We start from the raw sequence: 57234 nt of genomic DNA on the forward strand, positions 1-57234 counted from the left end.
GATTATTCTTATAGACTGTAGACACTTACTGAATGGGGTTTAAACGTTCATTAACCGCAATTTGAATTTAAGTACATTGCACGTGGTTCGTTTAATCCTTGGTATCATTTTACAGAAGCGAAAAAGGGGGAAACCTAAATGAACCATAACTTAAGCTTATATGACGTACCTTTTCAATCCATTGTGTATCAGACCAAAACAGTCGAAGTAAGATTAAATGATCAGCAAGTAAGTACAGTTCAAGTTGGTGATTGCATTCGATTTTTTCTTGAAGACGACATGGCAAGAACTGTTTTGTGCAAGGTGACGACTCTTAATTCGTACGAATCATTTCTCGCTTTATACGAAGACGTTGCATTTGAGCAAATGGACTGTTGCGGATGGACGATGGACGAGATGATGAATGCAACGTATAAATTGTATACGCCTGAAGAAGAGAAAGCTTACGGTGCGTTAGCGATCGGTGTTCAGGTTGTTGATGTAGACAAATCAAATATCAAATAGTGAGGATCATTCAAATGGAGATTAACGTTGCGAAACTAGAAGAAGTAGATACACTCATAAACATTTGGTACGAAGGTTCAATACAGGCACATGACTTTATTGACGAGTCATATTGGAAGTCGCAAAAGCAAGCAATGAAAGAATCGTATTTACCGCAATCAACGACGTATGTTATTAGGGATCAATCACATATCGTCGGATTTTTATCAATGGTCAATCACGTCATTGCAGCACTCTTCGTTGATGTTACGAAACAAAAGAAAGGGTATGGAAAAGAGCTACTGAACTTCGCCAAGCAACAGAACGATGTCGTGACTCTAAACGTATACAAGAAGAACAAATCAGCGATTCGATTTTACGAGAAGAACGGTTTTCTCGTGAAGAAGGAAGCGATTGACGAGCACACGAATGAGGGTGAATACGTTCTTGAATGGAGTAAAGATATTTAACGGGGGAAGGGGAGAAAAGCGGCATGAGTTCAAAGGTAAATCGTGTATCGAATCTCGCTACATTATTTGCATTTCTTTATCTGGTGATGTTTTTTTCCACAGGTTTAGCATATCTTGCCGAAGTTTTACCTTGGGTCGCGTTCATTTTATGTTTAGCACTATCGGTAAGCGGCTTAGTGATGTCACTATGGGCATTCAAAAAAGGAGAAAACGCATTCAAGATATCGCAAAACATACTAACGGCGTCGGTTTGTTTTGTGTTAATTTTGTTTACAGGCTTTGTATTCTTCATGTCAGAAGGCGGGTTCTCACCGTTGATCGAATTGATTTAAAGCGAACGCTTGGATCGCCATTCAGTGATGGACGTATGTAGCAATGATATCAATTGCAGTACAAGATCCCACGATCCAAATCGTTGCTATAGTTGCCGAGAATTCTGGAATTACTAATGGAATAAAGCTGGTTACACAGATCACCTTTGAAATGACAATCACTTTCCTAGCGCCTCGTTTGTTTTTAACATACCAATCTGAATCGCACCCATAAATGTTAGGGACTATCCCATAAAAGGAATTCGGTTTAACCTTCTTGTAATAGAGAGGTAAACTTACACCGATAAATAACAAGCCTAATACAAACATAACCGAAGTGGCGATGATAATGTGCATCGTGACCTCCTTGAGATTTAGTTATCACGAAAGTGGGTGAAACAGGGCGTATGACATTTCGTTCAAGAGTTGACAAACGTATGGTCGTGTTCATCATCGTTGTCATGATGAGTGTCGTCAGCTTAGCAGGTAGTACACTTTTCTTTAGTGTTTCAACCCTATGGGTATGGTTGCCGTTTATCTTTCTAATTGTGGTTGTAGCACTTTGCTTTTGGATGTTGATGACGGTGAAGTATGTAATTACGGAGCAGCAATTAAACGTACAAGCAGGACCTATTAAAAATACGATTCCATATGAAAAGATCACTCGCATTGAGCGCTTTCGAGGGTTGGGGTATACTTCAGGTGGATACAAGCTTCATTTGGCAGGAGATGGATTTGAAATCTTTTATTCTAATGGATGGTTTGGTAGTGTTCGGATCTCGCCTCAACAAGATGAGCAATTTCTAAAAGAGATTCGTAGGCATTTGAGCAACGATTCAACTGATCTCTAACTCTTGAATAGACAGAAAATAAAAAAAGTTATATAAGTATCCTACCATAATAATACTTCGATTACTGAACAAGAGAGGCGGGATTAAACATGGAACACAAGTTTTCAAAGCGAGTAGAAGATTATGTGAAGTATCGTCCAACCTATCCACGTGAAGCAATTGATTATTTATATGAACATCAGATTGTTTCAGATCATTCAACAGTAGCCGACATTGGAGCGGGAACTGGCATATTTTCTAAGTTGCTCGTTGAACGGGGGACGCATGTTATTGCGGTAGAGCCTGACCCGGTCATGCGTAACGCATCAAAAAAAGTAATCGGAGACGACCAAGCATTTAACACGACTGCAGGTTCTGCTGAAGCGACCGGTTTAGAAGATCAATCCGTTGACGCAATTACGTGTGCACAGTCTTTTCATTGGTTCGATCGAGTAGCTGTAAAAGAAGAGTTTAACCGAATACTAAAACCTGATGGGACTGTCGCTCTCATTTGGAATAAGCGTCAAGTAACAGGAACGCCTTTTATGGAAGAGTTAGAGGGGCTATGGCACCATTATGGTATTGATTACTTCAAAGTTAATCATAAAAACATTGCTGATGAAGACTTGCGGGTATTTTTTACTGATAACACGATGCATAAAGCACGTTTTCAGATGCAGCAAACGTTTGATTTTGAAGGGTTATGTGGAAGAGTCAAGTCATCATCGTACACACCGATGCCAGAACATGAGAACTATGAGCCGATGATGGCTGAGTTACAGTGCCTTTTTAACCGATATGAGCAAGATGGTAAAGTTCCGTTCTTATATGAAACAGAGTTATTTTGGGGTCGTGTTGATCGTACAGAGGTATAGTTGGATTACAAAAGGGGGGGATCATGATGCTAAAGCTGTTTGAGTACAACTGGAAAATTCGAGAATCGTGGTTTGATTGGTGCCGTGAAGTACCCCATGAAGAGTTAACAATAGATCGAGTTAGGGGCGTCGGCAATATATTATATACATTGTTTCATATCGTTGAAGTGGAATATAGTTGGTTGCGTGTGATCAGGGGTGAAGAGGACATAGTGGTGAAGTATGCGGATCATCAATCTTTAGATCAAATTCAAGCGTTATCCAATCGTTTTCATCAAGAGATCAACCAAGGATTACATTCGCTAACCAATCGAGATCTCGTCAATGAAGTTAGTGTTCCTTGGGACAACTCTGTTCAGACCGTCGATGATATTCTACATCATATGGTTGTCCACGAGATTCATCATAGCGGTCAACTTTCCATTTGGTCTAGAGAGTTAGGGCGACAACCTGTAGTGGCACGGTTTCTTGAATAGAAAGTAGACTTCAGCTCTCAATCAATAGATTTGAGAGCTGAAGTCTACTACTTTTTTGAATTCTCGCGTTCCCAATCATATGTCGCTTCAATCACTTGTTGTAACGACAAGTGATGTTCATTCGCTACTCGTTTAAGGTCTTCGTATTCATACGACCTTTTTACAATTCCGTCCGCTGTGCTTGCGTGTTTTACGTTAATCGCACCGAGTGGAGTGTCGAGCGTTTCCATCGAACGCTTCATCGGGTTACGTGTTGCTGTAGTTTGTCTGACTCCAAGCGTACTCGTTTCTTTAAGTAGCGTTTGTTCGACTACTTGTGCTTGCCCGGGTTTTGAAATGACGGTAATTAAAACGCCAGGACGATTTTTCTTCATGTACACGGGTGTGTAGTAAGCATCAAATATCTCATGCTCAAACAATCTTTCTAACGCAAAGCCGAGCGCTTCGCCAGTCATATCATCAACTTGACATTGTGAGATCACGAGGCGCTCACGGTGCTTTGGGACATCATTCATGATGAGCACGCGCATGACATTGGGATGTTTAGGGAAATCTTTTTTTCCTGCGCCGTATCCAATTGCTGAAATGATCCCTTCAGGAACTTGGCCAAAGGTGGATGCCAGTGCCTTTAAGATTCCCGCACCGGTGGGTGTTGTGAGTTCGCCTTTCGCTTCAAGTGGTGCGAGTGGGATGCCTTTTAACAATTCGGTTGTCGCTGGGGCGGGGATTGGGTACAATCCGTGTGCCATATGCAACTTCCCTGATCCTGTTGGAACAGGTGACGAGATGATCTGATCAATGTTAAGATCTTCAAGCGCAATACAGATCCCGATAATATCAATAATCGAATCCATCGCTCCGACTTCGTGAAAGTGAACGTCATCAGGTTCATGCCATGAATGGTTCCTTCAGCATGAGCAATTGCAGTAAAGACAGCAATGCTTCTTTCTTGCACTCGTTCTGATAGCTCGCTCTGTTCGATTAAATGGAAAATATCTTTTGCCGTTCGGTGTACGTGATCATGACCGTGATTATGCGAATGATTGTGGTCGTGGGAATGACTATGTTCATGATCATGAACATCTAATTGTAAGTACTTTGAAGCGATTCCCATTTTGACAACATTGTCAAAGGACATATGAAAATGATCAATAGGTAATGTGTCAAGTTGGGAAATAATCGTTTCTTCATTAGCGCCAGCGTCAACAAGGGCAGAGAGCATCATGTCACCGGCGATGCCAGAAATGCAATCAATATATAACGTGTTCATCTGTAACTACCTTTCTTCGCTTAAATCAGCTGCAAGCTTCAAGATTTGTGCGGCTTGATACATCGCTCCAAAACCGTTGTTGATGTTCACAACACTCATTCCAGAAGCACAACTACTTACCATTGCAAGTAGCGGTGTGATTCCTTCAAGATTCGCTCCATAACCAACTGAAGTAGGAACAGCTAGTACGGGTCGCTTGACGAGCCCAGCCACAACAGAACTTAAGGCGCCTTCCATGCCGGCAATGACGATGACGACACTTGCTTTTTGTAACGTTTCTTTTTGGGATAATAGGCGGTCGATGCCCGCAACCCCAACATCGGTCATCGTCTCAACGGGACAACCTAGCCATTGGCCTGTTTCTACAGCTTCTTCTCGAACAGGGACGTCAGATGTACCTGCGCTAACGATGAGCACATGCCCAAGTTCAATTGGATCGCACTGCCCGTAGACGAGCGTTCTAGCAGCAACGTTATAGCGACCTTCTGGGAAGTGATGTAAGACTTCTGTGGCTTTTGTTTCATCGATACGAGTGATTAATGCTTTGTGATGTCGTGGAAGAAGCTCGTGAATAATATTGATGATTTGTGCGGAGGTTTTGCCTTCTCCGTAAATGATCTCGGGAAAACCAGTGCGGCTTTCCCGGTCAAAGTCGACGTGATGTTCATTGCTCATGATGGGACTCCTTTAATCATTGCGTTCATGCTTCCGCTTTTGTAACCTTTAAGGTCTAACGTAATGTAGAGAAAACCTATGTCTTTGAGTTTTTCGTGGATCGCTTTGTGATTTTCTAAAATGATCGCCATATCATTAGGATCAACTTCAATACGTGCGATGTTGTCGTGGGAGCGAACTCGAATTTGTTGAACGCCTAAGTGTTGAATAAAGTGTTCAGCAGCGTCAACTTTTTCTAACTTTTCAATCGTAATTTTCTCTTCAAAAGCAATACGAGAAGCGAGGCACGCATACGATGGTTTGTTCCAAGCAGAAATTCCCATCTCTCGTGCAAAGCTTCGAATTTCTTCTTTGAATAGATTTGCTTCTTGCAAAGGTCCTCGAACACCGTGCTCACGTGCCGCAATCACTCCTGGACGATGTTCACCCATATCATCAGCAATTAAGCCGAAGACAATATTCTCAAAGCCTTGATCTTCGAGAATTGGCTTTAAGTTATGGAACAAGTTGTCACGGCAAAGATAACAGCGGTTCGATAAATTGTCTTCAAATCCCTCAACGGCAAGTTCAGACGTTTCAATAATATGATGAGGAGCACCGAGTTCATCTGCAATTACAATAGCATCTTGGAGTTCGCGCTCTGGAAGTGTTTCGGAATTGGCGGTAACTGCCAGTACGTGTTCTGGGCCGAGTGTTTTAAGGGCAACAGCAAGCAAAAACGAACTGTCGACCCCTCCTGAAAATGCAACAACTACGGTGCCCATCTCTTGCAAAATCTCTTCTAACTGCAAGAGCTTTTCGTCACTGTGCATCGTATCTCTCCTTTAATCTTCTTCTACATAAGGGATCGTCAGTGGTCCTAAAGGGAGGACGGCTACGCTTAATTCACGATCGGTCGTATGGTTAAGTTTGTCTAACGTATCTGTAATCGAGTGGCTCGGTGTTAGCATGGCCGTGTTCACTTGTTCATCGCTTAACTTGGAATACACATGAACGTCTGCCCAGACTTGGATGACGGCTTGCTTTTGGACTTGCCACTGATCGAACATTTTAAATTCAGGATCTTCGATCATTTGAAGGAGTTCGGCAGGTGTACTTGCCATTTTCAAAATATCGGCATAGTTGCCGTGACCTGGTAGCCCATCGGAACATTCAGAAGCGACGATAATCGTACCGCCTTCTTTTACAATCTTATGAGCAGCACTCATCCCTTTGACGGCTTGATATAAATTCTGATCAAGAGGGTAGCCTGAATTGGATGTGATGACCACATCGAAGCGATCGTCACACTTTACCATGGCATGTTCTTTGGCGTAGGCGCATCCAGCATCATGGGCTTCATACAATTCGCCTGAGAATACGGCTGTAATGTCTTTATCACCGTTCAGTGTGACATTGAGCATAAATTCTGGTTTACACATAGCATTAATTTCTCGTGTCATGTCTTGAACAGGGTTATCGACCATGTTGCCCCACGTTGCTTTCGGGTTTCCAATCATACGCGCGTTGTGGAACGTCATAATCGTTTCAATACCGGCAATGCCGGGCATAATTCCTTTCGGTCCTCCAGAGAACCCTGCAAAGAAGTGAGGTTCAATAAAACCTGTTACAATTCGAAAATCTGCTTCAACATAATCCTTATTTAAATAGACGTCACAGCCGTATTTGCTTTCACCGACTTTAACGAGTTCATCGTTGTTGTGGCATTGGTTGTTCACAATTCGAATGTTATCAACGATCCATTCTCCAAGCATACCGACAAATTCTTCGCGCGTTTGATCACGGTGTGTGCCCGTTCCGTTAATAATAACAAATTGTTCATGAGGAACGTGATCAAGCATTTTCAAGATTGCCGGAACAAGAATATGATTCGGTGTTGGGCGTGTAATGTCACTGATTACAATTGCTACCGTATCATCTTTGTTGACCGTCTCTTTGAGTGATTTTGTTCCAATAGGAGAAGCCATGCTTTTCAGCACAGCTCCCATTTGATCGTCAACGGCGGGTATATGTTTTGGTTCAATAATTTGGGCGTGGTCAGGTACATCGATCGTTAGATTTTCTTTTCCGTAGAGCAAGGTTTGTTTCATTAGGATGCCTCCTTGTTATTATTGTCTGCGTCTAGTTCATCCATTTCATCATCTTCAAGTCGACCATCAATTCCTTGCTTTCGTTGCCAACGGTCAACGATGATAACGGCAACTGGACAGAGCAGGGCAGTTACGATAACGGCAAGTGAAATTTGCGCCGTTGCGAGTGGTACTAAGTCTTGATAGGCCTGCACTTGTGAAGCACTCATTGCAGCACCAGAAGAACTAGCAGCCGCTGCAATTGCCATTGGTGTTGCTGTGGCGTTCCCTGCGGTCGATGCTTCTGCCCATGGGGCAATATAACTTCGTTCTTTGAACAATTTAAATATGAGCATACCTGCGAAACCAGTCACTACAGTTGTAAGTACACCAAGTAAAATACCTGCTCCAACAACTTCTGGATTAAAGAATAAAGCTAAGTTCATGCCTGCACCGAGTGCGAAGGCGAAGAATGGTACTGGTAAAATCTCACCTGGTTTTAGAAATTCTCGGATATCTTCATCCAAGTTACCTAATATCATACCAATAAGAATCGGTAAAAGCACGGCTACAAATGCAATAAATGGAAAGCTAGTACCGATCACACCTAGTGCAACCATCGTTAAGAACGGTCCGTCATTTAACGAAAGGACGGCTACGCCACCAACATCCGAACGGCGTCCATATTGAGACGTTAGTGCAGCGTACATTCCACCATTACCATTTGTCATGGCTGCAACAATGGTCATAAGTGATAATCCGAGTAATCCGTCCATCACACCAAAGATTGATGCGAATGCAAAACCTACAGCTACCCCAGAGCCGTATTTCGCGACGAGGAGTAATGTACCGATTTTTAACGCTTTTCCGCCAATTTTTAAGTTCATTTGGCTACCACAACAAAAGAGGAACAATGCAATTAACACCATTGCACCATCTTTAAATAACCACTCAGAAAACCCACCAAGTCTCAAAAACTCATAATTCCCATTTTCTTGTTGTTCTGCACCGAGCATTTGGAGAAAATCAACAATCCACGGAATTTGCAATTGGTCAACGGTGTTTAGCGTTGCTCCGAGAAGGAGTGGAATAACCATTAAGCCCCCTGGTACTTTTTCAATCGTCTTCTTGATTTGCATGTTTGCAACCCCCATCTTTGTTTTTTTTTGAGAGCGTTTTCAGTCATTATACAAGAGGGTGTCCAGAAATAAATCAGCACGAATGCACAAAATACTCACAAAATTATTAACAAAATTGTATAATAGGAACAAAAGAGGTGGGAAGGACATGCTTACTGTCGATATTGCCAATTCCATTATTAAAGAAACAGCATCTAAATTGCATTATCATATGAATATTATGGATGTGAACGGTGTCATCATTGCAAGTACAGACGATCGCCGTCTTTATACCGTTCATGAAGGTGCACAATCTGTGCTGGAAACAGGCACTCCTCTCATCGTAACGAACGAAGATGTAGTGCATTACCAGGATGTACGACCGGGCATCAATATGCCGATTTACTTTCAAGACGAATTAGTAGGGGTAGTTGGGATTACTGGGGAACCAGAACAAATCAAGGAACTCTCAGAAATGGCAAAGTTAACGACTGAACTGTTAATCAAGCAGAATTTTTTGATTTCGCATAAAGGGTGGTTACAAAATTCTAAGCAAACGATTCTAGAAGAAATTCTACTTTATAAAGGTTCATTAGCGGATATTACGAGCAAATTAGAGATTCTAGGATACGAGCTTCAATCCCCTTATTTACTGATCATGATTGAACCGAATGTCGCAGGTCTAAATAGAAAAGACTTTCTAACACATGTTGAGCAGTTTATCGATACGACAAAAAGCTTTGTAACGTGCACAGAGATTAATCGATTTGCTGTGTTAACGTCTTCGATCTCATCTAAAAAGCTCGTCACGAGTGCGAAAAAATTGTACACAGATTTACATCGGCATTATCCTGAACTACGAATGATGTATAGTCCAACCTTTCATCGATTAGATGAGACGAAAGGTCTCTTTGATGACTGTTGTATCGTGTTTGCAAATCTAAGGAACGTACCTGGCATGCTTGCCTATGAAGATTATGAAATGGACGTCTTATTGGCAGACGTCACCGAAGAACGGGCTCACCATTTTACGTATCGCCTATTTGCATCGTTGAAAGAAAAAGAAATAGCGACGCTTGAAGCGTTTTTTGCTGAGAATGGAAGTAGCGAACAGACCGCAAGACGATTGAAAATTCACCGCAACACGCTCAAATACCGGCTTGAAAACATTCATGAGAAAACGAAGTTGAATCCTAGAAATGTCCGTGAAGCATTTGAGCTTCAGCTCGCTCTAAAATTGTTGCGGTTGGATGTTGACTTAAAATGAAAGTACACGCTTTAATCAATACTAACTTATTAAATTGATGTAAGTAATGTTGCCGATCAATCTAATAGGAATGAAATACTAGAAACCTATGAATGATAGGTTTTGTGCAATTGCTCGCGGTTGGCTTAAGTATTTAGAAAGGTCTTAATGTACATTATGTAGCGTGTAATTAGTTTGTTGATGTGTTTGTAAATCTAGAAGTGATCCCCCTTACTAATCATATTGCTTATTATTACCTAGCATTATAAATACAGCGTGGGTAGATTTCTTAATTACTAGAAATTTGTACATGCACACAAGCAAAAGAAAGAAAGGTGACTATACTATGAAATGATTAGATAAGTGAACAGGGGGGAAATGTCATGCTTGTCACAACGTTTGCTGAGCTACTGCTAGCATTGGCGATGCGTGAACCGGATATTATTATTGCAAATGACATAGAAATTATTAATGGATTAGTGATTGATTACAATGTAACGATTCGAGGAGTCGACCCTTCGGTGGAGTTATTCCGATCAGTAGGTTTTACAGGAATAATGTTTAATGTCACAGCAAGTGGCACATTGAATCTACAAGACATAACCATTGATGGCAGCAATGTAACAGCGAGTCCGATGATTCGAAGCTTTGGGTTTGTTAATATCATAAATGCGAGTTTGCAAAATGCAACCTCCTTTCTTCAAGGATCAGCTATTGACATGGAAGCTAACACAACGAATTTAACAAACGTACAAGTAGCAAATTGTACTTCAACGGCTAATGGAGGAGCACTTTATGCTGGAGGAGCTTCAACGTTTACGATTGCAAATTCAAACCTAATAAATAATGTCGCTGGTCAAAACGGTGGAGCTATATTTATAAATTCATCATCTCAAATAGAGTGTATAAATACTGTCTTTAATAACAATAGAGCGACCGTTGCAGGCGGTGTAGTGTTTGCTAATTTGGATACGACGTTAGAGTTTAGGGATTGTCGTTTCAATTTCAATGAATCTGGTGACGGTGGTGCCATTTTTATCAATCCAAGATCAGAACTCATTGTGGCAGGAGGAGAGTTTGTTGCAAATACTTCAAGGTTAAATGGTGGAGCCATTTATTTAAATGCTGAATCGACGGGCTCGATCATTAGCAACTTTAGAAATAACTTTGCTCAATTTGGGGCAGGTATATTTGTAAACAATACGGCTAGAATGGGGATGGCAGAAAGCACTTTCATTGAGAATGAGGCGATTTTTGGTGGCGGTGGTGTTTTCTTTAATGGCTTTACTGCAGGTAATGTTTCAAACTGTACGTTTTTGAGTCAACGTGCGTCTCAAGGTGCAGCGATGTTTATTAATAATCAATCTCCAGTTGACCTTTCGAATTGCACGTTTACTGAGAATGTCGCAAACGACGATGGGGGAGCATTATTTGTCAATGACACTACTGTAAACGGAAGTGCGCTTTCCTTTATTCGTAACGTTAGCAACGTAGCTGGTGCGATATTTAATAATGGAACACTTACTCTGCAAAACACTCAATTCTTGGAGAACGAAGCTTTACTGCAAGGAGGAGCTATAAGGAATAATGGCACACTAAATTTTCTTGTATTTAGCCAGTTTGAACAAAACGATGCTCCAGACGGTGCAGGAATTTACAATGCAGGCACATTAAACGTCCAAGGTATCGTGCGTGAGCCAAATAACTTCTTTATTGAGAGCATTGACAATGTTATACGAGTAACGGGACCGTTATTAAATGGAACTGTTTTTCAGTTAGAAGTCACGCCTTATGTATTTCCTGATCCAGAGCGAAGTCCAATTGTTGTAGGTGTCCCAACAGAAAGCTATCCAATACTAACAGAAACAGATCGGCAAACAGTTATTAAACCAGTGTCTGGATTTGAAGATTGGACAGTAGAGTTGCTGAATAATCAAATCGTACTCGTTTTTAACCCAACCCCTACATTCACAATAACCTATGTTGACGTTTTCGGAGACAATCCGAACCCAAGCACGTATCAACCTTCAGACCTTCCAATTGTTCTGCAAGCTCCTCAATCACCACCAGGCTTAGAGTTTATCGGATGGTTCGATGCCAATGGAAATCAAGTAGACGTTATTCCAATCGGAACTACGGGAGATCTTGTGTTGTTTGCTAGGTATCGAGAAGTGCCAGTTGTTAGTGGAAATCAAATCTTGCAAAACTCAGTCCGTGTCCGGTGTTGTAAAACAAAACGTTAATAATGTTGTAATTATACAATGATTTAGCAGGAATTAATGTTCTAATGCAAAGACGAAAACTAAGTTTGCAGAAAAAACTATCTATTATAACGCCAATCTGCCATTAGTTCGTGGCAGGTTGAATTTTATAGGCTCTATGATAAATGTAAAGGGTTTACACACCACGTTGCAGATGCTTAGTGAAAATTCGATTGTGTTAGGAGATGTTAATGATGCGCTCTTTCGTTTATGTCGTTGTGCTATTCCTCATTTTGAGTGCTTGTGAGGGAAGAGAAGAGGTTGGAGATGAACGAGGGGACATGAGTTTGTTAGAGAAAGACCTCGAGACAATTATCATCACTGAGGTGGAAACGTTTAATGAGAGAGTACCGGACTCAACAGTCGCCATCGATGATCAAGAAGATATTGAAACGATTCAATCAATCATTGGTAAGGGACAGAGTTCTCGGCAACCGTCAATCAGTGATGTGGTTGACCCTGATTATGAGTTTGAGTTTGGTAAGTTGAACTATTATGTCTGGTTAAGTGAGAGTGGTGGATCGTTTCAAGATCAACGAGACAACGATCATATCTATCCGCTTTATAAAGTGGAATCACAAGAGATGTTAGAGATTGTGAAGGAAGCGTTAAACGAATAACCGCCAAACGAGTATATGCTCGTTTGGCGGTTTTGTTTAATTATTGATGAAAGTTCGTTCCGTCACTCGTCTCTTGGATATACCCGGCACGAATGACGTAATCACCGAAATGTTCCTCGCTTTCTCGGTGTTTGCCATAGTCGATGAGAAGGGGGCGGAGAATGGAGAGAATCTCTTCTTCGCCAATATTCTCTTTGTACATTTTACTTAGGCGTTCGCCTTTAAAGCCTCCGCCAAGGTATAAGTTGTATTTGCCCGGTGCTTTACCAATAAAGCCAATTTCAGCTAGAGCTGCTCGAGAGCAACCGTTTGGACATCCGGACATGCGGATAACAATCTCTTTATTCCTGAGCCCCGCTTCGTTCACCGTCTCTTCTAGTTTATCAATGAGACTAGGAAGGTAGCGTTCTGATTCTGCCATTGCGAGTCCACAAGTAGGGAAGGAGACGCAAGCCATGGAACTTTTCCGTAAAGCAGATAACTGATCTTCTGCGACAATGTTGTAATTCTCGAAGATGTCACGAATCGCTTTTTTCTTCGGCGCGGTGATGTTACTAATCACTAGATTCTGGTTGGCAGATAAGCGGAACTCCCCAGTGTGAATGTGGGCAATTTCTCTTAAAGCAGTCATTAAACGGTAATCGTCATCATCTTTAATCCGGCCATTTTGAATGAACAACGTATAGTTCCAACGGTTGTTCGCGCCTTTAACCCAGCCGTAACGATCGCCGTTATGAGTGAAATTAAACGGTTTGGATTCAGCGAGTTCATACCCGAGGCGTTCGTGTAATTCAGCTTTTAACCAATCGACTCCTCGAGCATCAATTGTATATTTGAATCGTGCGTATTTTCGTTCGTTGCGATTGCCGTAATCTCGTTGAATTGTGATGAGTTTTTCTGAGAGATCCGTTACTTGTTCAGGAGTACAAAAACCGATCATTCGAGACAGTTGAGGGTACGTGTTCTCATCTCCGTGAGTCATCCCCATTCCTCCGCCAACACTCACGTTAAACCCGATCAGTTGATCGTTCTCGATAATCGCGATGAGCCCGATATCTTGTGAGAACACATCCACATCGTTAGAAGGAGGGATTGCGATCCCCATTTTAAATTTTCGAGGTAAGTACAGTTTTCCATACATCGGTTCTTGCTCATCTTCTTTGCTACTCGCTACTTTTTCCTCTCCAAGCCAGATCTCATGATAAGCCCTCGTTCTTGGGGAGAGGTATTCACTCAGTTTGCTCGCCCATTCATAGACTTCTTGGTGAACAGAAGAGAGGTCTGGATTTGGGTTCAACATCACATTGCGGTTTACATCACCGCAGGCGGCTAACGTGTCCATTAACGATTCATTAATAGCATGAATCGTTTCTTTCATGTTCCACTTGATGATGCCGTGGATTTGAAACGCTTGACGTGTCGTCAGCTTTAGCGTCCCATTCCCGTATTGAGTGGCTAACTCATCCATGGCGAGCCATTGTGTAGGTGTGGCAACCCCACCAGGGGCACGAACGCGCACCATAAATTGGTGAGCTGGTTCGAGCTTTTGTTTTCGCCGTTCGTTTCTAAGATCTCGGTCGTCTTGCAAGTAACTTCCGTGAAACTTCATTAAACGATTGTCTTCGTCAGGTATGCCAGCGGTAATAGGATTGGCGAGTGTTTCCTCGAGTGTTCCTCGCAAATAGTTGCTCTTTTCTTTAATTTCTTCGACATCACTAGGAGGACCGTTTTGAATGTGTACATTGTTCTCGTTCGCCATTATTTTTCACCTCGTTTAGTAGACATCTCGTTGATATCGTTGTTCTTGTTGCAACTTCTTTAAAAAGCTGTCTGCTTCCTCTGTCGTATAATTGCCTTCCTCAGCGATAATCTCTGTTAAGGTAGCGTGGACGTCTTGTGCCATTTGTTTTTCATCTCCGCACACATAAATCGTTGCGCCTGCATCAATCCAGTTATACAATTCCTTCGATTGTTCTTTCATACGGTGTTGAACATATATTTTTTCATCGGTATCCCGTGAGAACGCAACGTCCATTTTCGTAAGCGTCCCGTTTGAAAGCCAACGTTGCCAGTCAACTTGATATAGAAAATCAGTCACAAAATGTTGATCACCAAAAAATAACCACGATTTCCCTGAAGCATCAAGTTCTTCGCGTTCTTCAAGAAAGCTTCGGTATGGTGCCACGCCAGTCCCAGGTCCGACCATAATAATGGGAGCATCAGGATCGATAGGAAGACGGAAATTATCATTCTTTTGCACGAAAATTGGAAGGGCACCGCCAACTTCTGTACGCTCCGCACATTGAACGGAACAAACGCCACTTCGCGCTCGCTCATTTAGATCATAACGAACGGCAGAGACCGTCAAATGAACTTCATCTTCATTCGCCAAATGACTACTTGCAATTGAATAAAGGCGCGGCGGGATTTTTCTAAGTGTGGCAACAAATTCTTCTGCAGACGTTTGAATGGGTCCGAAATCTTTGATGTAATCAATAAGATCACGACCTTCTAGATAATCACGCAATTGATCTTGATTTCCTTCTCGAATTAAATCATCTACGTCTTCTTCATTCATCCACTGCTTTGTTTTAGTAAGAAGAGGCTTCGTTAATACAGTAATTTCATACTGTTTAAGTAGTGCTTCTCTTAGCGAAACGGTGTCATTGTTTTTATTGATCGTCACTTCAAGATTGCCATCCCAATTCGTAAGCTCAAGTAATTGATGAACGATCAACTCGTCATTTTCAGGGAAAATACCGATGCTATCACCGGGAGAAAAGGTAAAACCAGAGTCTTCAAGTGACAGCTCAATGTGCCGAGTTTCTTTGTTCGATCCTCGTCCATTTAAATTAATATTCTCAAGCACTTCAGCATGGTATGGGTTGCTTCTTGAGTACTGACTTGGAGGGTTCTCGGTTAATGGTGTCAGTGACGTTGATGGGGCTTTAGCTGATTGTTGATTATCAGACATTTTCGTGACCACTTCGTTTACCCATTCGTTCGCCACTTCTTCAAAATCCACATCACAGTCTGCTCTTTGGACGATGCGTTCTCCGCCGAGTTTTTCGAATAAGTCATCCAGTTCTTTTCCCGTTTGACAAAAGAATTCATACGACTCATCGCCAAGTGATAGAACGGAGAATTGTACGCCGTCTAGCTTCGGCATTTTGCGGCTAAATGCATGTTCATAAAATCCAATCGCATTGTCTGGAGGTTCACCTTCACCGTGGGTACTAATGATGAGGAAAAGTCGCTCCACAGACTTAAGTTCTTTCGTTTTGTAATCTCTCATTGAGTGTAGATCCGCATCAATTCCGATTTCTTGGAGTCGCAGAGCGAGTGTTTCAGCAACGCTTTGAGAATTCCCCGTTTGTGATCCATAGAGGACGGTCGCATTGATGGGGCTGTGATCGCTCAAGGCAGGTTCGGTAGAAGATGTGGGTACTACTTCGCTTGCAAAAGATTGTGCGCTTATGTATCCACTCAACCAAATTTTCTGTTCTGCTGACAGTGTTGGTAGCAATTGATTTAACAGCTGTACTTGTTCTTCAGTAAAAGGACTAGAAGTTGTCTTAAGATGCAATGAAGTTCCCCCTTAGTCGTGGTTGAATTCCGGAAGATGAAATGGAATGTTCTTACAATTATAAATTTAGCACAATGTTATGCTAACTAAACAAAGTTGTCAAGTTGGTTTTATGGAATATTAAGAGAGTGAAGAGGACTTCGCAAGCATACCATTGAGTAAGGAAGTAGATTAAGATGTGATCGTAGTAGGGGTTTTTATCGTTTTAAGGCTTTTTATGAGAAGAATTAAGAAATTCTTTTCGTTTGAATTTACATTTTATTTTGACAAAGATTGCATAGGAATGTAGAATCACTGTAAAACATATCCATTTACTAAGAATATTGTGAGGAAGTGGAAGTTCATGAGTGTTCGCTATCATACCGCTCAACATGAAGACTATGAAACGTTGAATCGAAAGCTTCATAACAAAGATAGTCTAGATGTGCTGAAATGGGCCGATCATTCATTTGGGAACCGGCTCATCTATGCGTGTAGCTTTGGTGCAGAAGCGATGGTGCTCCTTGATTTACTTTCCAAAGTGCAAAAAGATGCAAGGATCTTGTTTTTAGATACGGACTTTCATTTCAAAGAGACGAAACAACTGATTGAACGAGTGGAAAAGCGTTACCCATCGTTTGAGATCACACAAGCGAAGCCGGCGTTAACACCAGTAGAACAGGCGAATGTCCATGGAGACCGGCTGTGGGAGACGAATCCAGACTTGTGTTGCCAAATGAGGAAATTAGACGTGCTTGAACACCATTTACAACCTTACGACGCTTGGTTATCTGGTCTAAGACGTGAGCAATCGCCAACGCGTGCGAATACGGAATATGTGAATGCAGATCACAAGTTTCAGAAAATCAAAGTCTGTCCGCTCATTCATTGGACAGAAGAAGAAATTTGGATGTACATCCGTTTGCATCAACTTCCTTACAACGAGCTTCATGATCAGCATTACCCAAGTATTGGGTGTACACACTGTACTCGACCCGTGTTACCCGGTGAAGATGAGCGAGCAGGACGGTGGCAGGTACTGGCAAGACAGAGTGTGGTTTGCATACAGAAGGAGGACGTCAGACGTGAAGTTAGTAAATCGATATCAACCGAATAAAGAAGTGCAGCACATTACAAAAACAATCGATTTGGACGCTTTTGCACTTTCAGATTTAGAATTGCTTGGAATTGGTGGCTTTAGTCCGTTAACAGGATTCCTTAATAAGGATGATTATGAAACCGTTGTTCAATCGATGCGGCTTGCATCCGGTGAACCGTGGAGTGTTCCAATTACGCTTCCTGCTTCAAACGCTTCCTCCGTCAATGTAGGAGAAGAGGTGCGACTCGTCTATAACGATGTAACGTATGGAGTGCTCACTGTTGAATCAGTCTATGAACCTGATAAAACGGTAGAAGCAGAACAAGTCTATCGAACGAATGATCACGCACATCCTGGTGTTGCGAAATTATATGTTCGACCGAATGTTTACGTTGGGGGAGAAATCGTTCTCACGAAGAAAATCGAACGCGAAGAATTTGCAGAAGATTATTTGACTCCTCAGGAAACGCGACAGGCTTTTCATGAGAATGGATGGAAAACAGTCGTTGGATTTCAAACGAGGAATCCGGTACATCGTGCGCATGAATATATTCAAAAAGCCGCATTAGAGACGATTGATGGCTTATTTTTAAATCCGCTTGTTGGGGAAACGAAAGAAGGAGACATTCCAGCAAACGTAAGAATGGAAAGTTACAAAGTGTTGCTTGAACGATATTATCCACAAAATCGTGTTCACTTGTCTGTTTTCCCAGCTGCTATGCGTTATGCGGGTCCTAGAGAAGCCATTTTTCATGCGCTCGTTCGTAGAAATTATGGGTGTACGCATTTTATTGTCGGTCGCGATCATGCAGGAGTGGGTGATTATTACGGGACGTATGATGCGCAAGAGATTTTCAAAGAATTTGAAGAAGGAGAATTAGGAATTACTCCATTGTTATTCGAGCATAGTTTTTACTGCAAAGCATGCGATAACATGGCTTCACATAAAACGTGCCCTCATGATCGCTCAGAACATGTCATTCTATCGGGTACAAAAGTGCGCGAAATGCTCAGTAACCAAGTCCTACCTCCTAAGGAATTCAGTCGAAAAGAAGTGATTGAAGTACTTATAAAAGGAGAAACGAACAAAGAGGTGAAGTCATGAGCGACCAAAACATCGTATGGCATGAGACGAGTGTTACGAAGGAAGAGCGTCAACAGCGAAGCGGAGCGAAGAGCTGTGTGTTGTGGTTTACCGGCCTGTCTGGTTCTGGTAAATCTACGCTTGCAAATGGGATTAATCTAGAACTCTTTCGACGTAACTTGGCGGGATATGTGTTAGACGGAGATAACGTTCGGCATGGCTTAAATGCTGATCTCGGGTTTAGTGATGAAGATCGAGTTGAGAACATCCGCCGCATTGGAGAGGTATCGAAGTTGTTTGTGGATGCAGGAGTCATCGTATCTACGGCATTTATCTCACCGTTCCGAGAGGATCGTCACCTCGTTCGTGAACGCTTTAAGGAAGATGAATTTATTGAAATTTATGTCGAATGCCCATTGCATGCATGTGAAGAGCGAGATGTGAAAGGGTTATATAAAAAGGCGCGAGAGGGAATGATCCCGAATTTCACAGGAATTAGCTCGCCATATGAACCACCTATACAGCCAGAAATTACAATCAATACGGACGTTTTAAGTGTCGAAGAAGGCGTTTTGAAGATTGTTCAGTACTTAGATCAACACAACTACATTGTGAGGCAAGCCGATGAGTAATGGTCAGGTGTATTTTATCGGTGCAGGTCCAGGAGATGAAGGCTTAATTACAGCAAAGGGTATTAGAGCACTTGAGCACGCCGATGCGGTGCTATACGATCGACTCGTCAATCCCAAGCTTTTACTTTACGCTCGACCGACTGCTGAATTTATCTACGTTGGCAAGTTTCCAAAGCACCATACGTTACGGCAAGAGTTAATTCAAGAAGAAATCATTCGTTATGCGAAAAATAACCAAACAGTCGTGCGCTTAAAAGGTGGCGATCCAGGTGTGTTCGGGCGAGTTGGCGAAGAAACGCAAGCGTTAGATAAAGCAGGGATTGCCTATGATGTTGTTCCTGGTATTACAGCGGGAATTGCGGCTCCTCTGTATGCGGGTGTTCCCGTTACTCACCGTGACTATGGAGCAAGCTTTGCAATCGCAGCGGGTCACCGTAAGAAAGAATCGGAAGACGAATTAGATTGGCAATCGTTAGCTGGAATTGAGACAATCGCCTTTTATATGGGGGTAAACAACTTACAGCAAATTACGGATCAACTGCTCGCGCACGGTAGGTCTCATGATGAACCTGCACTCATCATCGAATGGGGGACAACAGGAAGGCAACGAACGGTTCAGGCAAGTCTAGCAACGCTAGCACTTACTGCGAAAGAAGCTAGTATTTCTAATCCAGCGATTACATTAGTCGGTCGAGTGAATCACGTATACGAATCGAAGAGTTGGTGGGAGAGAAAGAATGGCTTTGGACAATCTTATATCGTTGCATACGATGAACATTATAATGAAGGAATACAACAAGAGTTACTAGAAACAGGAGCAAATGTACTCGTATATCCTCACGTGGCGTCAATCGCTAAGCCATCCCCAAAGCACAATTGGCACAAAGTGACGAGTATTTGTTTTGAAGATGCTCAAGCGGTTCGTCATTGGATGGCTTGGCTACGTGAATGTAATGAGGATATTAGACAGCTACGTGCTGAGTTGATCGTTCGAACAGAGCGTGCAGCTAAACAACTCGAACAGTTTGGTCTTTCATCGATCCAGAATGATACGAGAGAAGCAGAAATTTCGCTTTCCAGTCAACCAGGCACTGAACAGCTCGTAACGACAACTCATACGTATCATCCAATTAGTCATGATTGTCTAGTAAAGCAGTTCGAGAGTGGTGAGCGACAAACAATCCATTTTCCGACTGTCGAATCGGTTTCGTTCTTCGTGGATGCGTTAAGGCAGGGAGGCATTGAATGGGTGGCAGATCAAATAGATGCCATATGTCTGGATCATGAAGTTGAGCAAGCAGTAAAGCCGTATTTTATGATGAAGGAGGAAGAACATGAATGCGATCTTGTACGTCGGTCATGGCAGTCGGGTGAAAGCAGGGGTCAATCAGTTCGAGCGGTTTATTCATAATGTCATGACACGCTACCCTGATCACGATGCGTTCCAGACGTATGGGTTTATTGAATTGTCCTCCCCGACAATTGCAGAGGCGATTGATCACTGCGTGCAAAACGGTGCAACTGAGATTACGGTTGTACCGGTTTTGCTTTTAACAGCGGGTCATGCGAGAGTTGATATTCCTGAGCAAGTGGAAGAAGCGATCAAAGTGTATCCGGCGATACGTATACATTATAGAGAAACCATCGGGGTGTGTGAGGAAGTTGTTGAACTGGCAGTCAAACGTTTAGAAGCAGCGGGAATGTCTAGGTTAGCAGATAAGGCAAAGCGAGCAGATGTGGACGTCTTGCTCGTTGGAAGAGGATCTAGTGATGGGTATCAACCGAGTGACGTAGCCAAGATTGCTCGTCTCATCTATGAGCGCGTGGACTGTCGGTATGTTGAGACTTGCTTTTTAGCAGCAACAACGCCGACTGTTGAAGAAGGGTTAGAGAAAGTTGAGCGTTTACGTTCCGGGCATACGGTTGTGTTGCCGTACTTACTATTTACAGGCGTTCTGATGAACGAGTTGGAACAGAAGCTACAACGCCGAAACGGTGAGACAACCTACAAGTTGTGTGCGTTTTTAGGTGCGGATCATGAGTTAGCGCCGGTGATCGTTTCTCGGGCTTTAGCCTCGGGTGGGCACGTATGACAGCGAGCTATTCCATTATGATGCATCCAAAAGATGCACAAGTCGTTGTCATTGGCGCGGGAAAGGTTGGAACGAGAAGAATCAACCAATTGCTGGATGGCCATTCAGACATTCTGGTCATCTCGCCTGAATTACCTGAAAGCCTTGTGCACAAGGTGCGCTGGGAAAAACGCCGGGTGAGAGATTCGGAGTGTTTTCTTGCGAGTATACTCGTCTTATGTACAAATGTGCCAAAACTACATGATGCGTTAATGCGAAATCGAGCACCGCGTCAGCTTATTTATCGAGCGGATCAGGTGGCGCAAAGTGATTTTCATTTTCCAGCGTCGATTCAACGAGGGAATTTGACGGTTGCTCTTTCAACGCATGGGTCAAGTCCTTATTACGCAAAACGCCTAGAGCGTGAGATTTGTGACATCTTGCCGGGGACGGTAGAAGAAGAATTAGCTTTTTTGGAAGAAGCTCGTACGGCATTGAAGCAACAAACGATGTCGCAAACGATGCGTGCAGAATTGCTAAAGAGAATCTCAGCTCAAACTTTTTTGAACGACCCAAATCGTAAAGAAAAGTTCAAACTGCTCGCCAAACGACGTGGTGAGGAGTAGTGACCATGTGGACAAAGTGGGGCACCGAATAAAATGACAGCCAGAAAGGCAGTGTCATTTTATTCGGTGCTTTTCGTTTTTGTCAATTTGTACGACATGGCCATCTTGGACGATGATCGTAACAGAACCATATTGAAGCGTGGCTAACATCTGTTCTACGGTTTCTTTAACTTCTTCAATTTGTGAACGACTGGCTGACATCAAGTCTCCCTCCTATGTTAGTCATGCTTTATCGTAAGTGAGTGCTTAAGGTAATCTTCATCGTGATACGTGACCGTGTCAGGGTATTTAATCCCCATTCCAGTATTCAAACACAGAACGTGTTCATCTTCTTGGATCCATCCCGATTGTCGAAGCTTTTTCGCTGCGGCAAACGTTGCTCCGCCTTCGGGACAGATCCAATTTCCTTCACGCTCTGCGACTTGTTTTTGCTCGGCTAACAACTCTTCGTCAGAGACAGCAAGGGCACATCCATTCGTTTCGTAGATGGCTTCAAGCACGAGGAAATCTCCAATGGCTTTCGGAACATTAATACCAAATGCAATCGTTTCTGCGTTCTCCCAAACGTCAGCATGGCTTTTTCTTTGTTCGTACGCTTTGACGATCGGTGCACACGTCTCTGATTGAACAGCGACGAGACGTGGTAGAGTGGCATCGTTTGCAATCCAACCGAGTGTTTTAAGTTCCAGAAACGCTTTATAAATGCCAATTAAACCGACACCTCCACCTGTTGGATAAAGAATCACATTAGGGAGGTGAAAGCCATATTGTTCAAAGATCTCATAGCCCATCGTTTTCTTACCTTCGATTCGGTATGGCTCTTTTAACGTGCTTACGTTGTACCAACCGTATTCCTTAGAAGCTTCTGATACGGCATGTCCAGCATCGTGAATGAGTCCGTCGATCAAAGAAAGTGTCCCTCCAGCTGAAATGACTTCACGTTTTGTGATTTCAGGGGTTTGTAGTGGCATCACAATGTGTGATTGAATGCCGGCTCTAGATGAATAGAGCGCCCAAGCGGCTCCGGCATTCCCATTCGTCGGCATCGCAAGCGTCTGAACCCAAGTTCCTTTGCTTTTGAAACACCAACAGCAGCGCCTCTAGCCTTAAATGAACCTGTAGGGAGTAAGCCTTCGTCTTTCATACAAAGGTTCGGTAACTCGTACGTTTTACCGAGCGTCTTCATATGAACGAGGGGCGTCATCCCTTCTCCTAGCGATACACGATTTGCTGGACTCAGCACAGGGAGCACTTCGTGGTAACGCCAAAGTGTGGGTTCGCGGGTTTTAAGCTGTTCAATCGACCAATGCTCTTTTAAACGAAGCAAATCATAGCGTGCTAGGAGAGGAGACCCACACACACATAAGTGTGTAGCGGTGGACCCGTCATACTCTTCTTTGCATTTTGGACATTCGAGGTGTGTAAAGTAGCTATAGTTTTGTATCACAGTTGAACCTCCTGTACGAGTTAAATCATATATTCATTCGCTTGAAATGTTCCAAAACGCTCTACACGAGCGTACATCATGTCGCCGATCTTGATGGACAAGTTGTCATAAGCACCTTTCGTAAGCTCAATTTCAATTTGTTCACGATCACCATCTAGTCGCTTCGCTTCAATAAATACAATTGGACCAACAGGGTGAGTTTTTGTAATTTCGACTTCTAAATGATGATCATTTCCAGAAGTATGCGCGAGTGAGATTTCATGAGGTCGAACATAGCTCACCACATTGTCGCCATCTGCATGTGGTTCTTCACTGGTGAGTGTTACTCCTCCTATAGAAATTCCTTCCTTAGTTGCAGTTCCCTTTAATTCATTTGCGTTTCCTAAAAAGCGGTACATAAATGGACTGTTTGGTGAATCATAAATATGAGAAGGAGTTCCTTCTTGAATGATCTCTCCGCCATTTAAGACGATGACTTGATCGGCAACATCGAGCGCTTCTTCTTGATCGTGTGTCACGAAAACGGTTGTGACGCCAGTTTGTTTATGGAGTGTTCGAAGCCAGCGACGCAACTCTTTTCGAACTTGGGCATCGAGTGCACCGAAAGGCTCATCAAGTAATAATACCGAAGGCTCTATGGCCAGTGAGCGAGCAAGGGCTACACGTTGTTTTTGGCCGCCTGATAGTTGACTAGGGTACCGTTCACCTAATCCATCAAGCTTTACAAGTTCAAGTAATTCATTTACTTTTGATTCAATTTGTGGCTTTGTTGGTCGATCTTTTTTCTTTTTTACACGTAAACCGTAGGCGATGTTATCTTTCACTTTCATGTGTGAGAATAGAGCATAATGCTGAAACACAAAACCTACATTTCGGTCTTTGGCATTCACGTTGGTCACGTTATTGCCATCAAAGAAGATGTCTCCTTTAGATGCGTGTTCAAGGCCTGCAATCATGCGAAGCAAAGTCGTTTTCCCAGAACCTGAAGGTCCAAGCAACGCTAACAGTTCGCCTTCTTTCACAGTGAGATTAATGTTTTTTAGCACTTCGGTTTTACCAAATTCTTTTGTAATGCCTGTAATCGTAATCGACATCGTATTCACCCCAGTTGTTGTTTTCGTTCGACGACTTGTTTAATGACAATGGTAAAGATTGCGAACAACGACATGAGTAGTGCAACGGAAAAAGCGGCAGCAAATTGATACTCGTTGTAAAGGATTTCCACGTGAAGCGGCATCGTGTTTGTCGCCCCGCGAATTCGTCCAGATACGACTGAGACAGCCCGAATTCTCCAATGGCACGGGCGCTACAAAGAATTACTCCGTAAAGAAGCCCCATTTAATTGCAGGCAGGGTCACATGGTAAAATGTTCGAAAACCGCCAGCACCAAGTGTAAGGGATGCTTCTTCAGCATCGCTACCTTGAGCTTCCATTAAAGGGATTAATTCTCTAGCAATGAACGGTAACGTGACAAACATCGTCGCAAGAATAATTCCAGGTACCGCAAAGATGATTTGCAAGTTATTTGCAAGTAACCATTCACCAAAAAAGCCATTCACTCCGTAAAGAATAATAAACACAAGCCCCGCAATAACTGGGGAGACGGCAAAAGGAATCTCAATTAATGTAATTAACAGTTGTCGACCACGAAAGCGATATTTCGTGAGTGCCCAAGCGGCAGCTAATCCGAATAACGTGTGAAGTGGGACGGTTACGACGACAACGAGCAATGTTAGAAAAATGGCGTGCCTTGCCGCAGGCTCCGTGATGGAATACCAAAACACTTCAAATCCTTGACTAAATGCACCGATGAAAATAATAAGTAAAGGCAATAACAAAAATAACGTAAGAAAGAGAAATGCACTGAAAATCAAGAGGGGCTTGTAGGTTTTCGTATTCATCGGGAAGAATCCACCGCCTTTTGCCCTAAGTTTCTAGAAAGCCACCATTGCAGTATGTTTGCACCGAGCAATAATATAAATGATAGAGCGAGCATAACGGTTGCGATCGCAGTAGCACCTGCGTAATCAAATTGTTCAAGCTTATTCATAATCAGTAAAGGAACAATTTCTGTTTGCATCGGGATGTTTCCGGCGATAAAGACGACAGACCCGTATTCGCCAAGTGCACGAGCAAATGCAAGTGTCATTCCCGCTAAGATAGCGGGTGTTAATAGTGGAAATAATACAGTCTTAAAAATAGTAAAAGGAGAAGCGCCTAGTAATCCTGCCGCCTCTTCTGTTTCTTGATCTAGCGAGCGCAACACGGGTTCAACCATGCGAACAACGAAAGGTAAGCCGATAAACGTAAGGGCAATCGTCACTCCAATGGGTGTGAATGCGACTTGAATTCCGAGTGGAGCGAGTAACGAACCGATCCATCCATTCTCGGCATAAAGGCTCGTAAGTGCGATGCCAGCAACGGCTGTTGGTAAAGCGAATGGAAGGTCAATCATTCCGTCCATAATTCGCTTTCCAAAGAAATCATATCGAACGAGTACCCAGGCAATGAGTAGACCGAAAACGCCGTTAATCAACGCCGCAATCAAAGATGCAGAAAAGCTTAGTCGAAGTGCTGCAAATACCCTTGGATCAGAAATGGCGTTCCAAAAAGCTTCCCAACCGATTCCCATCGTGTACCAAACCAATGCAATTAAGGGAATGAAGACAATAAAGCTCATGTAAAACATCATAAAGCCGAAAGAAAGCGGGAAGCCTGGAAGTGTGCGTTTCATCGTAGTTCCTCCTGACTATGGTGCGTAAATCTGATCAAACACGCCACCATCCGAAAAATGTCTTTCTTGTGCTTCATCCCAGCTTCCGAATCGCTCTTCAATCGTAAATAACTCGACGTCTGGGAAGTAGTCTTGATATTCGGCTAAAATGTCTTCATTTCGTGGTCGATAATAATGTTCAGCTGCAATCGTTTGACCTTCATCAGAATACAAATAATCCAAGTAGGCGTGAGCGACTTCTTCTGTACCTTTCTGTTGTACGTTTGAGTCGACAATTGCGACAGGTGGCTCAGTTAGTATTGATATCGAGGGTGTGATAATCTCAAAATCTTCAGCATTCAATTCATTTACAGTAAGTAATGCTTCGTTTTCCCAAGCAAGTAGAACGTCTCCGATGCCACGCTCAATAAACGAAGTCGTAGAACCACGAGCACCAGAATCCAATACAGTGACGTTCTCATAGATGTTCGTGACGAAATCCTCCGCTTCTTCTTCACCATATGTATCTTCGGCATACCCCCAAGCGGCTAAGTAATTCCACCGTGCACCACCAGATGTTTTAGGGTTTGGCGTTACTACTTCTACATCTTCTCGAACGAGATCATCCCAATCTTGAATGTCTTTTGGATTGCCTTCACGGACTAAGAAGTTAATCGTTGACGTATAAGGCGAGGCATTGTCTGGAAAGTCACTTTGCCACTCAGAATCCAGTAATTCGCGCTCTTGCAAAACATCGATATCGTAAGCGAGCGCTAATGTCACAACATCCGCTTGTAGTCCATCCAATACTGAACGTGCTTGACTACCTGAACCACCGTGGGACTGATTCACAGTGACCGTGTCGCCGGTTTCTTCTTGCCAATACGTACCGAATGCTGCATTGTAGTCATCATAAAACTCACGAGTAGGATCATAAGAGACATTTAGCAATTCAATCACATCTCCGTCGGCCGTTGGATTGTCTTGAATCGCTTCGCCACTTTGATCTTCATCAAATCCACCTACGTTACATGCAGAAAGCATCGAAACAACCGTTACTCCTCCAAGAAAGTAAGAATAATACTTCACAAACATCATCCTTCCTTATAAAAGATATAATTCAAATGAAAATACTATGAATTAAGCGAGTAAAAAAGCAAAGGCTTAAATCCTTTCTTCATTTGGCCTTCGGTTGTCCGGTCAGCACGTATGGTTTTCTTTTTTATCATACTATTCTTATTGTTTAACTATGTCAATCGATTTTTTCTAATATTTGGATGATAAGATAGATGGGATTTGATGTATCGTTTTTCAACATGCAATAAGCTTAAATGTATATGTCTGATGACAGGAAGCTTATAATCTATATCTAACATGGAAATAGACAATAGAATGAGGGTATAAATGTAGATATTATGAGTTTAATTGGAAGGAAAAAGAGCGAAAGAATGAGCCACAATGAGATCCATTCTTTCATATACCTTATTATTTTTGACTCGCTTTCTGTTCCATTGACCAGAAGTGAGAATGCTCTTGTACAACGCGCTTAACAGCTTCTTCTTCATGAGGAAATAGTGTGTTCACAGGTGCTCCAAGGCTACTAGTGAATGGGTCATTAACTCCAGTTGAAATTCCACTCATCGCTTCGACAATCGCAAGTGAGCAAAATGGAACATAGGCAGCGCTGTATCCACCTTCGTGACAGAGGATGAGCTTACCACCGCAATGTTTCTCTGCAAGCTTATTCATAAATTCAGAGAATTGATAAAACCCTTTAGTTGTTACCATCATCCTAGCAAGTGGATCGAAGAAATTAGGGTCTTGTCCTGCTGAAACGATGATCAGATCTGGCTCAAACTCATTAACAATTGGTTCTACAATTCTTTCGAAGGCATGCATATAACCAGCGTTTCCTGTACCAGCAGGAAGCGGGATATTTACAGTGTATCCTTTGCCCTTGCCTTCTCCTGTGTGTTCGATGTAACCACGATCCGCGGGATAGAGGCGGTCTTGATGTAAGGAAATAAATAGAACTTCATTATCAGAATAAAATGCTTGCTCAGTTCCATTTCCGTGGTGGACGTCCCAGTCTAGAACGAGAATTCGTTTTAAGTTGTATTTTTCTTTTGCATAATCTGTAGCGATGGCTACGTTATTAAAAAGACAAAAACCCATACCTTGATCAGTTTCTGCGTGATGACCAGGTGGTCTTGTTAAAGCATATACATTGGTAACATGGTTATTCATAACTGCATCAACTGCCGTTATTGCTCCACCTGCTGAGAGTAGGGCAATTTCATAAGAGCCTCGTCCAACAATTGCGTGTTCTCCTGCATCGCCACCGTTATGATCACTTAATTCTTTTACTCTATCAATGTAATGAGGGTGATGAAAGCGTTCTAGATCTGCACGTGTAGCTGGTTTAGGGGGATCGATGTAAGTTTTGGTGTGAGTTGGCAACGATCCATTAAATTCTTGAAGCGTCGCTTTGTTTCCGGGTCTTCTCCATAAGTATGGCTCTGTACCCAACCACCAGACGGCATGTTTAACGCACCAGAACCATTTTCATGCCAAAAGTAACTCTCATCATAAATGAAACCTGTTGATTTCTTCATTAATGAAACCTCCTAATAAACGTTGTGTAGTTGTATTATTGCCGGTTTACATGATGGTCACAATTACCCGAAAGAATAATCTTGTAATTGTATGGGTATAAGAAAACGGTATAATAGAATAAAAAGAGTAAACATTCACTCTATTCAAGTGAGGGATTGTATCATGTTAACGAATCGTGATTATACGAGTATGATTCAATTTATGACTACTCTTGATTGGCGAAGTGAACACCTCGAACAATTGATTCAGAAAGGGCTATCTGAGAGATTTGGTCTTCACAATTCAATGTGTTGGCGTACTGACCAAGAACAAAACATGTATGATTTAAAATTCTATAATACTGCAAAACCATTTAATCAAGCTTATCAATCATTTTATATGTCAAAAGATTTAATGCACCCAAAAAACTATGGTTGATTGAGATGTGTCAACAAACGGTATTTACAATTAAAGATGTTGCAAGTTTTGACACATTAAGAAAGAGCGATTATTATCCGTTTTATTCGTCTTATCAGATGAAAGATCAAATGGTACTTTACTTCACTGGTAGACAAAGAATTTTAGGAGGAATCGGTTTTTCGAGGTTTAATGGAGACCGACCATTTTCAAAGAAAGATCAAGAGATTTTACAAACATTATCAGTTTACTTAAAGCGTCTGCTTGTAAGTAATGTAGAAACAGTGACGTTATCAATGAGAGAGAAGGAGATTTTTCAGCTGGTTGTGCAAGGAAGGACAAATGAAGAAATCTCAGATCAGCTTTGGATCAGTGTGAATACGGTAAAAAAACATCTACAAAATATGTATCAAAAGTGTGATGTGAAAAACCGAACAGAACTAATTTATAAATTAACTTAAGAGAATATAAATTATAGAGTTGAATATTACTTTTAAAACATTAAGCTCTAATAATCAATTCCAATAAGTATTTGTGAAAAAATGCGACAGACAAGCGGCTGTCGTGGCGGAGACGCCTGCGGGATTAGCGTTAGCTGAAGATCATCGTGCGTAGCACGATAGCTGAGGCAACGCCCGCGGCAAGCAAAGCCACATAAGCCGCTTACCATTTCTGAGTACATACCTAATACTTTTAAGTTTCTAATTAGTCTAAGACACAGTTCCAAGTACTGTGTCTTTTTGTAACGTACAAGTGTAAAGAAAATGATTTTCGGGAACGAAAAGTCAAAGAATTAATTTTCAGTGCACTAATGGGGAGGGGTAAGACCTCTAATTAACCCATTGTATGGTTGCGATAAGAGAATATCTTGCTTGATTTTGACATTGCATTGTCTGAATTGTGACCGTGACGTGACAGGTGGGCGTTCTTCATAAAATGTTAACATGCACGTATTACAATGGGTTTTAATCGTTGTTATAATGAAATCGAAAGTTTGTGAAGTAGTGAACATACTTTATTGTGTTGTTCAAAAAGGGGGTAGCACATGTTTATTGATGATCCCGTATTGATGAGTCGATTGTTAACGTTGCTTACGCTTTCGTTTCACATATTTTACGCAACCGTAGGTGTCGGTTTGCCACTGATGATTATGTTGTTTCACTGGTTGGGGATCAAAAAAGACGACATTCACTACATTTTAATGGCAAGAAGACTTGCTAAAGGGTTTGTCGTTACTGTAGCAGTTGGTGTAGTAACTGGTACTGCGATCGGTCTTCAATTAGCGTTACTCTGGCCGAACTTTATGCAACTTGCCGGTCATATTATTGCCCTTCCACTCTTCATGGAAGTGTTTGCGTTTTTCTTTGAAGCGATCTTTCTCGGTATTTACTTATATACGTGGGACCGCTTTGATAATCAGAAAAAACACCTTTTATTACTCGTACCAGTTGCGATTGGTGGTGCATTGTCCGCATTTTTCATTACTGTCGTCAACTCGTTCATGAACGCACCGGGTGGGTTTGAAATGATTAATGGTGAACTTGCCAACGTCAACCCATTGCTTGCTATGTTTACCGTTGCGATGCCAACGAAGGTGACGCACGTCTTGGCAACAGCTTATATGACGATCGCCTTTACACTTGCAGCAATTGCTGCGTTCCGTTTAATGAAGGGAAGTCACAAGGCCTATTACAAAAAGTCACTAAACGTCATGATGAAAGTCGGTTTCGTATTTGCAATCGCTTCTGCAATTATTGGCGATTTCTCAGGGAAATACCTTGCAGAGCATCAACCTGAAAAGTTGGCAGCTGCCGAATGGCACTTTGAAACCGAAGAACAAGCACCATTGATTCTTTGGGGAATTCTAGATGAGAATAATGAAGTGAAGTACGGCATTGAAATCCCATTTGCGCTAAGCATTCTCGCACATAGCGATCCGAATGCAGAAGTGATTGGTCTGGATCAATTCCCAGAAGAACATCATCCGCCACTCATTATTCACTATTTCTTTGACACGATGATTACGATCGGAATGTTTATGCTTACACTCTCATTCGTCTTCCTCGTCGCTCGTTGGAGAAATTGGACATTTGTCGATAAAAAATGGTACCGCTGGCTAATCGTCATGGGTGCACCCCTATCATTCCTTGGAATTCAAGCAGGCTGGTGGATGTCTGAAGTGGGTCGTCAACCGTGGATTTTAAGAGGAATTATGACGGTTGACGAAGGAGCAACTACTGCCAGTCACGTAGATTTAGTCTTCTTTTTCTTCGTGTTGTTGTACCTGATTCTTGGTGTCGGTACGATTGTCGTTCTTCGCAAGATGTTCAAAGACAAACCTGTGGAGAAAGAATTAGAGTCTTATGCAGGAGGGGATGAGCAATGAGTTTAGAAATCATCGGTATCACGGTGTTGTGGCTCTTTCTCTTCTTTTATATCATTGTTGGATCGATTGATTTTGGAGCAGGTGTGTTTAACGCCCACAGTATCATGACTGGGAAGCAACACATTTTAAGTAAAGTCATTCAGCGTTACTTGTCACCTGTTTGGGAAGTGACCAACGTCTTCTTCGTATTTTTCTTCGTTGGGATTATTGGCTTCTTTCCAGACAGTGCGTTTTTCTTCGGTAGCGTTTTATTAGTACCTGCGAGTATTTCGATCATATTGCTCGCACTTCGTGGTTCGTACTATGCGTTTGAGTCCTACGGCTCTCAAGGTCACCGGGGTTATGCATTTATGTACGGCGCAACCGGGATCTTAATTCCGGCATCTTTATCGGTCGTGCTCACGATCTCAGAAGGTGGATTCGTCTACCTGGATGACGGTCAACCCGTTCTAAGTTATGAATTATTGTTTACAAGTCCGTTAACGTGGGCAATTGTTGTCTTGAGTATCGTTGCCGTGCTCTACATTTCATCTGTGTTCCTCACGTGGTATGCGAGTAAGACGGAAGATCAAGAAGCGACAGGCATGATGAGAAAGTACGTACTCATTTGGGCAGTTCCGCTGATCGTTGCAGCTGGCGGGATTATTTTTGAATTGCAAAACCATAACTCCGCTCACTTTGATAGCATTCTAAACCTTTGGTGGATGTTCGCCATTTCATTCGTGTTATGGGCGATCACACTTTGGTTAATCTGGAACAGGAGAAAATATGGCCTTGCGGTATGGCTCATGATTGGGCAGTTTGCCTTTGCCTTTTTCGGATATGGCATCTCGCACTATCCGTACTTGCTTTATCCGTATTTAACTATCTACGACGGCTTTACGAATGAAGCGATGGCGATTAGTCTTATAGTTGTCTTTATTCTTGGCATGATGTTACTATTGCCGTCCTTGTACTTGTTGTTACGCTTGTTCTTATTCGATCCGAAGTACGTAAAAGGAAAAAGGGAGTGAGCTTATGTTGGATGATTTCTTAATCTTAGTAGCTCCGTTTTTAGTACTTATCGGAGCGATCATCGTTGCCTTTATCGTAGCGAGTAAAGATAAAACGAAATAACTTTCAAAACCAGAGCGGCAGTTGCCGCTCTGGTTTTTTATGGACTGTTCTAGAAAATCATATAAAAACATATGTTCTCATGGTAAAATATAAACTGAAAAGGAGAGATCATTCATGAACCATAGCGAAGATATTCAATTAACGTTTTTCAAAAATGAGCATCTGGAATTGTTAGAAAAGTTCGAACTCCCAGAGGCGCAAGCGCAATTTACTGCCTTACCAGAAGAACTAATGAATGTATCGGAAGGACAATATCGAATTGTTATTCTTGCAAATCATGCACCAGTAGGGTTCTTCTTATTACATACGACGAACCGAGTAAGTGAATATACAACGAACCCAAAAGCAATGTTATTAACCGCGTTATCGGTCGATTATAAACAACAAGGAAAAGGCTATGCGAAAAAAGCAATGCTGGAATTAGAAACATTCATAACATCGACCTTTGAGACGATCGATGAAGTTGTATTGGCGGTTAATCATAAAAACATTTCTGCCCAGAACCTTTACAAACGTGTTGGCTTTAAGGATACAGGCAAAAGAAAAATTGGCAAAATAGGCGAGCAGTTCATCTTAGATTTAAAGATTAGGTAGAGAATGGTCATATTTGGATGCTCTAACTCTTGAGCCAAATGATGAAGAATGTAAGTGAATGATTCGAGCGAGGTCTTGAACGAATACAACCAATTTTGACGAATGGGGAAGAATTAGATTGTGAAAAATACTTATAAGGAGTTGAGGTATGTATGAATCGAATTAATCTCATTACTTTAGGTGTGAAAAATATTAAGGAATCACTTAAGTTTTATCGAAACATCGGTTTTGAAGCATCAGTCACTGGAGGTGAAGAAAATCCTGTTATTGTATTTTTCAACAATGAAGGTTCGAAGCTAGAGTTATTTCCGATTGAAGAATTAGCAAAGGATATCAATGAAGAAAACCCTCCTGAATTATCAAGAGGAGGATTCACCGGGATCACTCTTGCATATAATGCAAAATCTGAAAATGAAGTTGATGAGATTATTCATAACGTAAGAGAAGTCGGTGCTAACGTCGTTAAGGAGCCACAAAAATTATCATGGGGCGGATATGGAGGATATTTCATAGATCCTGATGGTTATTATTGGGAGGTTGCTTACGGATCATTTTGGGAATTTGACGATTCAAATATGTTGATTATTAAAGAATGACTACTTCTTTGAAAAGGGGGACGATGGGATTAATATGACAAAAACAAAAGGGGTCCTCGTTGTATTAGGGATAATGAACGTGTTGCTTGTTGTCATCCACTTTTCAGAATTTCATGTTCTTTTCATAAAATCATCGGGGTACATTATTCCAATTGTTTTCAATATGGTTGTTTTAGCAGTGGTCGGTTTTCGCTCGTTATCTGTTCGAAATGCATGGGTCATTGTAGGTTTGTTTCTTAGTTTGCCAGTATTGCTCGTACATAGTTTTATCGTTTGGATCACAGAAAGTAGCTATGCGCATATAGAGTCTCCGCATGATCAACAATCGCTCGTTGTCGAATATAGAGATTTTACACTTGGGGAGACGACCTATTTTTATAGCTTTTATAAGACGAAATTCGGGATTTTAGGAAGATCTCTTGAGGACCAATCTCTGAGTATTATGAGTAGGGACTTCCCATCAGGTATTGATGCTGAAGATGTTCTCGGTTTGCATTCAGCAGAATGGGTAACAGCTGAAACCGTTCGTCTTAATACGTGGGAAGGTATGGTAGAGATTGAGCTAGAATCCTTCCCGTCAATGACAACCTCATCTTCTCCAACAGCTGAAGAGGGCGATCTAATGACATTTATAAAAGCTCTGGAAAATGAAGTAAGTGGTCAAACAATAACGATTCATGGGAATCAACTCGAAACTAGATATGACGAAGCTTCGGGTCAAAGTTGGATTGAAGTTTTCGACAATGCAGGTGAAGGTGCAATCCCTACTCAGCAATGTAGCCGCATAGAAGAAGATGAACTACAAGGACATTATATGTTAGTGGAATGTACACATCAATGGGAATACCCTTTGCAACCCAGAGGCTAATAAGGAGTATGTGGATGGCAAGATAAACGTGAAGCGTTTCACTTGTGACATTATAAAGTCATCACTTCATATTGTGTTGAAAAAGGATAGAAAGGAATGAATACCCTCCTTTCTATCCTTTTGAATGTCAATAAAAGTGTGATTTCGATGACTTAAGGTGTATAGGATGCAAGGGTCAAGCTTTGGAACGGAAGCTCTTGAATGACAGTATTTGTAGTGGTGTCAATGACATAAATAATGTCATTATCCGCATCAGAAATATACGCACGACGAACACTTGGATTAACAGCAATTGTGCTAGTATTTACATTTCGGTTTAGAGTAATCGTACTTTGCAACGTGTTTGTAATTCCATCTACGACATATGCGACAACGTTTGAAGCGTTATTCGTGTTCCGATTTGTAACATAAATTCGATTATTACTTTCATCTACGGCTAAATATGATGATAAGTTCCCAGGTTCGGCGAGTGGGATCGTTGTTGTGACAGTGTTGGTATTTCCATCAATAACGTTGAGGATATTAACTAGACTTGGAGTTGAATCATTTGAAGTATAGATTAGATTTGTTGTTGGATTTACAACTGCTGGTCCAGTAGTATTTGGAGAAGTGTTCACAGTATCTATCCAAGTGTTAGTGAGTAGGTCAAGGATGTACACATTATTGGCAATACCAATGGGTAAATACCCTCTGTTCGTAAGAGGATTTAATGTGAATCTTCCGCCGCTAGAACCGCTTCTAGTGACATCAATCGTCGTACTTAGTTGATAGTTGTTATCGGGATCAAATCCAAAGGCCCTAAAATCTGCACCTACATAGACGATGTTGTTGGTTGGATTATACCCAATTTCATTAATAAAACTACCCGCTGGTACTGGTGTTTGAGCAATTAATTGATAATCTGTTAAATTTAAAACGCTTAAACCTAATGAAGATGTTACATAAAGTACATTCATTTCGGCATTGATAAAAATATCATTTGGTGTGCTACATTCTCAATTTCGGCGATTATTTGCCTCTTGAAACGTTATATACAGTAATCCCACCAATTCGACCGATAAATAAAATCTCTTCAAGCGGTGGGATTGGTGGTGTGGGCTGAGTCGGGAAAGTAGGGGATGTTGGTGGCAATGGAGGAATGGGTGATATGTTCCCTGGACCATTTATTAAATTATTATTAATTGTGAATCGCTTTCTCATATTTTCACTCCTTTATTAATAGCATATGAATCTTGGAGTGGTTTGTATGGTTAAACATCAGGTCGTAAGGCTGAATTTGGAAAATGAATATGCTCGAGAGTGCATAGGTGGTCATTACTAACGACGTCTTTCGCTTTTTAAGATGATTTAAGTAGCTATTCAGGGCTACTTTTTTAGATTCTGTCAGCTTCTGACAAAAAGTTGATAGAAATGGATACGGTAAAACGTATTAGAAGGTATAAGGAGGGAGCAAGTGGAGATCAGTGAAAAAAACGTAGTGAAACAGCTAAAGAAAAAGAATGAAAAGGCACTGCAATATGTGATTGATACTTACGGCGGCCTCGTAAAACATATCGTATACAAATACCTCTACAGATACCCCCTAGAACGAGAAGAGTGTATAAATGATGTGTTCTGGGTCGTTTGGGATAAAATCCATACATTTGATACGAAGAAAAACAGCCTGAAAAATTGGATTGCTGCAGTCGCATCTCACAAAGCGATTGACTATAAGCGTAAGAAATTAAGATTACTTGCTAAAGAGTCAAGTACAAATGGTGATGAAAAATTAATACACTATGATGAATTGAAAAAGCTGGAAATAACGTTGCAAGAAGAAGTTGAAGAGTTACTTAACCATTTACCTGAAAAGGATCGAAATCTTTTTCGTAGTTATTATTTAGAAGGTGAACAGACAAGAGCTTTAGAAAAGAAGTTGGGACTTTCGTCAACCGTTATATACAATCGCTTGTCACGAGGCAGAAAACAACTGCGAAAGCTCTTCAGAAATTAGAAAAGAGGTGAACCATGGATAAGTTGTATAGGAAATTAAATCGAGCCAACTTTTCTAACTTGCAAAATGAAGAAGCATTAAATCTTTCTGAGAAAGAGCGAATTAGAAAACATATTGATTTGAAAAGACCGACACGTAAACCTAAGCATGTCGTGATGTTATTCGTGACGTCTCTAATGGCTGCGATTGTATTAATTGGAACGATCGAACCGCGAGTTCTCGCTAATGTGCCGTGGATTGGGTCGTCAATCAGCGGTTTTTTATTGAATGAAGAAAAGGAGCAACACGTACTCGATGATTATGTAACAGTCGTAGTTACTCAAGTAGAAGACAAAGACATTAAAGTGACCCTTAATGAGGTGATGTATGACAACCATCGTCTACTTGTAAGTACAACATTCCATTCTACAAAAGTAGATTTAAACAACTATATGCTTCCGATGCCAGAACTTAAAATAAACGGTGAAAATGTTTCAAAGGGTGCATCGGGTAAGCAGAGAAACGTGGATGAACATACAGTGACTATGTTTAGCTCGGTTCATATTGACAATGATTTCTCTACCTTATTATATGAAAGGCCAATTGAAATAAACTACTCTCATTTTCTTCATCAGACGACAGATCACATGATTGAAGGAGAATGGTCATTCGCATTTAAAACATCGGGTGCAGAACGATCTGAAGATACGAAGGTCATTGAGATCAATGAAGCGTTCCAACTCGATAATGGACAAGTTGTTGTCGTGGATGCTTTTACGATTAGTCCGGGATCTGCGACACTTCACTATTCAATGTACAATAATGAAGAAGCTGACCCATTTGATTGGGAGTATGATGTGATCTTTGAAATGGCTGATCAAGATGGGAATCTCATTGCACCTGAAGCTGGTCAGACGTTGAGTGAGAATTCATTCTGGCAATATGGACGATTATCGGAACAGATCGAAGAGTTGACATTGATTCCAATTGTCAACTCAGGCAGGGAAGGCCAAGCTAAAGAAGAGATTAATAAAAGGTTAATAGATGAAGCAATCCAAATTAAGGTCAGACGGTAATGAAGTATCATTACAGCAAGGGCGCAATTTCGTAAGTGGATTACGCTTTCCTTTGTGACAATTGCTGAAGATTGTTAACGGGTGCCAATACGTAAGGGGGAGTCTGTGAAAGTGTCAACGAGGTTAGGTACTGATAATCTGGGATTTATTATGAATCAAACAAATAAAAATAAACGATAAGACGAATTTAAACCGATCCTTCAGACCTAGTGCAATTGCTGAGAAGTGTATTTGAACATCAATTGCATAGCATTGATGTTTACGGAAGTATCTCAAGAGAAAAATAGGATTGAGCATAAAACTAGTAAACTTCTTGAAGGTAACTTTGTAATAAAGAAAGTTGATTACGATATTATAGAATTAATCGATGTCGTAGATCCAGACAAGTATTATGAGTGGGGATTTTGGTTAAGGCACATGTGCTATTGTATACACGGTAAAGATCTATCACTAAAATTCCCGACAATGAAACCTAATCGCATGATTAGTCGAGCACTTAATAAGGACCTAGTTCCTACAATCAATGAATAGATACAGGAATTAAAAAGCGGTAAAGAGTTATCAATCGTTAAAAAACGTAGTATCCTAAAGAAATTAATCTGAGGAGCATATTTAACGGTAAATGTACAAGATGAAAGCGGGTCGACAAGAACAAGCGAGAATTTAGCCATTCTATCTCTATATTTCCCGAATGAAGCAATTGTTGAAGAACTTCACTTATTTTATGGAACAGAAGGCGTGTTGGACAATGACATGTTCTTTCACGTGCTTCAAAGATATAAGGTATGGTTTGAGAAGCAGCACTAAACAACAAAAATTCGTTTAATTAGGAGGTTTCGTATGCGTAAGTCACAGACCCTTATTCTACTACTTATTTTATTGGTAGGCTGTAGTAACAGCGAGCTCACAAGTTACTCAGGAACAATTACAGAAATAATAGACGGGGACACTGGCTACGAGCGTGTAACGGTTGAAGGGTTGAATGGTGGAGATGAAGACACAATTATTTTTATCGTTCCAAATGATGTAAATGAAGGTGTCGAAGTAGGGAATAAGATCTCTGTCTATTACGACCCGGATGCGTTTAGAGAAGATTCGTTACCGCCGACACAAGATGGTGTTGAGAGAATCGAAGTATATGTTGAAAGGAATTAAAATAGCACTGGCTATGGTTAAACAAAGAGGTTGGCGTTGGCTACAAAGAAGTGCTAAATTAGTTATTTGATAACTCCACGAAATGATACCTAAATTAATGATGAGTGCGATCATAGTTACTGGAGTAGAAGTTCACAAGGAGCCGTTTATATGAATAATGAAAAGAAGACCTCCTACTATACCGAGCGATACCGTCCTCAGTATCATTTTTCAACGCCTGAGGGGAATTTAGCAGATCCTAATGGTCTTGTCTATTATAAGAATCACTATCATCTTTTTCACCAAAAAGATGGCAATTGGGCGCATGCAGTTAGTAAAGACTTGTTGCATTGGAACCACCTTCCGATTGCATTGGAACACGATGAATTAGGTCAAGCGTTATCCGGTAGTATCATCGTAGACAGAAGTGATTGCTCGGGGTTGTTTAATGGTGGAGAAGGGTTACTCGCTTTTTACACGAGTACTGCTGGGGGAGAAGCACAGTCTTTAGCATATAGCACAGATGAAGGAGTAACATGGCAACGATATAAGAAAAATCCAATTATCGAAAACCCTGGCATAAAAGATTTTCGTGATCCTAAAGTAATATGGCATGAACCGACGAATCATTGGGTAATGGTCGTTTCCACAGATCAGACGGTGACCTTTTATCGATCAAAGAACTTTGTAGACTGGACGTACACTAGTCAATTTGGAATGAAAGAAGGATTGCATGCCGCGGTGTGGGAATGTCCAGACCTATTTTCTTTGCCTATTGATGGACGTCAAGAAGAGCAGAAGTGGGTGCTGCATGTGAGTGTTGGCGATAACGATGAAACGAAAGGGTCGACTGCACAGTATTTTATCGGGGAATTTGATGGTCGAATTTTTCATAATCACAATGATTCGAGCGAGGTACTGATCACAGATTTCGGACAAGATTTTTATGCAGCGCAAACGTTTTCCCACCTTTCTTCTCGTACAATTTGGCTTGGTTGGATGGCGAATTGGCGCTACCCTTATCAATCGCCAACATCCCCGTGGATGGGGGCAATGTCGTTTCCTAGAGATTGAGTCTAAAAACAAATGATCAAAACCAATTACGTTTAGTCCAGCAACCAATTTCAGAGCTTGATATCATTAAATCAAAACGTAGGTTATTTAAAGAGTTTGTAGTTGAACAGAAACCACTTGCTCTTGATTTTAACGGTACTAATTATATGTTAGAAGCTACAATTTTATGGGAGGATCTTCGTGAGTTTGGTCTACGACTTCGACATGGAGATGGTGTCGAAACCTTAGTAGGTGTAGATGTTGAGTATGACAAGGTATTTGTTGATCGTACGAATGCTGGAATGAAAACGATTATTGATCGAAATGGGGTGGCGTTTCCATTCGGACAACGTTATGAAACGAACTATGACGCAAGTAAAGGAAGCATTGAGTTGTGTGTGTTAGTAGATGAATCTTCCATTGAAGTATTTGTTCAAAAAGGCTTGAAAGTCTTCACGTCGCTGATTTACACTGAACCGACGAATGATGGAATTGAATGGTATGCAGAAGATGGTGCGATTATAGTCCAAGACTTAATGATTACTTATCTTAAGAATACGTGGAGAGATAAGAGTCTTGGCTATGACCGATTGGTTACAAATGTTGAACGCGTGACATTACAAGAAGGGGAAACGACACAGCTGCTTACAGAGCTCAAACCAGATGAAGTAGAAAGTCAGTATGGGCAAATACAATGGGAGAGTTCCAATAAAGACATTGCAACCATTCAACAAACGAACGGACGAGAGTGTTTGTTGGAAGGCGTAAAAGAGGGAGAGGGAATGGTTTCTGTTAAAGAACTATGCTCGGGACTTTCAAAGAATATCAACGTCACTGTTCATTTGAAGCCAACACTTGCTGAGCGTATAAAGCAATGGTTTTAAGATTATTAGGGTATAGGATACCTCAGTGAGTCTATTGGTACCATGTCATGAAGAGCAGTCCAACAATGGATAGATTACTTTCTTTATTAAAATGTAGAAGAGGTGTGTATACAATTAGGCAATATCTTGTAAAGCTATGCTGCCTATAATTGTCTATGCCTAACGTTTTACCTATTTAAGAAACCCTTACTGTGCATTGAACGATCACGTTTAACAAAAAATTAGGTCGAGTCTTAACTGAAATGCCCAATACTAAAAGCGAATAATAAAAAGTCTTAAATTAGTAAAATCCGAATAAAAACTAACCATTCTAATTGTAGAATGGTTAGTTTTTATTTTTTTGTTTTTAAAATACTTTTGTATCATCCTCTTTTTTACAACCTCTTTATAATATATAAAATGTATGGAGCACCGATTAAGGCAACCAATAATCCAGAAGGAATCTCTTTAGGGAATAGTAAGAACCGGCTTAAAAAATCAGCTGTTACGAGCAACATCCCTCCAATGGCTATTGAAGCTGGTATAACACGGTGATTTTTGTGCCGACTAACCCTCTTGCTGCATGAGGGGCAAGTAATCCAATAAAGCCAATAGCGCCTACGACAGCTACGGTAGCACTTCCGATGATGACAGCAAGGATTATTGTTCCTATACGCATTAATTTGACATTTAGACCTAATCCAGTGGACACCTGTTGGTGAAGACCTAAAAGATCTAGTTCTTTTGATAACCAATACGAAATTGGTACTAAAAGAATGAGAATAAAAACTAAGAAGTATACGTTTTGCCAATTCATACCGTAGGTGCTTCCTGCAAGCCACAATAAAGCTGGAGCTACACCAATCGTTGCTTTTACCGTTAGAATTTGAATAATCCCAGACCCAACAGCGGAAACGGCTACTCCCATTAAAGCGAGTGAGATGGGTTCCCAATCAGAACGTTTGTTGCCAGTAGAATCGTAACAATTGCTAGCGTCGATCCAATTACAGCACCGATAGGCACAAAAGCAAACGATAAAGTCGGAAAGAGAACGATGATGGTAAGTGCTCCCGCACCCCCACCAGATGTGATGCCTAGGATGGAAGGGTCTCCTAGGGGATTTCGTAGAACACTTTGAAGGAGTACACCACAAAGTGCAAGAAGTGCTCCGATCAGAAACGCCGTAAGTACCCGAGGCCACCGATACCGTAAGGCGAACTCTTGAAAAAGAGAACCAGAAATTAAGTCTTGTACAGAATCAAAGTTTCCGCCACCATACATCAGTGACAATAGTGCTACCCCAAGGGTCATGAAAATCAAAGCTCCATAAAGCACAGGTAAAGGAAGTGAAGATTCTCTTCCATTTAATGTAATCTTGCTCGATGTATACCTTCTTCCCATTCGATACGCCAAGTACATAAGCCAAGGTCCGCCTACGATTGCGGTCATCGCACCTACTGGAATTTCCCCACCAGATTGTATGAAGCGTGCTAAAGCATCTGCTGCGATGAGTAAGAAGGCTCCCCAAACAAATGTATGGACAAACTGTTCACGATGCCCTTTAATACCAAGAAGTCGCACAATATGAGGAGCCATTAAACCGATGAATCCAATCGGTCCGACGACACTGACTGTTGCCGCAGCAAGTGTAATGGCTAAGATCCACCCGATTATTTTTACTCGTTCGGTAGCAAGTCCAAGCCCGGTAGCGCCCTCATCCCCTAGTAATAGAAGATCAAAGCTTTTGCCAATGTAAAGAAGCAACATGCCCGTGGTTAGAATAAATGGTAAAGCAAACTGTACTCCTGCCCAATTGTTTTGAATTAAAGTACCTGCTCCCCATAAGAACAGCCCGTTTGTTTCTTGTTCATACATTAGTTGGAGTCCGCTAGTAATTGCACTGAAGAGTAATGTAATAATCATGCCAGTAAGTGCAACCTTAACAGGCTCCATTCCCCGTCCGACGAGCAAAAAGACAAGGATGGCCGCAGTGCAAGATCCAATAAATGCAAAGAGAAATGGAAAATTCGCTGCTACTGTTGGAAAGAAAATAGCGCCAGCAGACACAAAAAGAAAAGCACCTGCGTTAATGCCTAGCGTACCTGCGGACGCCAGTGGATTGCGAGTTAGTGTCTGTAAAAGGAGACCTGCCATTGCAAGTGCTCCTCCTGCTAAGATTCCAATTGCTAGGCGTGGAAGCCGAATACCAAACAAAATCGCTTGCAATCTTTCATCTGTCCATGATGTGAGTAGAACGTCCGTCCAAGTGTAGTCAGCCTGGCCTTGAGTTAAATGTACAAGCGACACAAGAAAGAGTAAAAAGATACCGAGTAGCAATAATCTAAGTTGTTGAAACTGAAACATATTAGTTCTCTTCTAATACAGCAACGGTACGTTCAACGAGTGTTTTGGCAGCTAAGGGACCACCGTAAGGCCACGTGTCTCCGCCTAAAGCAAACACATTGTTTTCTTGTACAAAGGTTAAATCATTCCATACGGCGTTGTCGCTTAAATGGTCTTCAAAGATATTGTCACTATCTTGTACGATATGCATAAAGTTAGATTCTTCAATTTTTGTTAATTCTTCTACACCAACAGTCGCAAATCCAGCTGATTCAAAACTGCCAGAATCATAGGCGTTTGTAAGACCAATATTTTCTAGAATTTTGACAGCAAGGGCATTAGGGTTCGACAGACGAAATACAGGTGCCTGATTATCGGTATAACCCATGGCAAGAGTAAATTCTGTCGTATCCAAAGATAATTGGTCTATCGTGTTGTTCGCTTCTGTATAAATCGTTTCTAAATCTTCTAGTACTTCTTCTGCTGCATTAACCTGATCTACTGCCTTGGCAATCTCCATAAACGTATCTTCCATTTCTTCATATTGATCTATGCCTTCTTCTTCCTCGGGATAGGGATTGTACGTTAGCGTCGGTGCAATGGTTTGTAACTCTTGCAATACACTCTCGGTACGGTTATCAAGCATAATAATTAAATCGGGCTCAAGACCAGCAATGACTTCTAAATTAGGCTCTGTACGCAACCCAACGTCAACGACTTCATCTGATAACTCCGCATCAATATCTACCAAGTCTCAAACCCTTCGATATCGGCTACTCCTACTGGATCAATGCCAAGTGCAAGTAAATTTTCTGCATATAACCATTCTAAAGCGACGACTCGTTCGGGTACTTCATCTAGTACCTGTTCACCATAGATATCTTGCACAACGATTGAATCTTCGGATGTTTCCGTCGTATTGTCTGCTTCTGATGTTGCATCACAAGCAACTAGACTTAAAGTTAAAATTCCGACCGCAATACAAGTATGTTGTTTTCTCATATGTACACCCCAGTAATTAATATTGATAATCATTATCAATTATACATTTTTAGTTGGGAAAAGCAATTCCATTATTTTTTGTGAAAGAGAATGTAAATCATAGGGTGTAGGTTAGGTCAGTGTGAACAAAGTTTATTGCACCAATGTGGGTACGACGTATTTGAGTTCAATGCCAGTGATATACACAAATAAACCCCACCTGTATGAAAGGTGAGGGTTCGATTTAAGAAAAACATGTCTTGAAACTTTTTTAAAGAATTATGACGTATACGCACGCTGCCAAGCAACAGCATAAACAAGAATTTGAGAAATTGGAAAGATCAACATGATTACGATTGGATAGTACGGAAAAGACTCCGAAATAAATGGGTACAAAAGCATAAGGATTGTAATGAAAGGAAAACTATAGAAGATGCTGATATAAGCGAATCGTGTTGCTTTAGAAGTAATAAATTGTTCACGCTCGTCGTTTTCTTCAATTTCTGCTGGAAAAAGTAAGGATTTATTTTTCTTTTTATAAATCATGAATGTAATGAGTGAAAATAAACTAAAAAGCAAGAATGGTAATAAGTTTAAAGATGCAGACCAAGGTGGGTTTAACCCTTGTGAAGCGATCAATTGAGTGAATTGATAAAATTCAATTAACGACCAACCGAACAAAATGATAATTCCCACGGAGCTGAAAACTCCCCAAAACAATTTCATTGTTCTTCCTCCTCAATCGTAAAGATTTCTTCTACTTGAGATTCAAAAACGTTCGCAATTTGCATGGCGAGTAAAAGAGATGGGGTGTAACTGCCTTTCTCCAGGGCAACAATAGTTTGCCTAGTGACATTTACCGATTTAGCTAGCTTCTCTTGTGTGAGGCTATGTCTAGCCTCATTTCTTTGACTCGATTGTTTATTTTCATATGATCACCTTAGTTACAATGTAAACTCAACCTTACAATATGTCAAGTTGAGTTTACATGCGATTGTGCTTTTGAATGTTAATTAATAAATTGTGGTATCTTTTTACTGTGTATGGTGAACCTCACTGTGAAGTTGAGGGTGTTTGTGACAGTACAAGAATGTAAGGAAGGGCTGTTTATGAGAAGAATCACAACAATATCGACGACTTTAATTGTATTTCTTGGATTGTTAGTCGCTTGTGGAAACAATGATGAGGGTGCAACAAATTTCTTTGAAGAAAATAGAAATGAATGGCCTGAGTTAACTGTGATCGAGGATCAAATTGGCTCGGATTTTGAAGAGGTCAATGTGGAAAATGATAAAGGTAACAGTCGGGTACTCCTTTACGAAAATGATGGGAATGCAGAATATAAATCAATCTATATTCTAGATGAAGAACGTTTGAAAATTATTAGCATTGGGGAGAATGGCGAAGGACAAATTTATAATGAGGTCATTCGTTAACGAAGTTTAGTGAAGGGTTTCCTGCTAAGTTAGAAAGTACGGACACAAAATAGGTGAAAGCACCTTTTTGTGTTTTTTATGCAAGTGATTAAAGTTATGACGCTGAAAATTCTAGTCAGCATGCATGATAATAAAGCATTGAATGTTCTTCAAGTGAAGCCTGTAGTGATGATCTACAGATTGACTATGGTACGAATGGCATTATTTTGGTGTAAATGATGACTTATAAATTAGAAGTTATTCGTAATAAAATCATGCTTAAGTGTGAGTTGTTTCAGTATGTACAAGTTTTAATTTGCAGATGGACCAGTCTTATCATCCATACATCCTAATCGTCAGGGTTAAAATGATAGATTAGAGGATCCTGAACGTATACAACCTGGACTTGAGTTATGGATTACACGTCTATTTTCGTGATTTTCACCTCCTCTAAACTTGAGTCTAAGGTTCATTTTTAGTAACCATGATATGTGATAGATTCGTAGACGGAGGTGTTAAAGCATGAAACAATTTTTACTTTCGTTTACGTCTTTGGCGCTGATCGGTGTATTTGGAATAAATGATGCCGATGCTGCTGAACAAGAAGAGGTTGCTGATCTTGTTAATGAGGAAAGAGAAGAGAGAGGTCTCGATCCTTTGGAATTGGATGAAGATTTATCGGAAGTTGCTCAAGTGAAATCTGAGGATATGAATGAGAACAACTACTTCAGCACGTGAGCCCGGTTTATGGTTCGCCATTTGATGATGAGTGAATTTGGAATTGAGTACATGCGTGCAGCTGAAAATATTGCTATGGGACAACAGACTTCCGAACAAGTGATGGATGGTTGGATGAACTCAGACGGACACCGTCAAAACATCCTTGACCCAGAGCTTACTCATATCGGTGTTGGATATGAAGAAAACGGCAATTATTGGACTCAGATGTTTATTAGTGAATAACGTACCAAGCAGTTGAGAACAAGAAGTTCTCAACTGCTTTTTATTTATTTTCATGATCGATGTATGTGATCTTCTTGTTTGAATGTATCGGTGAAGCTAATTTGAAACTGCACAAGGTGGTTCGGTCCTAGGTGTGATATACTTTACAAAAAGATAGGAGGTAACCGTCCAATGGTAAAACGATACTAAACGAGAACCTACAACAATTTCATCAGCATGTAGGTTTTCTATAATTCTAATTATTTAATCAAATTATAGAGGAGATCTATGATGCTAACTCAAATAAATCAAAGCAATTATTATTTAGCGAATGATGACGCAAAAGAAAGACCAGCGTTAGGGTTGGTCTGTGGTGATAAGTATAGTCTAGTTATTGATGCTGGAAATTCTGCTCAGCATGCACGAGACTTTTTAAGAGAAGTTAAAGCATTGAATGTTCCTCCGGTGAAATATGTCGTGATTACGCACGGTCATTGGGATCACTTTTTAGGGGTGAATGAGTTTGAAGATACTAGCATAATCGTAAATAGCCTTACAAATGAAACGATCAAACAGTGGCAAAGGTATTCATTTGATGATGACTCTCTACAAAGGTACAGAGATTCTAGTTTGATTACGGAGCAGTGTGTTGAAGTGATTAAGGATGAAATACCTGAGCGGGAGTCGTTTAAATTAGTCTCACCTGACATTATTTTTCAGAATCAACTTACAATTGATCTAGGAAACAAAGTTTGTCTGCTTGAAACGATTAAGGGGACACATACCGATGATTCAACAATTGTATACGTCCCCGACAATAAAGTCATTTATCTGGGCGATTGCGCTTATGGCACGACAACGAACTCTTTGTTCCATTATAAACAATCTCATTTATTACCTATGATTGAGAGCATTACAAAGTATGAAGCAACGTACTCACTACTCGGACACGAATCCATATGCGACCGAGATGAAATGAATGTATATTGGAACGAACTGACCGCTACAAGCCGTGTCGTAGACTCGACTTCAATGGAGGAAGCTCTTGATTCTTTTAAGAAAGAATATCGTAGAGAACCGAATTCCAATGAAAAATTCTTTATAAAAGCGTTTGTGAATGACCGAAAGGTTCATTCAAACCGTGATAAGAGCTAACATCTTTTAGGGCACAAGTCAGGAATAGCAACCTGCTTGTGTCTTTTTGTGTAATAAAGGATGAAGAAGATAAGATTGGAGGGTGAATAATAAATGAGTTTACTTGATCGAATTGACACCATTTGTTTACGTGTTAGTGATGTTGAGAAGGCAAGTGGTTGGTATCAAAGCCTCTTAGGTTTTGAGGAGTCTTTTATAGGAGATCACTATCGAATCTTATCAATTGGTCATAGTGAAATGCCTTTAACGATTGAAGAAGGAGAAGTGAGCGAATCGCATAATAAAGTGTATCCCATTTTTTTCTCTAAAGATATTGAGAATACGTACAACGTACTAAAAGAAAATGGTGTGACAGTTAGCGAGTTACAAAGTGACGATGTAAACAAGTTCTTTGACTTCTATGATTTAGACGGTAATAAGTTGCAAGTTTGTTATTGGGCTTAAGATTTGTTTCAAAGGTGGGGAGTAAATGAATGCTTTGATCCAAGAGTTAAGAGACCATGATATTCATGTTTTGATAAGCGATGAACAAGTCATGTTAGAAGCTTTTCAGGATGCACCTAAAGAAACTTTCAAAGTAGATTATTTGATCATTGAACTATTCTCTATCGCTCGTATTTATGGCTATAAACGTGTAACCCTTGAATGCACGAATCAACTTCTTAACCAGCTTAACAAAACTCGAGAGAAAATGAGCATAGTCGGAGAAAGAGTTATGTACACATACCAAATGTCAAATGAAATGACCGTAAGTAAAGTTGACTATGAGGTGTGGCTTCCTTTTGAAGATCGTTCGATAAAGCTATTATCAAAAATTATGGGCGTTGATGACGATGAATCAAAGAACTTTCTGCAGAGTATGAGAGTTGAACTTCCATGTCAATTTCATAAGATGTTTACCGTGTATATTGTTGACGGAATTCCTGTGAGGATTGTCTTACCGCATATTGAACCTAACACAAATCAAGAGGGTCGTATGTTTTGGATCGGAATTCATCCAAACTATAAAGGGGTCGGTTATGGTGCTTTGTTACATAAATTAGGTTTGTATCGATTGCAAATGGATTTTCATGCTAAGACGTATTTAGGGATTACGACTATAAAAAACAAACCAATGAGGAATATCATGTTATCGAATGGGTGTAACCAGTTAAACAACACGTTGGTTTCATTAGAATATCGATTGAAAACAGAGATGTAAACGCAGCATTGGGTAAAATATTAGATTAGTCCCAAGGAACTTAGGGTAAAAGTATGTGATTGCACAAGAACCCACTTTAAATACGTCATTAATTTGGGAGACAGAAATCATGATAGTGTTAGGCGAACAATCAATTCATTTTATATAACTAAAGGAAAATCGGGAATAAAACAACTACCGATACGATATAGATCGCTAATGCTAAGATGGCTTTGACGCGTTCGCCTCTGTAAAGCATCTTTACCATGTTACGTGCTACAGCCAATGTTATAAGAGCAAGTGCGATCATGAAAGCTGGAAGTGCTCTTAACCATAAAGCGAACAAAAGAGATCCCATAGCAATAATTGGAAAGATACGATCAAGGAAAATAATAATCACCCTTTTATCACCAATACTGTTTCACATTCCATTCCTCTTTTTTCATGAATTCAAACGGTCAATGATGGGTACTCAACAATCGGTAGTGTGGCGATGATACGGTGATGGAGGAACTAATTTATGAATAGTAGCTTAGGTGTTTTATTAGGTGCAACGGTTATTTTTCTGTTTATTCTTTACTTTGTTGTAGAATCAGCAGCGCAAAAGGGGACCGACAATTCTGAGACGAAAAAGATGTTAGAGCAAGTTTTGAAGAAATTGGAAGATAAAGAGCGAAATAAGTGACTGTGTTAAAGACTCCATTACGAGAGACGATTGCAAGGTATAGTATTTTCTTTGATGGAAACTGTTAGATTAGTCTTCGCTAGGAGGTTAAGATGAAGAAGTATGCTATTGTAAATGCTTTTTTAATTGGATCCTTGTTTTTACATTCCTGCGATGATGGGGCTGAGGATTCTCAAGTTGGCGGAACGGATAATAATATGGATGAAGAACAAGAGTTACCTGAAGATGACGAAGAGAACAATGTCGACGATGAGCCATTGGATCTGGAAGGAGAAGACTTTACGGAAGAAAGTGATATCGACAATGAGGAAGCGTCTTCTGATGAAGAGGAGATCGTTAGTGAAACCGTGTACCTTTACTATATAGAGGACACTGAAGAAAGCGATGCCCAAAGATATAAAGAACAGACGACCATTTATGCTGCTGTCGAAGATGAGTTGTATTGGGCAGCGATTCATACGTGGGCTAGCGACAAAGACCATATGGTCGGAGATGTGCTTGTTTCACATGGTGTGGACGTTGATTATGTCGCCGAAAATGACGGAGTTGCCGAAGTTTCATTTTCTGAAGAATTGTATGATATTGACTTTCATTTGCCAATAAATGATGTGTTTCATGAGCAAGTTGGGCTGATGATGATGGAATTTGGGTACGAATCCACTCAAATTCTCGTGAATGGGGAAGCAATTGATGGTCCGTTGTTAATTGGGGACCAAATTACCGATCGCCCGTTTCGACTTCATGAAGATCGAAAAGAAGAATATGAAGAACGGAACTAGTTCGGAATTCAGTACACGTGAAGAATCAGTAATTCTAATAATGTAAAGATGCAAGAAAAAAGGGCAAATCAAAGAAGCGATGTAGTAATCGAGAATTAAGGTGCATGTCAGGGGTCACAACCTGTATGCGTCTTTTTTTGTAGTGATAAGTCATTGAATACAAAAGAAATAACAAGTTATTTGTAACTGTAAGGTTTAATTCCCGACCTATAAGTAACGCAGCTGCAGAAATGTTTTCCAGGAGGTGCATTGACAATAAAAAAAGATGTGATGAATAGTGAAAATCATTGGATGATCCGTACCTGAACGAAGTAAGATACTCAATTTTTAGGAGGAGATTCGTATGAAGAAGCTGTTAATCCTATTACCGATGTTTGCACTTGTAGCGATGCCACTGGGTGTACAATCTGTAGAGGCATCACCCGATCACGAACAAGAAACTGAACAGTCAAAGGGATCTGATGCTTTAATTACACCAGGATACAGTCCAATCTTCGAATGGACACCTGAAGAACAGCCGATACTCCAAAAGGGACCTGGAACGTCTTTTGAAAAAGAGTTTCTACAAGTGATGTTGACGCATTTCGGATTTGAAACGGACATTGATGGAATTTTTGGTGCACATACTGAACAACAAGTGAAGAATTTACAAGCAGATCAGGGTATTGCTCAGAGCGGAATTGTTGATGTGGATACTTGGGTTGTCTTGCAAGAAGAGTACGGAGAGAAGATCTTTACGGAAGAAAAAGCCATTACGTTTGCTGAAGAGGCTTTAGATAATGATGATCTTCGATTTGGTATCGTCGGATACAAAGACGTGATTTCAGAAAATAGAAGCTACTATAAAGTGCAAGCGAAAAGCCAAGAGCTGATTGATCACGGTGGAAGTGGAACCGTTGGATATTATGATGTTTACAATAATGGAGAAGTTGTAGAATCAGAACCTCCTAAGTAAGTGAATTTCTTTAATTAAGTCTTCTAAATCTCAGAGTGAAATCAATTTGTTTATGTAATCAACACAAAAAGGTTACTCATGCTTATGGGGCGCAATCTTGTAGATTGCGCCTTTCTTAGTGGGTTAGTACTTATTAATAAAAATAGATTATTATAAATTTGGCAACCCTGACATATAAGATGTCAGGGTTGTTGTCATACTATACAAAGTAACGGGGGTAATGATATGAGGTTGGAGCGTTTATTAGGGATCATCATTCATCTAATGTCTACAAATAAACTGATTACTGCTACTGAGCTATCAAAAAAATTTGAAGTATCGGTTCGAACGATTTATCGAGACATTGACTTAGTTTCTCAAGCTGGAATTCCAATTGCTTCTCATCCTGGTATGGATGGTGGGTTTCAAATTATGGAGAGTTTCTCGATAAACAAACAATCATTTTCTTTAGAAGATTTATCAGCTGTTTATCATCTCTTAACTGAAGTTGGTACTTCGCAATTTCAGAGCATCTCTGACAAAATCGCTGTGATCCAGCCTATGGTAAAAAAAGAAGACAACAAAATTTTAATGTCGATGAGTCATTCAAAAAAAGAGCGTTCGACTATAGAACTGTGGTTACATGCAATCAATCAAAACCGAGTGATCTCAATGAACTATACCGACGCAAAAGCAAAACAGTCATGTCGAGAAGTTGAACCCCGAAACCTCTTGCTTGAAGGTTCCAAATGGTACGGAGAAGCTTATTGCTTAAAGAAAAATGCTGAAAGAATCTTTCTTCTTTCAAGAATAAATGAGATTACTTTGTTAGATCGGCATTTTGAAGTTAGGTCGAAGGTTCAGCCTGATAATTCTAAGAGAAATGAATATCTACACTTACGCTTTACTAATGATGAAGAAGTCAAGCGGAGGGTGGTCGAGCAATTTGAAGACATTAGGACTGATGATGAACACATCAATGTTTATGCCCCTCTCTATGACCATAACTATGCGATTTCAGTAATTCTTAGTTATGGCTCAAACGTAGAAATCATTGCTCCTAAAGAAATAAGAATGGCCTTTTTAGAGGAATTGAGAAGAATGAACACTTTGTATTTTAAAGGAGAAAATAAGCGATGACAATTTTAGTTACTGGAGCTACAGGAACGATCGGATCACATATGGTAAACGTTTTAGCAGAGAAAGGGTATCGTGTAAAAGCTTTAACGAGAAACCCCCACTTCGCTCATTTCCCTGAAGGTGTGGAGGCAGTTAAGGGAGACCTTATGGATGCAGAGAGTTTACTGTCAGCATTAGAAGGTGTAGATGCAATGTACCTGCTAACGTCAAGTGACCAACTTGAAAACGACCTGAATACAGGTGCTGAAGTTGTTCGCATGGCTGAAGCATCAGGTGTGAATAAAGTGACTTTATTTACACTCTATGGTGAAGCTCAGTTGAGGACGCCGTTAAAAAAAAGTTCAATGGATTGGACATTTGTGCAAGCTGTAGGGTTCATGTCTAATATTCTGGATGATTGGAGGGAAATCATCATAAAAGGGGACACAGTAGAAACATTTTATGGTGACAAAAAAACATCCATGATTCATGAAAAAGACATTTCAGAAGTGATGGTTGAAACGCTCATAAATGATAAACATAATCATCAATTTTACACGCTCACTGGACCTGAACTCATCTCTCAAATCGATTGTCTAAAAATCATTGGAGAACAAATTGGAAAGCAGATTCCTGTCAAAGAAATGACTGAAAAAGAAGCAAGAAATCATTGGAGGCAAAAAGGGTTCGATGAAGAAAGCATTGAGTTTTTTGTTCAGATGAGCGTTGAGACACCTGAAGTTGGTTTACATGTATTACCAACAGTTAGAGAGATCCTAGGAAAAGAAGGAAGAACATTTGAGCAATGGGCAGAAGAAAATAAACACTATTTTCTTCCTGAGAAGGATGGCAATACAAATGGATGAATTAGCGATTGAAGTGAAAGACCTTGTAAAGTCCTTTGGGAAAGAGCGGGTTTTGGATCGTCTTCATTTATCGATTCCAAAAGGAATCGTTTACGGTTTATTAGGTCCAAATGGCGCAGGGAAAACGACTACGGTCCGGATTCTCTCAACATTACTAAAACCAGACGGTGGCCATGTGAAGATTCTCGGATATGACACTGAAAAACACGCTAGCGAAGTACGCAAACGAATTAGTTTAACTGGACAATATGCTTCCGTTGACGAAGACTTAACAGGGTTAGAAAATCTTGTGATGCTTGCTAGATTATTAGGATATCCAAAGAAACAGGCTAAAGAACGAGCCCGTGAATTATTGGAAGCATTTCGACTTGAAGATGCAGCGAAAAGATTGGTTAAGAACTACTCTGGAGGAATGAGGCGCAGAATCGATATTGCGGCAAGCATTATTGTCGCGCCAGAAATATTGTTCCTTGATGAACCAACAACAGGCTTAGACCCGGAAAGTCGTAACGAGGTTTGGGAGGTTATAAGGGCCTTTGTTAAAGGTGGAACAACGGTTATACTGACTACTCAATATTTAGAGGAAGCGGATCAACTAGCTGACCGCATTGCCGTCATTAATCGTGGGAAATTAATTGCAGAAGGAACGAGTAATGAGTTAAAAGATTCAGTTGGATTAAGTCGTCTTCACATCACGATTGTGAGTGAAAAAGATTTAAATGAAGCGAAGAAAATATTAGAACAAAAGCTTACAATAGAAGTTCAGATAGAAGGTATGACATTGAGTGCTCAAGTGAATAACCCTTCACTGGTGGCTTCTGCACTAGGTGAGTTGGCAAACAGACAAATCGAGATTACAGACTTTTCATTAGGAAGACCGACTCTTGATGAAGCGTTCTTGAACTTGACGAGCGATTCTATAGGAGGAGTGGAAGGATGAGTCATGAAATGGATCATACCCGTTTGCAACGTGTGATTTCAGGGGTTAAGCGCCCTGAGAACCCTAGTATGTTGCAAGCTACACTAGCTTTTTCATCAAGAGCTCTTATAAAGATCAAACATGTTCCTGAACAAATGTTTGATGTGACTGTATTTCCAATTATATTCCTCATGATGTTTACGTATTTGTTTGGAGGTGCACTATCAGGCTCAGCAACAGAGTATTTGCAGTATCTTTTACCAGGTATTCTTGTTATGACCGTTATTCAAATTACGATGTACACTGGAACAGAATTAAATAATGACATCAGAAAAGGAATCTTTGACCGTTTCAAAACATTGCCAATATGGCTTCCTTCGACATTAGTAGGTTCACTACTTGTTGATGTTATTCGCTATTCAATCGCGATGACAATCATGATTAGTTTAGGTTTTATTTTAGGCTTCCGTCCAGATGGCGGTGTAGTAGGTGTTTCACTTGCTGTAGTAACCATTTTAGTATTCTCGTTTTGTTTTTCATGGATTTGGACGACATTAGGTATTCTAATGCGGTCAGAGAAGTCTATTATGATGGCAAGCATGATGGTAATATTCCCGCTTACTTTCATAAGTAATGTATTCGTAGATCCGGAGACGTTGCCCGGTTGGTTACAAGTTCGTAGCGATAAATCCGATCTCTTTACTGACTACGGCTGTTCGAGGATTAATGCACGGAACAGCAACCTTACAAGATCTTACCTTAGTAATGGTAGTTGCAGCCATTCTTTTCATCATCTTTGCACCACTTACAATGTACTTATTTAGAAATAACGTCAATAAGTAGCGTAATCCAACCTTTAGTAATTGGACACAAGTTAGGAGTCACAACCTGCTTGTGTCTTCTTGTGTAATGAGGGTAGGTTGATGAAATGCGCGTTTACACAAAGGTATTTACGAACCTGACAATGTTAAAGCTAGTTTAGGCATGAAGAAGTTAGCCAGAACCAGTTTATATTAGTGTGTTCCTTGTCTTTCTATAATCTAATCAGTTCATAAACCGTTTAATGGCCTCAAGGCGTGCTTTATGATGACAATCTTCACATGTAAATGAAGTGCCTTTTCGCTCTTTGACGAGCTTATAAAGAGTAGATCCTTCATAAACATGGAATGTTCGTTTGCAACTGTAACAAATTAACTCATAACTGAAGGTCACATCCCATCAACTCCTTTTACAGAAATCATTTCCCTGACAGTATACCATTCCCGTCCTTAAATGTTAGATCGAGCTCATGTTAACTTCATACAAATACCAAAAATGATTAATTTAGTAACTAAATAGCGCTACAATTAGAATGACAAAGCTGGTGGATGCACTTCTATAACCAATGAACGAAAGGAGTACTCTCTATGAAAAAAGCGATAACCACTGTTGTTGTAAGTTTATTAACCGTAGTAGTGATCGTATTGATTATTCAATATTCCGCTCCAAAGAGCGCACAAGTCGGCTATGCAGCACCAGACTTTCGAATTAATACGATAAATCATGAGCAAACCGTATCACTTCACGATTATGATGAAAGCTTTATCATCGTTAATTTATGGGCTTCGTGGTGTGACAGGTGCAAAGATAACTTTCCGTTATTAGATGACTTAGACGATTACTATGATGACGAACAAGTAAAAGTTCTCGCCGTTAATGTGGAAAGTTTAGAGTTTAATGATCATGGGGTAGCAGAGTTTTTACAAGAGCAGCACTACAACCTATCATTTTTACAAAGTAATGAGGCGTTTGAAACTAGCTATCCTTACTTAACTGGAGTCCCTACGACGTATTTTATTGACGAAGATAACATCGTTATAGACGCTATGTCTGGTGAGTTGAATTCGAAAGCAATAGAGAAAAAAATAGAACATTACTTTGAGTATAAGAATGAATGATGGATTGGGAACGTAACGTTGCTTGGTTTACAAGAGAATTAAGTTGTCATTTTAAGCGCATCGTAAATGATATGATGACACAAGTTGAATTAGGGGTGAGGAACGTTGAAAACGCGAAGAAATCCATGGCTGATTTGTTTATCAATACTTTTAACAATCGTAGGTTTTACACTTGTGGCATTGCAGTTATTGAATATCGTAGGAATTATTGAACGGGCATTTCCTTTTATTGTTGCAACAGGTATGTTAATAGGATTAGCAACAATGTTGAATCTTTGTTTATATAAAGTCATGATGAAACAAAGGTTGTATCAATAATTAAATGAATAATGTGTGAATTTTGTTGGGCTTAGGTGACCTTTGCATGGGCGTGATATAAATGAGAAAAAGTAAATGAGCAATCACCTGGATTTTTTGTGTTGTTTTTATATTTTCATTATTAACGTTACTACATAAGGGACCACTGAGCATGAAAACTGTTATGGATTCTTTGTGGGAAGAGCATCATGTACAGAGTACATGTTGGTGACACAGATCCTGTTATTGCTGTACCGGTCTATGACCAAGAAGAGATAGTAGAAGTAGAAAAGCATCTTGAACAGAATCTCTCTAAAGCGAACATAAAACAATACCGTCTTCATGTCTTTCTTTACCAGATGATAAAGAATTTCGGGACAATGCAAGGGGACTGTAGCACACTTTTAGCGATTTATTATTGTGAATGATTTAGGAGAGAGGTGATCAAATGAAGTATTTTTATGGAGTATTAGCAGTACTTGGAACAATACTCCCCTATTCTCAGTTGTTACCTTGGCTTTATAGTTATGGTTTTAGTATGTCGCAGTTTTTTGCTGAAATGAGCCAATCAAGAATGGGAGCATTTGCTTGGTGGGATGTCATCATCTCAATTATCGTCGTCATCGGTTTTATTATTTACGAAGGAAAGCGAAAGGGCATGAAGCATCTTTGGGTTCCGATTATTGCTTCATTCACGGTTGGAGTTTCTTTGGCCTTGCCTCTATTTCTACTGTTGCGACAAATTCATATAGAGAAGCAAGAGAAAAATCAAGCGTGAATTAATAAAACAGCTCTAATAAAACGAGCTGCTTCTTAACGTCTACGTATTCACTGTATAATGTAATTCCACGAATTGATTAAACGTCTGCGTCCCTTTTAATGAAAGATCTAACGTATCGTCACCAGCTTTAAACAATGGAATTCCATTACCGATGATTCTCGGAGCAATTGTGACAATTAATTCGTCAATTAACTTTTCTCGTATAAAGTGAGAGAGTAATTCTCCTCCACCTACAAGCCAAATGTTATTGCCTTTCTCGTGGTTTAACTTCTGAATAAAATGTGATACA

At 40.6% G+C, this 57234-nt stretch carries 60 protein-coding genes and 8 pseudogenes (1 of these 68 only partly in view); 43 read left to right on the forward strand and 25 right to left on the reverse strand.

The annotated features are described in order from the left end of the window. Positions 1-138 precede the first annotated feature (138 nt). Complete coding sequence (locus JCM19038_RS13650; RefSeq protein WP_042419003.1) at positions 139-504, forward strand: ASCH domain-containing protein; 366 nt, start codon at positions 139-141, stop codon at positions 502-504. A gap of 14 nt (positions 505-518) precedes the next feature. After that, positions 519-953: an N-acetyltransferase gene (locus JCM19038_RS13655; RefSeq protein WP_042419006.1), complete on the forward strand. Its 435-nt coding sequence runs from the start codon at positions 519-521 to the stop codon at positions 951-953. 353 nt (positions 954-1306) lie between these two features. On the opposite strand, the gene JCM19038_RS13665 is transcribed toward JCM19038_RS13655, so the two are convergent. Further along, the gene (locus JCM19038_RS13665) at positions 1307-1621 is read right to left on the reverse strand and encodes a hypothetical protein (protein ID WP_042419013.1); all 315 of its coding nucleotides are present in this window, start codon (positions 1619-1621) and stop codon (positions 1307-1309) included. Between the two features lie 50 nt (positions 1622-1671). On the opposite strand from JCM19038_RS13665, the gene JCM19038_RS13670 reads away from it, so the two are divergent. From JCM19038_RS13670 to JCM19038_RS13680, 3 genes are all read left to right on the forward strand, one after another. Next, positions 1672-2115 (forward strand): PH domain-containing protein, encoded by a 444-nt coding sequence (locus tag JCM19038_RS13670; RefSeq protein WP_042419016.1) that lies wholly within the window; start codon positions 1672-1674, stop codon positions 2113-2115. Positions 2116-2204: 89 nt separating this feature from the next. Next, positions 2205-2969, forward strand: a complete 765-nt coding sequence (locus JCM19038_RS13675; protein ID WP_042419018.1) for a class I SAM-dependent methyltransferase — start codon at positions 2205-2207, stop codon at positions 2967-2969. 26 nt (positions 2970-2995) lie between these two features. After that, positions 2996-3445: a DinB family protein gene (locus JCM19038_RS13680; protein ID WP_042419298.1), complete on the forward strand. Its 450-nt coding sequence runs from the start codon at positions 2996-2998 to the stop codon at positions 3443-3445. A gap of 47 nt (positions 3446-3492) precedes the next feature. On the opposite strand, the pseudogene larC reads toward JCM19038_RS13680, so the two are convergent. The 5 genes and pseudogenes from larC to JCM19038_RS13705 form a co-directional block, all read right to left on the reverse strand. Continuing rightward, a pseudogene (gene larC / locus JCM19038_RS13685) lies at positions 3493-4715 on the reverse strand (nickel pincer cofactor biosynthesis protein LarC). A 6-nt stretch (positions 4716-4721) separates the two neighbouring features. Then, positions 4722-5390 carry a nickel pincer cofactor biosynthesis protein LarB gene (larB, locus tag JCM19038_RS13690; protein ID WP_042419020.1) on the reverse strand — a complete coding sequence of 223 codons (669 nt, stop codon included), beginning with the start codon at positions 5388-5390 and terminating at the stop codon, positions 4722-4724. Beyond that, positions 5387-6202 carry an ATP-dependent sacrificial sulfur transferase LarE gene (gene larE, locus JCM19038_RS13695; protein ID WP_042419024.1) on the reverse strand — a complete coding sequence of 272 codons (816 nt, stop codon included), beginning with the start codon at positions 6200-6202 and terminating at the stop codon, positions 5387-5389. The genes larB and larE overlap by 4 nt, the downstream gene beginning before the upstream one ends. A 12-nt stretch (positions 6203-6214) precedes the next feature. Beyond that, positions 6215-7480, reverse strand: coding sequence for a nickel-dependent lactate racemase (larA, locus tag JCM19038_RS13700; RefSeq protein ID WP_042419026.1), 1266 nt, complete (start codon positions 7478-7480; stop codon positions 6215-6217). After that, on the reverse strand, positions 7480-8598 hold the full coding sequence (locus JCM19038_RS13705) for a 2-keto-3-deoxygluconate permease (RefSeq protein WP_042419029.1): 1119 nt from the start codon (positions 8596-8598) through the stop codon (positions 7480-7482). The genes larA and JCM19038_RS13705 overlap by 1 nt, the downstream gene beginning before the upstream one ends. 148 nt (positions 8599-8746) lie before the next feature. On the opposite strand from JCM19038_RS13705, the gene JCM19038_RS13710 reads away from it, so the two are divergent. The 3 genes from JCM19038_RS13710 to JCM19038_RS13720 all read left to right on the forward strand — a co-directional run bounded on the left by JCM19038_RS13710 (position 8747) and on the right by JCM19038_RS13720 (position 12704). Continuing rightward, entirely contained in the window at positions 8747-9844 is a 1098-nt protein-coding gene (locus JCM19038_RS13710) for a sugar diacid recognition domain-containing protein (protein WP_042419031.1), read from the forward strand. A 362-nt stretch (positions 9845-10206) separates the two neighbouring features. After that, positions 10207-12066 (forward strand): hypothetical protein, encoded by a 1860-nt coding sequence (locus JCM19038_RS13715; protein ID WP_042419034.1) that lies wholly within the window; start codon positions 10207-10209, stop codon positions 12064-12066. A 212-nt stretch (positions 12067-12278) separates the two neighbouring features. Next, a complete protein-coding gene (locus JCM19038_RS13720) occupies positions 12279-12704 on the forward strand; it encodes a hypothetical protein (RefSeq protein WP_193745134.1) in 426 nt (141 codons plus the stop codon). A 40-nt stretch (positions 12705-12744) separates the two neighbouring features. Here the strand turns inward: JCM19038_RS13720 and cysI are convergent, their stop codons facing one another. Together cysI and JCM19038_RS13730 are read right to left on the reverse strand one after the other, a co-directional pair. Next, entirely contained in the window at positions 12745-14463 is a 1719-nt protein-coding gene (gene cysI / locus JCM19038_RS13725) for an assimilatory sulfite reductase (NADPH) hemoprotein subunit (protein ID WP_042419039.1), read from the reverse strand. A gap of 15 nt (positions 14464-14478) precedes the next feature. Continuing rightward, positions 14479-16290 carry an assimilatory sulfite reductase (NADPH) flavoprotein subunit gene (locus tag JCM19038_RS13730; RefSeq protein WP_042419041.1) on the reverse strand — a complete coding sequence of 604 codons (1812 nt, stop codon included), beginning with the start codon at positions 16288-16290 and terminating at the stop codon, positions 14479-14481. A 343-nt stretch (positions 16291-16633) separates the two neighbouring features. Here JCM19038_RS13730 and JCM19038_RS13735 point away from each other — a divergent pair. The 6 genes and pseudogenes from JCM19038_RS13735 to JCM19038_RS13760 all read left to right on the forward strand — a co-directional run bounded on the left by JCM19038_RS13735 (position 16634) and on the right by JCM19038_RS13760 (position 21782). After that, a pseudogene (locus JCM19038_RS13735) lies at positions 16634-17358 on the forward strand (phosphoadenylyl-sulfate reductase). After that, the gene (sat, locus tag JCM19038_RS13740) at positions 17355-18473 is read left to right on the forward strand and encodes a sulfate adenylyltransferase (protein ID WP_042419044.1); all 1119 of its coding nucleotides are present in this window, start codon (positions 17355-17357) and stop codon (positions 18471-18473) included. The pseudogene JCM19038_RS13735 and the gene sat overlap by 4 nt, the downstream one beginning before the upstream one ends. Then, the gene (cysC, locus tag JCM19038_RS13745; RefSeq protein WP_042419047.1) at positions 18470-19084 is read left to right on the forward strand and encodes an adenylyl-sulfate kinase; all 615 of its coding nucleotides are present in this window, start codon (positions 18470-18472) and stop codon (positions 19082-19084) included. Before sat ends, cysC begins: the two co-directional genes overlap by 4 nt. Beyond that, the gene (gene cobA / locus JCM19038_RS13750; RefSeq protein ID WP_052361666.1) at positions 19077-20495 is read left to right on the forward strand and encodes a uroporphyrinogen-III C-methyltransferase; all 1419 of its coding nucleotides are present in this window, start codon (positions 19077-19079) and stop codon (positions 20493-20495) included. Before cysC ends, cobA begins: the two co-directional genes overlap by 8 nt. Next, complete coding sequence (locus JCM19038_RS13755) at positions 20419-21177, forward strand: sirohydrochlorin chelatase (protein ID WP_042419049.1); 759 nt, start codon at positions 20419-20421, stop codon at positions 21175-21177. The genes cobA and JCM19038_RS13755 overlap by 77 nt, the downstream gene beginning before the upstream one ends. Then, on the forward strand, positions 21174-21782 hold the full coding sequence (locus JCM19038_RS13760) for a bifunctional precorrin-2 dehydrogenase/sirohydrochlorin ferrochelatase (protein WP_042419051.1): 609 nt from the start codon (positions 21174-21176) through the stop codon (positions 21780-21782). The genes JCM19038_RS13755 and JCM19038_RS13760 overlap by 4 nt, the downstream gene beginning before the upstream one ends. Before the next feature lie 54 nt (positions 21783-21836). Here JCM19038_RS13760 and JCM19038_RS21920 read toward each other — a convergent pair whose 3' ends face one another. The 8 genes and pseudogenes from JCM19038_RS21920 to JCM19038_RS25100 all read right to left on the reverse strand — a co-directional run bounded on the left by JCM19038_RS21920 (position 21837) and on the right by JCM19038_RS25100 (position 28557). Further along, positions 21837-21983: a YezD family protein gene (locus tag JCM19038_RS21920; protein ID WP_081831807.1), complete on the reverse strand. Its 147-nt coding sequence runs from the start codon at positions 21981-21983 to the stop codon at positions 21837-21839. A gap of 17 nt (positions 21984-22000) precedes the next feature. Continuing rightward, a pseudogene (locus JCM19038_RS13765) lies at positions 22001-23226 on the reverse strand (threonine synthase). Between the two features lie 23 nt (positions 23227-23249). Beyond that, entirely contained in the window at positions 23250-24323 is a 1074-nt protein-coding gene (locus JCM19038_RS13770) for a sulfate/molybdate ABC transporter ATP-binding protein (RefSeq protein WP_042419054.1), read from the reverse strand. 5 nt (positions 24324-24328) lie between these two features. After that, positions 24329-25130, reverse strand: a pseudogene (gene cysW / locus JCM19038_RS13775) (sulfate ABC transporter permease subunit CysW). After that, positions 25127-25963 carry a sulfate ABC transporter permease subunit CysT gene (gene cysT, locus JCM19038_RS13780; protein ID WP_042419056.1) on the reverse strand — a complete coding sequence of 279 codons (837 nt, stop codon included), beginning with the start codon at positions 25961-25963 and terminating at the stop codon, positions 25127-25129. Before cysT ends, cysW begins: the two are co-directional and overlap by 4 nt. 15 nt (positions 25964-25978) lie before the next feature. Then, positions 25979-27040, reverse strand: coding sequence for a sulfate ABC transporter substrate-binding protein (locus tag JCM19038_RS13785; protein ID WP_042419057.1), 1062 nt, complete (start codon positions 27038-27040; stop codon positions 25979-25981). Positions 27041-27427: 387 nt separating this feature from the next. Further along, on the reverse strand, positions 27428-28402 hold the full coding sequence (locus JCM19038_RS13790; RefSeq protein WP_307190037.1) for a class II histone deacetylase: 975 nt from the start codon (positions 28400-28402) through the stop codon (positions 27428-27430). Beyond that, positions 28342-28557, reverse strand: a complete 216-nt coding sequence (locus JCM19038_RS25100; protein WP_307190038.1) for a hypothetical protein — start codon at positions 28555-28557, stop codon at positions 28342-28344. The genes JCM19038_RS13790 and JCM19038_RS25100 overlap by 61 nt, the downstream gene beginning before the upstream one ends. A gap of 163 nt (positions 28558-28720) precedes the next feature. Here JCM19038_RS25100 and JCM19038_RS13795 point away from each other — a divergent pair, with 163 nt between their 5' ends. From JCM19038_RS13795 to JCM19038_RS22910, 8 genes are all read left to right on the forward strand, one after another. Then, entirely contained in the window at positions 28721-28975 is a 255-nt protein-coding gene (locus JCM19038_RS13795) for a hypothetical protein (protein ID WP_042419059.1), read from the forward strand. Positions 28976-28980: 5 nt separating this feature from the next. Beyond that, on the forward strand, positions 28981-29415 hold the full coding sequence (locus JCM19038_RS13800) for a helix-turn-helix transcriptional regulator (RefSeq protein WP_052361668.1): 435 nt from the start codon (positions 28981-28983) through the stop codon (positions 29413-29415). A 584-nt stretch (positions 29416-29999) separates the two neighbouring features. Next, positions 30000-31340: a cytochrome ubiquinol oxidase subunit I gene (locus JCM19038_RS13805; RefSeq protein WP_042419061.1), complete on the forward strand. Its 1341-nt coding sequence runs from the start codon at positions 30000-30002 to the stop codon at positions 31338-31340. After that, on the forward strand, positions 31337-32353 hold the full coding sequence (locus tag JCM19038_RS13810; RefSeq protein ID WP_042419064.1) for a cytochrome d ubiquinol oxidase subunit II: 1017 nt from the start codon (positions 31337-31339) through the stop codon (positions 32351-32353). Before JCM19038_RS13805 ends, JCM19038_RS13810 begins: the two co-directional genes overlap by 4 nt. 4 nt (positions 32354-32357) lie before the next feature. Then, entirely contained in the window at positions 32358-32456 is a 99-nt protein-coding gene (locus JCM19038_RS25545) for a hypothetical protein (protein ID WP_373903035.1), read from the forward strand. A 114-nt stretch (positions 32457-32570) separates the two neighbouring features. Next, a complete protein-coding gene (locus tag JCM19038_RS13815) occupies positions 32571-33050 on the forward strand; it encodes a GNAT family N-acetyltransferase (protein WP_042419067.1) in 480 nt (159 codons plus the stop codon). Positions 33051-33202: 152 nt separating this feature from the next. Next, on the forward strand, positions 33203-33646 hold the full coding sequence (locus tag JCM19038_RS13820; protein ID WP_042419070.1) for a VOC family protein: 444 nt from the start codon (positions 33203-33205) through the stop codon (positions 33644-33646). Between the two features lie 34 nt (positions 33647-33680). Beyond that, complete coding sequence (locus JCM19038_RS22910; RefSeq protein ID WP_193745135.1) at positions 33681-34514, forward strand: hypothetical protein; 834 nt, start codon at positions 33681-33683, stop codon at positions 34512-34514. Between the two features lie 152 nt (positions 34515-34666). On the opposite strand, the gene JCM19038_RS13830 is transcribed toward JCM19038_RS22910, so the two are convergent. Next, entirely contained in the window at positions 34667-35470 is an 804-nt protein-coding gene (locus JCM19038_RS13830) for a YncE family protein (RefSeq protein ID WP_042419073.1), read from the reverse strand. A 52-nt stretch (positions 35471-35522) separates the two neighbouring features. Further along, positions 35523-35714, reverse strand: coding sequence for a hypothetical protein (locus tag JCM19038_RS22375; RefSeq protein WP_152549451.1), 192 nt, complete (start codon positions 35712-35714; stop codon positions 35523-35525). Between the two features lie 253 nt (positions 35715-35967). Between JCM19038_RS22375 and JCM19038_RS13835 the strand changes: the two genes are divergently transcribed. The 5 genes from JCM19038_RS13835 to JCM19038_RS21010 all read left to right on the forward strand — a co-directional run bounded on the left by JCM19038_RS13835 (position 35968) and on the right by JCM19038_RS21010 (position 40633). Next, the gene (locus JCM19038_RS13835) at positions 35968-36507 is read left to right on the forward strand and encodes a sigma-70 family RNA polymerase sigma factor (protein WP_042419077.1); all 540 of its coding nucleotides are present in this window, start codon (positions 35968-35970) and stop codon (positions 36505-36507) included. Positions 36508-36521: 14 nt separating this feature from the next. Continuing rightward, on the forward strand, positions 36522-37562 hold the full coding sequence (locus JCM19038_RS13840; protein WP_042419080.1) for a DUF4179 domain-containing protein: 1041 nt from the start codon (positions 36522-36524) through the stop codon (positions 37560-37562). Between the two features lie 840 nt (positions 37563-38402). Continuing rightward, positions 38403-38717 carry a hypothetical protein gene (locus tag JCM19038_RS13850; RefSeq protein WP_042419085.1) on the forward strand — a complete coding sequence of 105 codons (315 nt, stop codon included), beginning with the start codon at positions 38403-38405 and terminating at the stop codon, positions 38715-38717. Positions 38718-38867: 150 nt separating this feature from the next. Continuing rightward, entirely contained in the window at positions 38868-39770 is a 903-nt protein-coding gene (locus tag JCM19038_RS21005; protein ID WP_052361670.1) for a glycoside hydrolase family 32 protein, read from the forward strand. Continuing rightward, a complete protein-coding gene (locus tag JCM19038_RS21010) occupies positions 39767-40633 on the forward strand; it encodes a GH32 C-terminal domain-containing protein (RefSeq protein ID WP_052361672.1) in 867 nt (288 codons plus the stop codon). Before JCM19038_RS21005 ends, JCM19038_RS21010 begins: the two co-directional genes overlap by 4 nt. 374 nt (positions 40634-41007) lie before the next feature. Here JCM19038_RS21010 and fhuB read toward each other — a convergent pair. The 5 genes and pseudogenes from fhuB to JCM19038_RS25550 all read right to left on the reverse strand — a co-directional run bounded on the left by fhuB (position 41008) and on the right by JCM19038_RS25550 (position 44867). Then, positions 41008-42976, reverse strand: a pseudogene (gene fhuB / locus JCM19038_RS13860) (Fe(3+)-hydroxamate ABC transporter permease FhuB). 1 nt (position 42977) lies between these two features. Continuing rightward, a complete protein-coding gene (locus JCM19038_RS13865; protein ID WP_152549452.1) occupies positions 42978-43706 on the reverse strand; it encodes an iron-siderophore ABC transporter substrate-binding protein in 729 nt (242 codons plus the stop codon). Next, positions 43700-43957, reverse strand: coding sequence for a hypothetical protein (locus JCM19038_RS22380; protein ID WP_152549453.1), 258 nt, complete (start codon positions 43955-43957; stop codon positions 43700-43702). The genes JCM19038_RS13865 and JCM19038_RS22380 overlap by 7 nt, the downstream gene beginning before the upstream one ends. Positions 43958-44215: 258 nt before the next feature. Continuing rightward, the gene (locus JCM19038_RS13870) at positions 44216-44662 is read right to left on the reverse strand and encodes a hypothetical protein (RefSeq protein WP_042419087.1); all 447 of its coding nucleotides are present in this window, start codon (positions 44660-44662) and stop codon (positions 44216-44218) included. Continuing rightward, positions 44659-44867: pseudogene (locus tag JCM19038_RS25550) on the reverse strand (helix-turn-helix transcriptional regulator). The gene JCM19038_RS13870 and the pseudogene JCM19038_RS25550 overlap by 4 nt, the downstream one beginning before the upstream one ends. 178 nt (positions 44868-45045) lie before the next feature. On the opposite strand from JCM19038_RS25550, the gene JCM19038_RS13880 reads away from it, so the two are divergent. The 5 genes and pseudogenes from JCM19038_RS13880 to JCM19038_RS13900 all read left to right on the forward strand — a co-directional run bounded on the left by JCM19038_RS13880 (position 45046) and on the right by JCM19038_RS13900 (position 48649). Next, on the forward strand, positions 45046-45372 hold the full coding sequence (locus JCM19038_RS13880) for a hypothetical protein (protein WP_042419090.1): 327 nt from the start codon (positions 45046-45048) through the stop codon (positions 45370-45372). Positions 45373-45873: 501 nt separating this feature from the next. Continuing rightward, positions 45874-46314 (forward strand): annotated as a pseudogene (locus JCM19038_RS21930) (CAP domain-containing protein). 270 nt (positions 46315-46584) lie between these two features. Then, on the forward strand, positions 46585-47448 hold the full coding sequence (locus JCM19038_RS13890) for an MBL fold metallo-hydrolase (RefSeq protein ID WP_042419094.1): 864 nt from the start codon (positions 46585-46587) through the stop codon (positions 47446-47448). Positions 47449-47541: 93 nt separating this feature from the next. Next, positions 47542-47892, forward strand: a complete 351-nt coding sequence (locus JCM19038_RS13895; protein WP_042419097.1) for a VOC family protein — start codon at positions 47542-47544, stop codon at positions 47890-47892. Between the two features lie 25 nt (positions 47893-47917). Next, a complete protein-coding gene (locus tag JCM19038_RS13900; protein ID WP_042419099.1) occupies positions 47918-48649 on the forward strand; it encodes a hypothetical protein in 732 nt (243 codons plus the stop codon). 148 nt (positions 48650-48797) lie between these two features. Here the strand turns inward: JCM19038_RS13900 and JCM19038_RS13905 are convergent, their stop codons facing one another. Next, complete coding sequence (locus tag JCM19038_RS13905) at positions 48798-49028, reverse strand: hypothetical protein (protein ID WP_042419102.1); 231 nt, start codon at positions 49026-49028, stop codon at positions 48798-48800. A gap of 120 nt (positions 49029-49148) precedes the next feature. Between JCM19038_RS13905 and JCM19038_RS22915 the strand changes: the two genes are divergently transcribed. The 11 genes and pseudogenes from JCM19038_RS22915 to JCM19038_RS13955 all read left to right on the forward strand — a co-directional run bounded on the left by JCM19038_RS22915 (position 49149) and on the right by JCM19038_RS13955 (position 56942). Next, positions 49149-49313, forward strand: coding sequence for a hypothetical protein (locus JCM19038_RS22915; protein ID WP_193745136.1), 165 nt, complete (start codon positions 49149-49151; stop codon positions 49311-49313). 92 nt (positions 49314-49405) lie between these two features. Further along, positions 49406-50092, forward strand: a complete 687-nt coding sequence (locus JCM19038_RS13910; protein ID WP_042419105.1) for a hypothetical protein — start codon at positions 49406-49408, stop codon at positions 50090-50092. 343 nt (positions 50093-50435) lie between these two features. Beyond that, positions 50436-51047 carry a peptidoglycan-binding protein gene (locus JCM19038_RS13915; RefSeq protein ID WP_042419107.1) on the forward strand — a complete coding sequence of 204 codons (612 nt, stop codon included), beginning with the start codon at positions 50436-50438 and terminating at the stop codon, positions 51045-51047. A 231-nt stretch (positions 51048-51278) separates the two neighbouring features. Continuing rightward, positions 51279-52166 carry a YafY family protein gene (locus JCM19038_RS13920; protein ID WP_193745137.1) on the forward strand — a complete coding sequence of 296 codons (888 nt, stop codon included), beginning with the start codon at positions 51279-51281 and terminating at the stop codon, positions 52164-52166. Beyond that, entirely contained in the window at positions 52163-53011 is an 849-nt protein-coding gene (locus tag JCM19038_RS13925) for an SDR family oxidoreductase (RefSeq protein ID WP_042419112.1), read from the forward strand. Before JCM19038_RS13920 ends, JCM19038_RS13925 begins: the two co-directional genes overlap by 4 nt. After that, a complete protein-coding gene (locus tag JCM19038_RS13930) occupies positions 53004-53951 on the forward strand; it encodes an ATP-binding cassette domain-containing protein (RefSeq protein WP_152549454.1) in 948 nt (315 codons plus the stop codon). The genes JCM19038_RS13925 and JCM19038_RS13930 overlap by 8 nt, the downstream gene beginning before the upstream one ends. Then, a pseudogene (locus tag JCM19038_RS13935) lies at positions 53948-54773 on the forward strand (ABC transporter permease). Before JCM19038_RS13930 ends, JCM19038_RS13935 begins: the two are co-directional and overlap by 4 nt. A 563-nt stretch (positions 54774-55336) precedes the next feature. Beyond that, positions 55337-55867: a TlpA disulfide reductase family protein gene (locus JCM19038_RS13940; RefSeq protein ID WP_042419116.1), complete on the forward strand. Its 531-nt coding sequence runs from the start codon at positions 55337-55339 to the stop codon at positions 55865-55867. 105 nt (positions 55868-55972) lie between these two features. After that, on the forward strand, positions 55973-56185 hold the full coding sequence (locus JCM19038_RS13945; RefSeq protein WP_042419118.1) for a hypothetical protein: 213 nt from the start codon (positions 55973-55975) through the stop codon (positions 56183-56185). Between the two features lie 188 nt (positions 56186-56373). Continuing rightward, on the forward strand, positions 56374-56592 hold the full coding sequence (locus JCM19038_RS13950; protein WP_042419122.1) for a hypothetical protein: 219 nt from the start codon (positions 56374-56376) through the stop codon (positions 56590-56592). A gap of 20 nt (positions 56593-56612) precedes the next feature. Continuing rightward, the gene (locus JCM19038_RS13955) at positions 56613-56942 is read left to right on the forward strand and encodes a DUF2834 domain-containing protein (protein ID WP_042419126.1); all 330 of its coding nucleotides are present in this window, start codon (positions 56613-56615) and stop codon (positions 56940-56942) included. Between the two features lie 42 nt (positions 56943-56984). Here the strand turns inward: JCM19038_RS13955 and JCM19038_RS13960 are convergent, their stop codons facing one another. Continuing rightward, a protein-coding gene (locus JCM19038_RS13960; protein ID WP_042419308.1) for a dihydrofolate reductase family protein crosses the window boundary here: on the reverse strand, positions 56985-57234 show its final stretch. The gene runs 284 nt beyond the window's last position; the window shows 250 of its 534 coding nt (coding positions 285-534); its start codon lies beyond the right edge, outside the window; the stop codon is at positions 56985-56987.

The organism is Geomicrobium sp. JCM 19038, from assembly GCF_000698125.1.
GTDB lineage: Bacteria > Bacillota > Bacilli > Bacillales > Marinococcaceae > Geomicrobium_A.

Coding starts and splice junctions, on each gene's coding strand:
- JCM19038_RS13650 (WP_042419003.1), top strand. CDS start 139: ATGAACCATAACTTAAGCTTATATGACGTACCTTTTCAATCCATTGTG.
- JCM19038_RS13655 (WP_042419006.1), top strand. CDS start 519: ATGGAGATTAACGTTGCGAAACTAGAAGAAGTAGATACACTCATAAAC.
- JCM19038_RS13665 (WP_042419013.1), bottom strand. CDS start 1,621: ATGCACATTATCATCGCCACTTCGGTTATGTTTGTATTAGGCTTGTTA.
- JCM19038_RS13670 (WP_042419016.1), top strand. CDS start 1,672: ATGACATTTCGTTCAAGAGTTGACAAACGTATGGTCGTGTTCATCATC.
- JCM19038_RS13675 (WP_042419018.1), top strand. CDS start 2,205: ATGGAACACAAGTTTTCAAAGCGAGTAGAAGATTATGTGAAGTATCGT.
- JCM19038_RS13680 (WP_042419298.1), top strand. CDS start 2,996: ATGCTAAAGCTGTTTGAGTACAACTGGAAAATTCGAGAATCGTGGTTT.
- larB (WP_042419020.1), bottom strand. CDS start 5,390: ATGAGCAATGAACATCACGTCGACTTTGACCGGGAAAGCCGCACTGGT.
- larE (WP_042419024.1), bottom strand. CDS start 6,202: ATGCACAGTGACGAAAAGCTCTTGCAGTTAGAAGAGATTTTGCAAGAG.
- larA (WP_042419026.1), bottom strand. CDS start 7,480: ATGAAACAAACCTTGCTCTACGGAAAAGAAAATCTAACGATCGATGTA.
- JCM19038_RS13705 (WP_042419029.1), bottom strand. CDS start 8,598: ATGCAAATCAAGAAGACGATTGAAAAAGTACCAGGGGGCTTAATGGTT.
- JCM19038_RS13710 (WP_042419031.1), top strand. CDS start 8,747: ATGCTTACTGTCGATATTGCCAATTCCATTATTAAAGAAACAGCATCT.
- JCM19038_RS13715 (WP_042419034.1), top strand. CDS start 10,207: ATGCTTGTCACAACGTTTGCTGAGCTACTGCTAGCATTGGCGATGCGT.
- JCM19038_RS13720 (WP_193745134.1), top strand. CDS start 12,279: ATGCGCTCTTTCGTTTATGTCGTTGTGCTATTCCTCATTTTGAGTGCT.
- cysI (WP_042419039.1), bottom strand. CDS start 14,463: ATGGCGAACGAGAACAATGTACACATTCAAAACGGTCCTCCTAGTGAT.
- cysC (WP_042419047.1), top strand. CDS start 18,470: ATGAGCGACCAAAACATCGTATGGCATGAGACGAGTGTTACGAAGGAA.
- cobA (WP_052361666.1), top strand. CDS start 19,077: ATGAGTAATGGTCAGGTGTATTTTATCGGTGCAGGTCCAGGAGATGAA.
- JCM19038_RS13755 (WP_042419049.1), top strand. CDS start 20,419: ATGAATGCGATCTTGTACGTCGGTCATGGCAGTCGGGTGAAAGCAGGG.
- JCM19038_RS13760 (WP_042419051.1), top strand. CDS start 21,174: ATGACAGCGAGCTATTCCATTATGATGCATCCAAAAGATGCACAAGTC.
- JCM19038_RS21920 (WP_081831807.1), bottom strand. CDS start 21,983: ATGTCAGCCAGTCGTTCACAAATTGAAGAAGTTAAAGAAACCGTAGAA.
- JCM19038_RS13770 (WP_042419054.1), bottom strand. CDS start 24,323: ATGTCGATTACGATTACAGGCATTACAAAAGAATTTGGTAAAACCGAA.
- cysT (WP_042419056.1), bottom strand. CDS start 25,963: ATGAAACGCACACTTCCAGGCTTCCCGCTTTCTTTCGGCTTTATGATG.
- JCM19038_RS13785 (WP_042419057.1), bottom strand. CDS start 27,040: ATGATGTTTGTGAAGTATTATTCTTACTTTCTTGGAGGAGTAACGGTT.
- JCM19038_RS25100 (WP_307190038.1), bottom strand. CDS start 28,557: ATGAAGAAATCAACAGGTTTCATTTATGATGAGAGTTACTTTTGGCAT.
- JCM19038_RS13795 (WP_042419059.1), top strand. CDS start 28,721: ATGTTAACGAATCGTGATTATACGAGTATGATTCAATTTATGACTACT.
- JCM19038_RS13800 (WP_052361668.1), top strand. CDS start 28,981: ATGTGTCAACAAACGGTATTTACAATTAAAGATGTTGCAAGTTTTGAC.
- JCM19038_RS13805 (WP_042419061.1), top strand. CDS start 30,000: ATGTTTATTGATGATCCCGTATTGATGAGTCGATTGTTAACGTTGCTT.
- JCM19038_RS13810 (WP_042419064.1), top strand. CDS start 31,337: ATGAGTTTAGAAATCATCGGTATCACGGTGTTGTGGCTCTTTCTCTTC.
- JCM19038_RS25545 (WP_373903035.1), top strand. CDS start 32,358: ATGTTGGATGATTTCTTAATCTTAGTAGCTCCGTTTTTAGTACTTATC.
- JCM19038_RS13815 (WP_042419067.1), top strand. CDS start 32,571: ATGAACCATAGCGAAGATATTCAATTAACGTTTTTCAAAAATGAGCAT.
- JCM19038_RS13820 (WP_042419070.1), top strand. CDS start 33,203: ATGAATCGAATTAATCTCATTACTTTAGGTGTGAAAAATATTAAGGAA.
- JCM19038_RS22910 (WP_193745135.1), top strand. CDS start 33,681: ATGACAAAAACAAAAGGGGTCCTCGTTGTATTAGGGATAATGAACGTG.
- JCM19038_RS13830 (WP_042419073.1), bottom strand. CDS start 35,470: ATGAATGTACTTTATGTAACATCTTCATTAGGTTTAAGCGTTTTAAAT.
- JCM19038_RS22375 (WP_152549451.1), bottom strand. CDS start 35,714: ATGAGAAAGCGATTCACAATTAATAATAATTTAATAAATGGTCCAGGG.
- JCM19038_RS13840 (WP_042419080.1), top strand. CDS start 36,522: ATGGATAAGTTGTATAGGAAATTAAATCGAGCCAACTTTTCTAACTTG.
- JCM19038_RS13850 (WP_042419085.1), top strand. CDS start 38,403: ATGCGTAAGTCACAGACCCTTATTCTACTACTTATTTTATTGGTAGGC.
- JCM19038_RS21005 (WP_052361670.1), top strand. CDS start 38,868: ATGAATAATGAAAAGAAGACCTCCTACTATACCGAGCGATACCGTCCT.
- JCM19038_RS22380 (WP_152549453.1), bottom strand. CDS start 43,957: ATGAGAAAACAACATACTTGTATTGCGGTCGGAATTTTAACTTTAAGT.
- JCM19038_RS13870 (WP_042419087.1), bottom strand. CDS start 44,662: ATGAAATTGTTTTGGGGAGTTTTCAGCTCCGTGGGAATTATCATTTTG.
- JCM19038_RS13880 (WP_042419090.1), top strand. CDS start 45,046: ATGAGAAGAATCACAACAATATCGACGACTTTAATTGTATTTCTTGGA.
- JCM19038_RS13890 (WP_042419094.1), top strand. CDS start 46,585: ATGCTAACTCAAATAAATCAAAGCAATTATTATTTAGCGAATGATGAC.
- JCM19038_RS13895 (WP_042419097.1), top strand. CDS start 47,542: ATGAGTTTACTTGATCGAATTGACACCATTTGTTTACGTGTTAGTGAT.
- JCM19038_RS13900 (WP_042419099.1), top strand. CDS start 47,918: ATGAATGCTTTGATCCAAGAGTTAAGAGACCATGATATTCATGTTTTG.
- JCM19038_RS22915 (WP_193745136.1), top strand. CDS start 49,149: ATGAATAGTAGCTTAGGTGTTTTATTAGGTGCAACGGTTATTTTTCTG.
- JCM19038_RS13910 (WP_042419105.1), top strand. CDS start 49,406: ATGAAGAAGTATGCTATTGTAAATGCTTTTTTAATTGGATCCTTGTTT.
- JCM19038_RS13915 (WP_042419107.1), top strand. CDS start 50,436: ATGAAGAAGCTGTTAATCCTATTACCGATGTTTGCACTTGTAGCGATG.
- JCM19038_RS13925 (WP_042419112.1), top strand. CDS start 52,163: ATGACAATTTTAGTTACTGGAGCTACAGGAACGATCGGATCACATATG.
- JCM19038_RS13930 (WP_152549454.1), top strand. CDS start 53,004: ATGGATGAATTAGCGATTGAAGTGAAAGACCTTGTAAAGTCCTTTGGG.
- JCM19038_RS13940 (WP_042419116.1), top strand. CDS start 55,337: ATGAAAAAAGCGATAACCACTGTTGTTGTAAGTTTATTAACCGTAGTA.
- JCM19038_RS13950 (WP_042419122.1), top strand. CDS start 56,374: ATGTACAGAGTACATGTTGGTGACACAGATCCTGTTATTGCTGTACCG.
- JCM19038_RS13955 (WP_042419126.1), top strand. CDS start 56,613: ATGAAGTATTTTTATGGAGTATTAGCAGTACTTGGAACAATACTCCCC.